Genomic DNA, 57671 nt, shown 5'->3' on the forward strand with positions numbered 1-57671 from the left:
CCCCCGGTGACCGCGACTCCCGCCGCCGCAACCCCGCAGCCCGTCGCGCCGGCGGTCGGCGGGGTCGTCGCCCCCGACGCCGCGGCAGCCCCGGCGGCGCCCGCGGCGACGCGCGGTGCGGAGCAGGCCGCCCCGGCGCCCGCCCCGCAGGTCCCGCTCGCCGAGCAGCTCGGCGCCCGGCTCGCCTCGGTGCGCGGCCTCGGCGCCGGCCAGCACCTGCTCACGCTCGCGGTCGACCCGGAGCACTTCGGGCCGGTCCGCGTCGTCGCCCACATCACGCCCGACGCGGTCCGCATCGAGCTGCTCGGCGCGACCGACGGAGCCCGGGAGGCGCTCAAGGCCTCGCTCGCGGACCTGCGCCGGGACCTCGCCTCGGCCGGTCTCGACGCCGACCTGCAGCTCGGCTCGCGTGACGCCGGCCAGGGCGCCGGCGCGCAGGACGACGCCCGGCGTGACGCGCTCGCCGCGCGTGGCGCCGCCACCAGAACCGCGTCCGACCCGGCGTCCGGCGCCGCGTCCGACGTCTCCGCCCGACCTGCGTCGCCCGCCAACCCGGCCGGCACGCTCGACCTCCTCGCCTGACCAGGGAGCACCATGACGATCGACGTGTCCTCCGCCTACGGAGCGACTGCAGCAGGCACCACGCCGCCGGCCAAGGCCGCGACCAAGGAGCTCGACAAGCAGGCCTTCCTGCAGCTTCTCACCACGCAACTGCGCAACCAGGACCCGAGCTCGCCGATGGACAGCTCGGACCTCATGGCCCAGACCACGCAGATGACGACGATGGAGCAGCTGATCGAGCTCACCACCACCTCGCGCGAGAGCTTCGCGCTGCAGATGCGCATGGCCGCCGCGAACCTCGTCGGCAAGGACGTCACGTACACCGGCGCCGACGGGAAGGTCACGACGGGCACCGTCTCGGCCGTCTCCTACTCCGGCGCCGTACCCGCAGTGAAGGTGGGGGACATGGAGGTCCCCCTCGACTCGGTCGCGAGCGTCACCGCACCCACGGTGACGACGCCCACGACCACCCCGGCCTACTGACGCGCGAGCGTCGTCCCCACCACCGAAAAGGACCTCCCATGCTCCGCTCGCTCTACTCCGGCATCTCGGGCCTCCGCAGCCACCAGACGATGCTCGACGTGACCGGCAACAACATCGCCAACGTCAACACCACCGGCTTCAAGGCCTCGCAGGTGCAGTTCCAGGACACCCTGAGCCAGGTCGTGCAGAACGCCGGCGGCGCGCAGGCCGGCAACGGCGGCACGAACCCGGCGCAGGTCGGCCTCGGCGTCAAGGTCGCGGGCATCACCACGAACTTCACGCAGGGCGCCTCGCAGCTCACGGGCCGCAGCACCGACATGATGATCCAGGGCGACGGCTTCTTCATGGTCCGCAAGGGCGCCGAGACGTTCTACACACGCGCCGGCTCGTTCGACTTCGACGCGACCGGCCAGATGGTCCTCCCCGGCGAGGGTGCCCTCGTGCAGGGCTGGCTCGCCGGCCCCGGCGGCACGATCGACACCAACGGCCCCGTGGGCGACCTGAGCGTGCCCGCGGGCCGGCTCATGGAGGCCAACGCGTCGACCGAGGCGGTCTTCGGGGGCAACCTCAAGGCCGACGCCGCGGTGGGCACCTCGATGGAGCGCGTCGTGCAGCTGTTCGACGAGACGGGCAACGCGCGCGAGCTCGCGCTCACGTTCACCAAGGGCGCGGCCGGCTGGACGATGTCCGCGACCGACGGCACCGCGGCGTACCCGACGACGCCGCTCGTGTTCGACGCCACGACGGGCGCCCTCACGTCGCCGACGTCGTTCCCGGTCGGCGCGGTCACGGTCGACCTGAGCACCGTCACGGGCTTCGCGGGCGTCGACACGATCGCCAAGAAGAGCCAGGACGGCTACGCCGCCGGGACGCTCGAGTCGTTCGCGCTCGCCGCCGACGGCACGATCACCGGCTCGTTCAGCAACGGGCTCAAGCAGGCCATCGGCAAGCTCTCGATGGGCAGCTTCACCAACCCGGCCGGCCTGTCCAAGGCGGGTGGCTCGCTGTACCGCACGAGCGTCAACTCGGGCGACGCGCAGATCGGCGCCGCGGGCACCGGCGGCCGGGGCAGCCTCGCGGGCGGCGCGCTCGAGATGTCGAACGTCGACCTGTCGAGCGAGTTCACCAACCTCATCGTCGCCCAGCGCGGCTTCCAGGCGAACTCGCGCGTCATCACGACGTCCGACGAGCTGCTCCAGGAGCTCGTCAACCTCAAGCGCTGACGCGCCCACGACCCAGGCCGGCCCGTCCGGCGCACCCGCGGCCCGTGCCCGCCCCTCCCGGAGTCCTCGGGCGGGCGGGTGCCGGGCCGCGGGCGCGAGACGGACGTCCGTCCAGCGCCGGACCGGCGCCTGACCAGCGGTTCCACCCGCGAGAGGGGCCCAGCGTGCGTCCGAAGACTCACAAGTACGGCATCCGTGCCGATCAGAGCGGGTGCAAGGCTAGGACAGGGCTCATGGACGGGCCCGTCGAGAAGAACCAGGGATGGTGGCTGTGATCGTCGTGACGCGCCTCAACGGGCCTCAGTTCGGGGTGAACCCCGACCTGCTGCTGCGCATCGACAGCGCACCGGACACCATCCTCACGCTCATCGACGGCACCAAGTACATCGTCGAGGAGTCGATGACCGAGGTCATCGAGTCGATCCGCGAGCACCGCGCGCAGCTCCTGGCCCGCGCGCAGGACCTGCACGCCGGCCCCGCCGCGGGGCCCCTCCACGAGGTCGGCTCCCGCCCGGCCACCCCGTCGCCGCGCACGGGCGCGCACGACGCCCCGCTCGCGCAGCCGGTGCCCCTCCGTCCGAGGGGGAACCGCTGATGGATCCCGCCGGTCTCATCGGCATCGGGGTCGCGTTCGCCGCGATCTTCGGCGCGCTGCTCCTCGAGGGCGCCGACCCGATGTCCATCTTCCTGCCCGCGCCGCTCCTGCTCGTCTGGGTCGGCACGATCGGGGTCGGCGTCGCCGGCCACACGATGAAGGACGTCGTCGCGTCGTTCAAGGCGGTCCCGCGCGCGATGCGCAGCAAGGCCCCGGACCCGTCGGCGGCGGTCGAGACGATCGTCGACCTCGCCGACCGGGCCCGCCGTGAGGGCCTGCTCGCGCTCGAGGACGCCGCGCGCGACATCGACGACCCGTTCCTGCGCAGCGGGCTCCAGGCCGCGATCGACGGGACGGACCCCGAGGACCTGCGCACGATCCTCGACGACCGCATCGCGACCAAGCGCACCGCGGACCGCGTGCACGCCAAGTACTTCGCCGACATGGGCGGCTACGCGCCGACCATCGGCATCATCGGCACGGTCATCTCCCTCGTGCACGTGCTCGAGAACCTGTCCGACCCCTCGGCCCTGGGCCACTCGATCGCGGCGGCGTTCGTCGCGACGCTGTGGGGCATCCTGTCCGCGAACGTCGTCTGGCTGCCGATCGGTGCCCGCATCAAGCGCATCTCGGACCTCGAGTGCACGCAGATGGAGGTCACCGTCGAGGGGCTCCTCGCGGTGCAGGCCGGCGCGAACCCGCGGCTCGTCGGCGAGCGTCTGCGCAGCCTCCTGCCCGAGCAGGCCCCGGCCGAGGCAGCGGCGTGAGCGCCCCCGCCGCGACGCGCCCGAAGGGCGGGACGTCGAGCCACGGCTCGAGCGCGCACGCCACGAAGAGCGCGCCCCGGCGGAGGCACAAGGGCGGCCACGAGGAGGAGCACGTCAACCACGAGCGCTGGCTCGTGAGCTACTCCGACATGATCACGGTCCTCATGGCGCTGTTCATCGTGCTGTTCGCGATCAGCCAGGTCGACCAGCAGAAGTACGTCGAGCTGCGCGACTCGCTCGCGGCGGGGTTCAACACGAGCTCGAACCCGTCGGTCCTCGACGGCACGTCGGGCACGCTCGACGGCCAGAGCATCGAGCCGAGGACGTCGGCCGCCCAGGGCACCGCCGGGATGGTGAACGCGGACGCGGGCCTCGGTCAGCAGGGCGCCAACCCGTCGCCCCCGCGGGTCGCCGCCGACCCGGACCCGCCGGGTGTCGACCCCGAGCTGCTCGCGGCGGCGCAGGCCGAGGCCGCCCGGCTCCAGGGCCTGCGCGACCAGCTCGCAGCGCAGCTCTCCGCGAACGGGCTCGGTGACACCGTGCGCTTCCGCATCAACGAGCGCGGGCTCGTCATGGGCCTCGTGGCCGACGACGTCTTCTTCGCCGCCGCCAGCGCGATGCTCACGCCGACCGCGGCGCGCGTCCTCGACGTCTCGGGGCCGACGCTCGTCGCGATCCCCGAGAACGTCTCGGTCGAGGGGCACGCGAACAGCGTCCCCGTCTCGGGTCGCTACCCGACCAACTGGGAGCTGTCGTCGGACCGCGCGACGCAGGTGCTCCGGCACCTCGTCGAGGCCGACGGCATGCCCGGCAACCGCATCATGGCCGTCGGATTCGGCGACGCCCGCCCGCTCGTCGCGGGCGACGGCCCGGAGGCGCTCGTGGCGAACCGCCGCGTCGACCTCGTCATCCTCAGCAGCGCGCCGGAGCAGGTCCGCAACCTCCTGCCGGCCGTCCTCGGAACGGAGGGGTAGAGATGCCCATCGAACAGCGTGTCGTGTCGTCCCCCGGGAAGATCGCGCCCAAGAACCCCGGCGGCAAGATCGGGGCCAAGGCCACGGCGCCCGCCGAGGAGGAGGCCGCGCCCAAGAGCAGGAAGAAGCTGCTGATCGTCGTGCTGGCCGCGGTGCTCGTGCTCGGCGGCGGCGCCGCCTGGTACTTCCTGATGGGTCCGGGCCACGCCGCCGAGGGGGAGGCGCACGCCGAGCCCGAGCCCGAGCCGGGGGCCGTCCTCACCGTCGAGCCGATCAGCGTCAACCTCGCCGGGGGCCACTACCTGCGTGTCGGCCTCGGCCTGCAGATGACCGCCGACGCCGGCGGGCACGGCGAGCCGGACCCCTCCCAGGCGGTCGACCTGATGATCGCCAAGTTCTCCGGCCGTGACATGGCGGCCGTCTCCGACCCCGCGACCCGCGACGCGCTCAAGGCCGAGCTGCTCGCCGAGATCGAAGAGGCCTACCACGGGGAGGTGATGGACCTCTACCTGACGAACTACGTCACGCAGTAGCACCGCTGCTGCCACCGGCTGCCTCAGCCGGGTCGTTCGGGGCGCCATGGAGGGCGCCGCACCGCTCCGCCGCACGCGTCGGCCCATGACGGGCCGTGGGCGGAGACGTTCACCCAGCCGGCTCAGTGAGTTCCTCACATCCCGGCGTGGACCGCCGATGAGTGCTCTCGTGACGGTCCAGGACACCCCAGCCACCTCCGTGCGCCCTGCGCAGCGGCGCAACCGCACGCACGAGCCCGAGGCGTACGACTTCCGCCGGCCGACCACGCTCGCCCGCGAGCACGCCCGGGTGCTCGAGATGGCGTTCGAGACGTTCGCCCGCCAGTGGGGCACGCAGCTCACCGCGCGCCTGCGGGTCATGTCCGGCGTCACCTTCGACGGCGTCACCCTGCACTCCTACGACGAGTACGTGCGCGCGCTCCCGGCCTCGACCGCGATGGTCCTGTGCACGGTCGAGCAGACGCGGCAGACGGCCGTCGTGCAGATGCCCGTGAGCGCGCTCATGGTGTGGATCGACTACCTGCTCGGCGGCAACGGCGTCGGCGACGAGCGCGAGGGCCGCGAGCTCACCGAGATCGAGCTCACGCTCGTCCGCGACCTGCTCCAGCACGCGCTGGGCGACCTGTCCTACGCGTTCGCCGCGCTCATGCCGCTCGACGTGAGCGTCCGCTCGGTGCAGTACAACCCCCAGTTCGTCCAGGCCGTCGGCGCGTCCGACTCGGTGCTCGTCGCGACGTTCACGCTGACGTCGGGCGAGCGCGAGGACACCGCGACGTTCATGCTCCCCGCCGAGCTGCTGCTCGCGTCGCTGCGGGCGAGCGAGGGCACGGACTCCCGGTCCGCCGAGGAGCGCCGCGCGCACGCCCTCGCCCTCGTCGAGCTCGACGCCGCGGTGCAGGAGGTGCCGGTCGACGTGTCGGTGCGCTTCGCACCCGTCGTCGTCAGCCCGCGCGACGTCCTCGCCCTCACGGTCGGCGAGGTCCTGCCCCTGTCCCACCCCACGACGAAGCCGCTGGACGTGGTCGTCGACGGGGTCGTGCTCGCACGAGCCGCGGCCGGGAACAACGGTTCCCGGCTCGCCTGCATGGTCGTCACCGTCGAGGAGAACCACTGATGAACCCCACCGCCACGCTCACCGACACCGCGCTCGCCGCGGCGACCGCGGTGGCCCGCCTCGTGCCCGCGACCGTGCCGCTGACGGCCGTCGCGGCGCGCCCGGGGACGGGCCCGGCGCCGACCGCCACGGCCGTCGTCGCGTCGTTCGTCGGCTCGCCGAGCGCGGACCTCGTGCTCGTCGCGGAGGAGGCCGTCGCGGGTGCGCTGCTCGCGGGCGCCGAGGGCGGTGCGCCGCTCGCGCTCGCCGACGCGCTGCGCCCGGCCCTCGAGGGTGCGTGCGCGGTCCTCGGCGCGGGTGTGCTCGACTCGGCCCGCACCGAGCCGGCCGGGTCGGCGGTTGCGGACGACGCGCTGCTGTTCGCCCTCGAGCGTGACGGCGTCGCGCAGGCCTGGTTCGCGCTGCGGGTGCGCGCGGAGCCGGGTGCCGTGGTGCAGGTCCCGGGCGTCCCCGCGCAGCGGGCCGGCATGCACGTGCTCTACGACGTCGAGATGACGCTCACGGCCGAGCTCGGCCGGACCCGCCTGCCCGTGCGCCAGGTCCTCGAGCTGACGCCCGGCGCGGTGCTCGAGCTCGACCGGGCCGCCGGCAGCCCGGCGGACATCATGGTCAACGGCCGCCTCGTCGCGCGCGGCGAGGTCGTCGTCGTCGACGAGGACTACGGCATCCGGATCACGGAGATCGTCGCGGGCGAGCAGGGCACCCTCTGATGGACGACGGTCCCGTGCTGCTGCTGCGCGTGGTGGTCTCGCTGCTCTGCGTCGTCGGCCTGATCTGGGTCGTCGCGCGCAAGGTCGGCGCGACGCCGGGCCGCCGCCTGCCCGCGGGGCCGTCGCTGCAGGTCGTGGGCCGCCAGTCGCTCGGCCGGCACGCCGGTGTCGCGGTGCTCGCGGTCGGCAACCGCCGGCTCCTGCTGGGCTACGGCGAGCAGCAGGTCACGATGCTCACCGAGCTCGCGCCCGTGCTCGACGCCGCGCCGGTGCCGGGCCGCGAGGTCGCGAACCGGCCCCCGGGGACCACGCTGCCCGCGTCGCTCACGTCCTTCGTCGCGGCCCGCCGCGCGGGCCGCCCGTCCGCCGCTCCGGCCGCCACGGACGCCCCGGTCGCACCGCCGGCCGGCGAGGAGCCGCTGCCGGCGGCCCCGCTCGACATCGACGCGCTGCTCGCCGGGGCCTCCGCGCACGTCGCCGCCGCAGACGCCGCCCCGGTCCAGGGGACCGCTGCGCCCGCTGCCGCCCACGGGGAGCCGGTCATCCCCACGCAGGCGACCGGGTCCTCGCTCGACGGATCGATCCTGTCGCCCGCGACGTGGCGCCGTGCCGTCACCTCGCTCCAGGAACGCACGGTCCGCCGGTGAACCCGACCGCCCCGCGCGCCACGACGGCCCCCCTCGCCGCCGCCGCGTCGCTGACGCCCGCGCGCCGTCGCACGGTCCTGCTGCTGCTCGTCGCGGCCCTCGCGCTCGTGCTGCTGCTCGTCGGCGCCGGCTCCGCGGACGCCGCGCCCCTCCCGCCCGACCAGCCGGCCGCCCCGACGGCCCCGGTCGACCCGGGCGGCTCCGCGGGCGACACCGTCTCCGTCGACATCAACGGCGTCAACGGCACGCCGAGCAGCTCGATCGTGGTGCTGCTCGCGATCACGCTGCTCTCGGTGGTGCCCGCGCTCCTGCTGATGATGACGAGCTTCACGAAGATCTTCGTGGTGCTGGCGCTCACGCGGAACGCGCTCGGGCTCCAGGGCGTGCCGCCCAACCAGGTCATCGCCGGGCTCGCGCTGTTCCTCAGCCTGTTCATCATGTCGCCGGTCGTCGGTGACGTGAACGAGCTCGGCGTCCAGCCCTACCTCGCCGGCCAGCTCACGTTCACGCAGGCCGTCGACGTCGGCTCCGCACCGCTGCGCGACTTCATGCTCGACCACACCCGGGAGTCCGACCTCGCGCTCATCACGCGCGCCGCGGACCAGCCCAACCCGGAGAGCCCCGAGGCCGTGCCGATGCTCACGCTGATCCCGGCGTTCATGCTCTCGGAGCTGCGGGCCGCGTTCATCATCGGGTTCGTCATCTTCGTGCCGTTCCTCGTGATCGACATCGTCGTCTCCGCGGCGCTCATGTCGATGGGCATGATGATGCTGCCGCCCGTCATGGTCTCCCTGCCGTTCAAGCTGCTGCTCTTCGTGCTGGTCGACGGCTGGGGTCTCGTCGTCACCGCCCTCATCGGCTCGTACATGGGCGGAGGCTGAGCGTGGACACCAACGCCGTCCTCGACATCGGCCTCGACGCCCTCGTGCTCGCAGCCAAGCTCGCGGCGCCCGTGCTGGTCACGGCCCTCGTCGTCGGCTTCGTCGTGTCGCTCCTGCAGTCGATCACCCAGATCCAGGAGGTCACCCTCAGCTTCGTGCCCAAGGCCCTCGCGGCCGCCGCGGCGCTGCTGGTCTCGGGCCACTGGATGATCTCCGAGCTCGTCTCGTTCACGAACGACCTGTACGGGCGCATCCCCGCGCTGCTGGGCGGCTGACGCCGTGGAGCCCCTGGGGATGACGCTGCCGCTCGCGACCGTCGAGACCGCGATGCTCGCGGGCGTGCGGATCGCCGCGTTCCTCGTGATCGCCCCGCCGTTCGCGCACCGGGCGATCCCCGCGCAGGTCAAGGTCATGCTCGCGCTCGGCCTCGCGCTCGCCGTGACCCCGCGCCTCGAGGCCGCCGGGGGAGCCCCCGCGTCGACGCCGCAGTTCGTCGGCGAGCTCGTCGCCCAGGTCGTGATCGGCGGCGGGCTCGGGTTCCTCGTCGCGCTCGTGTTCTCCGCAGTCCAGTCGGCCGGCAACCTGATCGACCTCTTCGGCGGCTTCCAGATGGCGGCGGCGTTCGACCCGATGCAGATGACGAGCGGCGCGCAGTTCGCGCGCCTCTACCAGCTCACGGCGCTCGTCCTGCTGTTCGTGACCAACGGCTACCAGATGGTGCTCGCGGGCCTCGTCCGGACCTTCGACGCGCTGCCGCTCGGGGCGACGCTCGACCTCGGGGTCATGGCCGAGGCGGTCACCGACAGCGTCACGCAGATGTTCCTCGCGTCGCTGCAGATCGCCGGCCCGCTCGTCGTGATCCTCTTCCTCACCGACGTCGGGCTCGGGCTGCTCACGCGCGTCTCCCCGGCGCTCAACGCGTTCGCGCTCGGCTTCCCGCTCAAGATCTTGATGACGGTGACGTTCGCCGGCTTCGCGTACCTCGCGATGCCCGGGCAGGTCGCGGGCCTCGTCTCGACCGCGGTGCGGACCGTCCTCGGGGTGTCCGCATGAGCGGGGACGGCGGGGAGAAGACCGAGAAGGCCACCCCGCAGCGGATGAAGGAGGTCCGCAAGAAGGGGCAGCTCTCCCGGTCGCAGGACCTGTCCGCGTGGGTCGGCCTCGGTGCCGCCGCCGTCGCGCTGCCCATGGTGCTCGAGCGCGGGGGCGACGCCGCCGTCGCGCAGCTCACGGCCGTGCGGGACATCGCCGCGAACCCCGAGCCGGCGCTCGCCGTGCAGGCCCTCGCCGACGCCGGCGCGTCCATGGGCACGACCCTGCTGCCCATCTTCGCGCTCGTCGTCGTCGTCACGATCGCCGTCGCCGCGGGCCAGGGCGGGATCCACCCGCGCAAGGTCACCGTGCACATGAAGCAGCTCAACGTCTTCAAGGGCGTCAAGAACATGGTGTCGGGGCAGTCGCTGTGGCAGGGCGCCAAGACGCTGCTCAAGACCGCCGTCGTCGGCCTCGTCCTGTACGCCGGCGTCCAGTCGCTCGTCCCCGTGCTCATGGGGTCGGGCCAGCTCTCGGTGAGCCAGCTCCTCGGCGTCGCCACGGGTGGCGTGAGCGACCTCCTGCGCGGCGGCATCGCGGCGGGCGTCGCGCTCGCGGTCCTCGACGTGGTCGTGGTCATGAAGCGCAACCGCAAGCAGACGCGGATGTCGCTCCAGGAGATCAAGGACGAGAACAAGCGCACCGAGGGCGACCCGCTGCTCAAGGGCGCGATCCGCTCCAAGCAGATGGCGATGAGCCGCAACCGGATGATGGCGGCCGTCGCCGACGCGGACGTCGTCCTCGTCAACCCGACGCACGTCGCCGTCGCGCTGCGCTACGAGCCCGGGACCGGCGCGCCGCGCGTCGTCGCCAAGGGCTCCGGTGCCGTCGCGACGCGCATCCGCGCCGAGGCGACCGACAAGCGTGTCCCGATGGTCGAGGACATCCCGCTCGCCCGTGCGCTGCACGCCGCGTGCGAGGTCGGCCAGGAGGTCCCCGAGTACCTCTACACGGCGGTCGCGCGCATCCTCGCCTTCGTCATGGCGCTGCGTCGCCGCGGCGCCGCGCTCGGCCAGCACCGGCTGCCCACCGGCCCGAGCGAGCTGCCGCCCGAGGCCGCGGACCCGCGTCGCCACCGAGCCGCCGCCCGCCGCGCCCCGTCGACGGGCCGGCCGAGCCCGTCGACCCCCGAACCCCGTCCGTCCGCGACCGCGGACGCGACCTCATGACCCCGGAAGGTCCGCGCATGAAGAACCGGTCGATCACCCAGTTCGCGGTGCCCGCGGGCGTCGTGGGCATCGTCCTGCTGCTCGTGGTGCCGCTGCCCGCGGCGATGCTCGACGTGCTGCTCGCCGTCAACATCACCGCGTCCCTCGTCATCCTGCTCACGAGCATGTACGTGCGCCGCCCGCTCGACTTCTCGGTGTTCCCGTCGCTGATCCTCGTGTTCACGCTGTTCCGGCTCGGGCTCAACGTCGCGAGCACGCGCCTCGTGCTGCGCGACGGCTACGCGGGTGCGGTCATCGACGCGTTCGGGCACTTCGTGGTCGGCGGCTCGCTCGTCATCGGCCTCGTGATCTTCCTGATCCTCGTCGTCATCCAGTTCGTCGTCATCACCAACGGCGCGGGCCGCGTCGCCGAGGTCGGTGCGCGGTTCACGCTCGACGCGATGCCCGGCAAGCAGATGGCGATCGACGCCGACCTCAACTCCGGGCTCATCGACGACGACACCGCCCGCCGGCGCCGCGCCGACGTGGCCGCCGAGGCCGACTTCTACGGTGCGATGGACGGTGGCTCGAAGTTCGTCAAGGGCGACGCGATCGCGGGCATCATCATCACCGTCATCAACCTCGTCGGTGGCTTCGTCATCGGCATGGTCCAGATGGGGATGTCGGCGCCCGAGGCGCTCGAGCGGTTCAGCCTCCTGACGATCGGCGACGGCCTCGTCACCCAGATCCCGGCGCTGCTGCTCTCGGTCGCGACCGGCATCGTCGTGACGCGGGCGACCGCCGAGGGCGACCTCGGGTCCGCCGCGTCCAAGCAGCTCCTGCAGAGCCGGCCCGCGCTGCTCATCGCCGGCGTCGGCGCGATCTGCCTCGCGCTGCTCCCGGGCATGCCGAAGCCGCCGTTCATCCTGGTGGGCGCGAGCCTGCTGTTCGCCGCCCAGCGCCTCGGCGCCGCCGAGAAGCGGGAGGCCGCCGCGGGCGAGGTCCAGGTCGCCGCCGAGGCGGTCGCGCCGTCCGCGGACAGCCCCGAGCAGCTCATCGAGCAGATGCGCGTGCACACCCTCGAGATCCTGCTCGCGCCGGACCTGGTCGACCTCGTCGGCTCGGGCCCGGACCAGGACCTGCTCGTGCGGGTGCGCGGCCTGCGCCGCAAGATCGCGATGGACCTGGGCATCGTCGTCCCGCCGGTGCGCACCCGCGACTCGGTGGACCTGCCGCGCGCCACGTACGTCGTGCGGATCGCGGGCGTCGAGGTCGGCCGGGGCGAGGCGCCGGGCGGTCGGGTGCTCGCGCTCGGCGACGACCTCGGGTCGCTGCCGGGGCAGAGCGTCGTCGAGCCGGTCTTCGGCCTCGCGGGCAAGTGGGTCCCCGCCGAGCTGCGGCACGCCGCGGAGATGGCGGGCGCGACCGTCGTCGACCGCGTCTCGGTGCTCATCACGCACCTCGGCGCGATCATCACCCAGAACGCCCCGCGCCTGCTCGGCCGCGAGGACGTGCGCGTGCTGACCGAGGGCGTCAAGCAGGTCAACCCGTCGGTCGTCGACGAGCTCGTGCCCGGGCTGATGTCGCTCGGGGAGGTGCAGCGCGTGCTGCAGGGCCTGCTGGCCGAGGAGGTGGCGATCCGCGACCTGTCCCGGATCTACGAGGCGCTCACGCTGCGCGCGAAGGTCACGACCGACCCCGAGCAGCTCGTCGAGGCGGCGCGCGGTGCGCTCGGCCCGGCGCTGACCGCGCAGTACACCGCGGGCGGGGTCCTGCGCGTGATCACGCTCGACCCGGGCCTCGAGCAGTCGCTCGTGGAGAACCTGCGCCCGTCCGAGGCGGGGTCCCAGGTCCTCGTCGACCCGGCGCGCCTCGACGCGATCCTCGCCCAGCTCGGCAACGCCGTCGCGGCCGCCGAGGCGAGCGGGAACCCGGTCGTGCTGGTGTGCGCGCCCGCGCTGCGCCCGGCGGTCCGCCGCCTCGTGCTGCTCGGCCTCCCGCGGCTCCCGGTCCTCTCGTACTCCGAGGTCACGGGCGCCGGCATCCAGATCGAGACCGTCGGGGTGGTGACCGGTGTCCACGCGATTGCTTCTTGAGGGAGGCGACCTCGCCGAGCTCATGGTGCACGTGCGCGAGGAGTTCGGGCCCACCGCCCGGATCGTGCGCGCCGAGCGCATCCGCACCGGCGGGGTCGCGGGCTTCTTCGCGCGCGAGCGCTACGAGCTGACCGTCGAGGTCCCGGAGGCCCCGCGCCCGCGCCCTCGCGCGCTGCGCCAGCCGCCCGCGGCCGCGGCGGGAGGTCCGGTCGGGATCGACGCGCTGCTCGCCGCGGCGGAGGCCGCCGAGGCCGACGACCCGGCCTCGCTGAGCGCCGGCGCCGCGCCCGGTGCGGCGCGGGGGACCGGTGAGCCGCCCGCCGACGACGGCACGCCGCGCGTCTCGACCGGCGCGGAGTCGTTCGCGTCGGTGCTCGAGCAGGTCCGCGCCATGGCCGGCGGGCAGCCGCTGCCCGCGGACGTCGAGGTCCCGGCGCCCGCCGAGCGCGTGTTCTCCCCGCTCGCGCCGCCGGCCGTGCCCGCGCCCCCGGAGGAGGACGCCGCGCTCCTCGTCGTGCCTGACCCGGCGCCCGCCGCTCCCGCACCCGGCGCCCGCGCACCCGGCGTCCCCGCACCCGGTGACGGGGCGGCCGGCTCGCGCGAGGCCCTCGTCCGGCTCGGCGTCCCGCACCGGCTGCTCGCCGGCCTGCCGCCCGGCACCCCCGCGACGCTGTCGGCGCTGCTCGCGCACGTGCCCGACGCCCCGCACCTCGTGCGCACGCGCGGCTCGGTCGTGGTCGTCGTCGGCCGCGGCGAGGACGCGATGACCGTCGCCGGCCAGCTCGCCGAGCGGCTCCGTCAGGCGCCGGCCGGCATCGTGCTCGCGGGCGAGGTCGAGCACGTGCCCGGACGGGGGCGGCGGCTCACGACCCCCGCCGCCGCCGAGCGCTGGCGTGCCCGCTCGGGGGAGTCGGGGGACGTGGCGCTCGTGGTGCTCGGCGTCGGTCCGGAGCCGGGCGACCGCACCCGCGCCGCCGCGATCCTCGCGGCGCTCGACGCCGACCAGGTGTGGGGCGTCGTCGACGCGCGCGACAAGGCCCGCGACTGCGAGCGGTGGCTCACCGAGGTCGGCGCGGAACGGGCCGTCGACGTGCTCGCGGTGCGCGGCCTGTTCGAGACCACCGAGCCCGGCACGGTCCTCGACCTGCCCGTCCCGGTCGCCTGGATCGACGGCATCCCCGCGACACGCGTCGCGTGGGCGGCGGCCCTGAGCCAGCACCTCGGGGACGACGCGCGCTGGGACTGACCGCGCGACACCCGCCGCACGGCAGGAGCGCCCCGGGTTCCGGCAGGTAGGGTCGTTCGCATGCTGGTCCTGAGCCGTCGCGTCGGCGAACGCCTCCTCATCGGGGACGACATCGTCCTGACGGTGATCGAGGTGCGCAGCGACGGCGTGCGCCTCGGCATCGACGCCCCCCGCTCGGTGCGGGTGCACCGCGCCGAGGTCATCGAGGCCGTCACCGCGGCGAACGTCGAGGCCAGCGCGGTCACCGACGCCGACGCGGAGGCGCTGCAGAAGCTCGTCCCGCGCCCGCCCGCCGCGGGCGCGCACCGGCCTGCCACGCCGGTCCCTGCCTCCGAGGCCGCGTCGAGCGCCGAGCCGCACGCGGGCACCGAGCGCGCGGAGTAGCCGCCCGGGACGCCCGGGTCAGCAGGCGGAGCCCGTCTGCGTCAGCAGCCCGATCCGCCACGGCAGGTCGTTGTAGTCGGCCGTCGACGCGGGGTCCATCCCCTGGTAGGCGTACCGCAGGTCGCAGGCGCTGATCTCCATGGTCTGGTCGGTGCCGGAGCGGATCATCTCGCCGTGGCTGATGTCGCGGGTCCAGGCCCCGCCGGGGAACGTGACGGTGCTCGCCCGCGCGAACGGGTTCTCCTCGGTGTCGGCTAGCGCCGCCCACGGACCCTCGACCGAGGGGGCGGTCCACGACCGGAAGTACCGCTTGCCGCCCGTGTCGAACGCCTCGTGCACCAGCAGCCAGGTGTCCTGGCCGGCGACCTTGTAGACGTTCGAGGCCTCGAAGAGCCGGTACCGGTTGGCGTCCTCCATCGCGATCACGGTGTTCGTGAACCCGTCGGGGAAGCGCGCGAGTGACGTCTCCGACCGGTACAGGTGACCGTTGTCGTCGGACGAGAACAGGTAGCACGTCGCGGTGTCGCACACCGTCCAGAAGTCGACCCAGTAGCCGTCGCCGATGTTGTCCCGGATGATCGCGGGCTGCTCGGCGTAGAAGTTCCGCGGGGCCGACCACGACGACGGGTCCGAGATCGTGCGCGTCGTCGAGTACGAGCCGCCGGCGCCGGTCTGGTAGACGAGGTACCAGAGCTGCTGCGGCTCGAACCAGAACACCTGCGGGGCGGCCCGGTAGCCCGTGCCGATCGCCGAGCGGTCGAGGTAGTGGTGCGACGCGGACGACGCCTGCGACCAGTCGGTGAAGCTCGTGTAGGCCAGGTTGTAGCCGCCGTTCTCGACGACCGACGCGAAGACATGCCACCGGCCCTCGGCGAACACGACCGACGGGTCCTTGATGGCCACGGGGTCGTGGGTGGCGTCGCGCTTCGGCGCGATGATCGCGCCGGTCGACGACCACCGGAAGCTCGACGGCAGTGCGTCCGGCGGTGTCGTCGCGGTCGGCGTCGGGGTGGGTGTGGCCGAGGGCGTCGGGGTGGCTGTGGGGGTGACGGTCGGCGTCGGGGTCGGGGTGACGACCGGGCCCGGGCCGGTGCACGGCGTCCCGTCGAGCGCGAAGGCCGTCGGCGCCGGGTTGCTGCCGCTGTACGAGCCGTTGAAGCCGAGGTCCACCGTCCCGCCCGTCGCGAGGCGCGCGTTGTAGGGCGCGTTCCGCGCGGTGACCCGCGAACCGCTCTGCGACACGACGGCGTTCCAGGCGTTCGTCACGGTCTGGTTGCCGGGGAAGGTCCAGGTCAGGGTCCACCCGTCGGTGGCCGGTCCGTGGTTCGTGATCCGGACGCTCGCGGTGAACCCGGTCTGCCACTGGCTCGGGGCCGTGTAGGTGACCGAGCAGCCGCCCGTGACCTGCGCGGCCGCCGGGGTTCGGGTGCCCGTCGCGGACTGCGCCGGTGTGCCGAGGACGAGCCCGGCGACCGCGGTGGCGACCGTCAGGACGACCGCGGCGGCCGTCCGCCGCGTGCGTCGTGCTGTGCTTCTCATGCGTGCCTCTCTCCGGTGTGCCCACCGGCGCCGGTGGGTCGGCTGCGACGTCCCTCATGGGTGTCCCGTGGGCGGGGACCCCGCGCGGGGGACTGGGACCCACGGTGGGTCCTTCCCCCCCCCGGGGGGGGGGGGTCGGCTCCCGCCGGTGCCGTCAGGTCGCGTCGCCCGCGTCGCCCGCGTCGCCCGCGTCGGCGGGCCGCACGCCAGGACGGCGCGGCGTGCTCACCCGGTGCAGGTGACGCCGTTGAGCGCGAAGCTCGTGGGCGCCGGGTTGCTCCCGCTGAACGACCCGTTGAAGCCGATCTCGACGGTGCCGCCCGCGGGGATCTGCGGGTTGTAGGCGGCGTTGCGTGCGGTGACCTGTGCTCCGTTCTGGGTCACGACCGCGTTCCACGCGTTCGTCACCGCCTGGTTGCCGGGGAACGTCCAGGTCAGCGTCCAGCCATTGACGGCCTGGCCGTTGTTGGTGATGCGGACGTTCGCGGTGAAGCCGCTCTGCCACTGGCTCGGGGCGGCGTAGACGACCGAGCAGGACCCGGTGCCGCCCGTGGGCTGCGGCGTGGTCGGGGTCGGGTTCGGCGTCGGGTCGACCGGGGTGCCGCCGTTGAGGGCGTCGAGGGTCGAGGTGTAGGCGGCCTTCTTGTTGCCGGACCCGTCGAAGAGGAGCGGGGTGCCGGAGGCGCGCCAGGAGTCGGTGTCGCGCACGCCCCAGACGGTGATGCCGGTGCAGCGGGCGACGGCGAGGCAGGCGTTGGTGACGCGGCGGAAGTTGTCCGCCTGGGAGGAGCCGGAGCCCTCGATGTCGAGCTCGGTGATCTGGACGTCGACGCCGAGCGCGGCGAACGAGGACAGGGTCGTCTGGTAGTTCGACGGGACCGGGCTCTGGGCGTTGAAGTGGGACTGGAGGCCGACGCAGTCGATCGGGACGCCGCGGGACTTGAAGTCGCGGACCATGGTGTAGACGGCCTGGGTCTTGGCGTGGGTCCAGTCGTCGGTGTTGTAGTCGTTGTAGCAGAGCTTGGCGTTCGGGTCGGCGGCGCGGGCGGCGCGGAACGCGGCCTCGATCCAGTCGTTGCCGGTGCGCTGCAGGTTGGAGTCACGCCGGGCGCCGGAGGACCCGTCGGCGAAGGCCTCGTTGACGACGTCCCAGGCGTAGATCTTGCCCTGGTAGTGGGTCGCGACCTCGGTGACGTGGTTGAGCATCGCGTTGCGGAGCTGGGTGCCGGACATGTTCTGCATCCAGCCCGGCTGCTGGGAGTGCCAGGCCAGGGCGTGACCGCGGACCCGCTTGTTGTTCTGCAGCGCCCAGTTCAGGATCCGGTCGCCGTTGGAGTAGCTGAACTGGTTCTGCGACGGCTCGGTCGCGTCCATCTTCATCTCGTTCTCGGCCGTGATCATGTCGAACTCACGGTTCGCGATCGTCGAGTACGTCGAGTCGCTCAGCCGGCTCGCCGCGATCGCCGTCCCGAAATACCGGCTGGTCCTCGCCGCGGCCGTGGCGAGCGTGCTCCCCGCGGGCTGCGGCGAGGTCGTGACCGTCGGCGTCGGGGTGGGCGTGACCGTCGGGGTCGGCGTCACGGTCGGGGTGGGTGTCACCGTCGGCGTGGGCGTCGGGTTCACCGGCGTCGCCGCGTTGAGGGCGTCGAGGGTCGAGGTGTAGGCGGCCTTCTTGTTGCCGGACCCGTCGAAGAGGAGCGGGGTGCCGGAGGCGCGCCAGGAGTCGGTGTCGCGCACGCCCCAGACGGTGATGCCGGTGCAGCGGGCGACGGCGAGGCAGGCGTTGGTGACGCGGCGGAAGTTGTCCGCCTGGGAGGAGCCGGAGCCCTCGATGTCGAGCTCGGTGATCTGGACGTCGACGCCGAGTGCGGCGAACGAGGACAGGGTCGTCTGGTAGTTCGACGGGACCGGGCTCTGGGCGTTGAAGTGGGACTGGAGGCCGACGCAGTCGATCGGGACGCCGCGGGACTTGAAGTCGCGGACCATGGTGTAGACGGCCTGGGTCTTGGCGTGCGTCCAGTCGTCGGTGTTGTAGTCGTTGTAGCAGAGCTTGGCGTTCGGGTCGGCGGCGCGGGCGGCGCGGAACGCGGCCTCGATCCAGTCGTTGCCGGTGCGCTGCAGGTTGGAGTCACGCCGGGCGCCGGAGGACCCGTCGGCGAAGGCCTCGTTGACGACGTCCCAGGCGTAGATCTTGCCCTGGTAGTGGGTCGCGACCTGGGTGACGTGGTTGAGCATCGCGTTGCGGAGCTGGGTGCCGGACATGTTCTGCATCCAGCCCGGCTGCTGGGAGTGCCAGGCCAGGGCGTGACCGCGGACCCGCTTGTTGTTCTGCAGCGCCCAGTTCAGGATCCGGTCGCCGTTGGAGTAGCTGAACTGGTTCTGCGACGGCTCGGTCGCGTCCATCTTCATCTCGTTCTCGGCCGTGATCATGTCGAACTCACGGTTCGCGATCGTCGAGTACGTCGAGTCGCTCAGCCGGCTCGCCGCGATCGCCGTCCCGAAATACCGGCCGCTCTGCTGGGCGGCCGCGCCCAGGGTGCTCGCCGCCGACTGCGCGGGTGCCGTCACCACCAGGCCGGCGAGCGCGGTGGCGAGCGTCACGCCCGCCGCGATGAGTCCGCGCCGGGCGAGCCCGGCGCGTCGTGGAGTCGTCCTCATGCGTACCTCTCTCTCAGGGCGCCCGTCGTCGTCGACGGGCGGGTACGACCGGGCGGACGCCTCTGCACCGATGGATATCGATTTCGAGGAGGCGGTCGTCGCCCGTACTGGCGCTCACGGTCGCACGATCGGTCGGCGAACCGAAGGGTTCGCGGCACGCCTGAAACGTTTCTCACGGGCACTCGCCTCACCGACCCCAGCCGGCGCTACCCGTCGGCCGGTCCGGCGGCCGGCGGGCACCGCTCGCGTCCGCCCCCCGTGCCCCGGCGCCGCCCCGCCCGCCCTCACCCGTCCCGGTTGCTCACGTCCGGGCGCGCGTGACCGATGGGCGGTGCGTCAGGCGGGACGGCCGCCGGTCACGGGTGGGAGGGCACAGTGGAAGACATGGACGACATCGTCCGTGAGTTCCTGGTCGAGAGTCACGAGAACCTCGACCAGCTGGACCAGGACCTGGTGGCCCTCGAGGAGTCCCCGGGGTCGCGCGAGCTCCTCGGCAGCGTGTTCCGCACGATCCACACCATCAAGGGCACCGCGGGCTTCCTGGCCTACGGCCGGCTCGAGCGTGTGACCCACGCGGGGGAGAACCTCCTCGTGGAGCTGCGCGACGGCAAGCGCTCGATGGACCAGGCGACCACCGACGTGCTGCTGCGCCTCGTCGACGTCGTCCGCGAGATCCTCACCGCGATCGCCGCGGACGGCACCGAGGGCGCGGTCGACATCGACGGCGTGCTCGACTCCGTCGGACGGCTGCAGGACGGGCGAGGCGCGTCTGAGGCGCAGGAGCCCGCCGCCCCGGCGTCGGACACCGGCACCGGGTCCGCGGCTCCGGCCGACGCGCCGGGCGCCGCACCCGACGAGACCCCCACCGCGAAGCCGGCGGCACGTGCCGCCGACCCGTCGCGCGTGATCGCGCCGCGCTCGGCGCGCGCCGCCGCCGCGAGCACGCAGCCGTCCGCCGCAGCCGAGGCCCCCGCGCCGGCGGTCACCGTCGTCGCGACCCCGGCCGCCCCCGCGCAGCCCGCCGCCCCCGCACAGCACGCCGCCGCGGCACAGCCCGCCGCCGCCGCACCCGCTGCGCCGTCCGCCCTCGCGCCGACGTCCGGCAGCTCCGAGACCTCGATCCGCGTCGACGTCGAGCTGCTCGACGCCCTCATGCGCCAGGTCGGCGAGCTCGTGCTCTCGCGCAACCAGATCAGCCGGCTCGCGGGCGACCGCTCCGACGTCGACCTCGTGCGCTCCGCGCAGCGCCTCAACCTCATCGCCGGCGAGCTGCAGGAGGGGGTCATGAAGACCCGCATGCAGCCCATCGACCACGTGTGGTCCAAGATGCCGCGCGTCGTGCGCGACCTCGCCGCGGCGTGCGACCGCGAGGTCCAGCTCGAGATGGTCGGCCGGGACACCGAGCTCGACCGCGGGCTCCTCGAGGCCGTCAAGGACCCGCTCACGCACCTCGTGCGCAACGCGGTCGACCACGGCATCGAGTCGCCCACCGAGCGTGTCGCCGCGGGCAAATCCCCGCGCGGCCTCCTCACGCTGCGCGCGTACCACGCGGGCGGTCAGGTCGTGGTCGAGGTCGCCGACGACGGTCGCGGCATCGACACCGAGAAGGTCGCCGCGAAGGCGGTCCAGCGGGGCCTGCGCACGCCCGAGCAGGTCATGCTCATGACCCCGCCCGAGCTCATGCAGATGCTGTTCCTGCCCGGCTTCTCGACGGCCGAGGCCGTCACCAACGTGTCCGGCCGCGGGGTCGGCATGGACGTCGTGCGGACCAAGATCGAGGCGATCGGCGGCACCGTCGACGTCGACTCGACGCTCGGCGAGGGCACGGTCTGGCGGCTGCGGATCCCGCTGACGCTCGCGATCATGCCCGCGCTCACGGTCGTGTGCGGCGGCGACCTGTTCGCCGTCCCGCAGGTGAGCCTGCTCGAGCTCGTCGCGCTCGACGGCCAGCGCGCCGGCGCCGGGATCGAGCGCATCCAGAACGCCGCGGTGTACCGGCTGCGCGGCGAGCTGCTGCCGCTGGTGTCGCTCGCGGACGTGCTCGGCATCCCCGTCGAGCCCGGGTCCTCGACCGTCATCGCGGTCGTCCAGGCCGACCACCAGCGCTTCGGTCTCCTGGTCGACCGGGTCCTCAACACCGAGGAGATCGTCGTCAAGGCGCTCTCGGCGCGGCTCAAGGCGATCGGCATCTACGCGGGCGCCACGGTGCTCGGCGACGGTGCGGTCGCGCTGATCCTCGACGTCCAGGCGATCGCGCGCCGCGCGCTCGTCGCGGAGGGCGAGCAGCACGCACGCGAGCGCCGCGGCGCGGTGCAGGAGGTCACGGAGCGCGTCGTCGAGCAGCTGCTCGTCGCCGGGATCGGGGGCGGCCGCCGGGTGGCGATGCCGCTCGCGTCCGTCGCGCGCCTCGAGCACGTGCGCATCGACCAGGTCGAGCTCGTCGGCGGGCGCGAGGTCATCCAGTACCGCGGGACGATCCTGCCGCTGGCACGCCTCGACCGGGTGCTGGGCGTCTTCGACAGCGTCCGCAAGGACGAGCTCCTGCTCGTCGTGTACACGCGGGCGGGTCGCAGCGTCGGGCTCGTGGTCGACGAGATCGTCGACATCATCGACGACGACGTCTCGCGGCACAGCGACATCGAGGACGCGGGCCTGACCGGCTCGACGGTCCTGCACGAGCGCGTGACCGAGCTGCTCGACGTCCGGGCCGCGGTCATGGCCGCCGACCCGGCGTTCTACGACGTCGTCGTGCCGCAGCAGCGGCGCGCGTCCGAGCTCGAGACGGCAGGGGTGTGACCGTGCAGTACGTGACCTTCACGCTCGGCGGGAGCCTGTACGGGGTCGACGTGACCCGTGTCCAGGAGGCGCTGCGCTCGCACGTGCGCACGCGCGTCCCGCTGGCCCCGGTCGGCACCGCCGGCCTCGTGAACCTCCGCGGCCAGGTGGTCCTGACGATCGACCTGCGTCCCCGGCTCGGCCTCGAGCCGCTCGCCGACGACGCGGAGCCGATGATGGTCGTCGTCCAGGTGGCCGGCGAGCCGATCAGCCTGCTCGTCGACGAGATCGGCGACGTCGTCGAGGTCGGCCCGGAGCGGTTCGAGCAGCCGCCCGACACGCTCGACGCGGAGCTCCGCGAGCTCATCCTCGGGGCGTACAAGCTCGAGGGCGACCTCCTGCTGGTCCTCGACGTCGACGCGGCGACCGCCACCTGAGCGAGTCACCCGGACGACCGTTCAACTGGGCGCGCACCCGGTCGATGTGCACGTCAGGCATGGATGCTGAGACGAGGAGCACGGACGCATGAGCACGACGACTCGGGACGCGCGGGCACTGCTGCGCCGCGGCGCCGACCTGCTCGCCCGGCGTGAGCCCGCCGGCCTCCTCCCGGGCGCCGGCACGCCGGCTCCGGCCGGGCCGGGCGACGGACCGACGTCCGGCACCGGCGGGGGTCGTGCCCACGGCGTCCTGGCGGTCGTGCGCGACCGCTCGGTGCGGACCAAGATCCTCACGTCGATCCTGCTGCTCGCCGTCGTCGCGGCGGTCTCGGGCGGGGCGGCCGTCGTCACGATGCAGGGCATCACGGCCCGCACGGCCGAGCTCGCCCGCCTCCAGGAGACGCTCGTCGCCAGCCGGGCCGAGGTCCAGAAGGACGTGACGACCGCCCGGCTCATCGTCGCGCAGCTCGCGGCGTTCGAGAAGGAGCAGCTCCAGGACGAGTGGCTCGCGCGGCAGAAGGACAACGACGCCGCGCTGCAGGCCGCGATCGCCGACCTCGACGCCGTGGGTGGCGGCGGCGAGACGTGGGAGAACTTCAAGATCGCGTACGCGCAGTGGATCAAGGTGCGCGACGTCCAGCTCGTGCCGGCCGCGCTGAAGAACGACACCCCCTACTACTCGAGCCTCGTGCAGAACGTGAGCCAGCCGCTGATCGACCGGCTCGAGGCGACGCTCGAGGCGCTCGAGGAGGACACGACCGCGTACTTCACGTCGGTCGCCGCCGAGGCCGAGCAGGATTCGCAGCGGGCCGTCACGGCGCTCGTCCTGACGCTCGGGACGGCGCTCGTCGTGGTCGTCGCGCTCGGGTACCAGACCGCGATGTCCATCCGGCGGGCCGCGCGCGAGGTCCAGGCGTCGCTCGAGGCGATGGCGGGCGGCGACTTCACGGTCGCGGCCCCCGTCCGCAGCCGCGACGAGCTCGGGCGCATGGCCGAGGCGCTCGGCGTCGCGCAGGCGGCGGTCCGCGAGACGCTCGTCGGCGTCGTCGAGATCGCGAGCACCGTCGCGGGCGCGGCGCACGAGCTCGCCGCCGCGAACGCCCAGGTCGCCGCGAGCTCCGAGGAGACGTCCGCGCAGGCCGGCGTCGTCGCGGCCGCGGCCGAGGAGGTCAACCGCAACGTGCACGTCGTCGCGGCGGGCGCCGAGGAGATGGGCGCATCGATCAGCGAGATCGCGCAGAACGCGAACCAGGCGGCCAAGGTTGCGACGGACGCGACGGGCGTCGCCGAGACGACGACGCAGACCGTCGCGCGCCTCGGGGTGTCGTCGTCGGAGATCGGCGACGTCGTCAAGGTCATCACGAGCATCGCCGCGCAGACCAACCTGCTCGCGCTCAACGCGACGATCGAGGCGGCGCGTGCCGGGGAATCCGGCAAGGGCTTCGCGGTCGTCGCCGGCGAGGTCAAGGAGCTCGCGCGCGAGACGGCGCTCGCGACCGAGGACATCACCCAGCGCGTCGAGGCCATCCAGGTGGACACGCGCCAGGCGGTCGCGGCGATCGAGGAGATCACCCACATCATCGCAGCGATCAACGACTACCAGCTGACGATCGCCTCCTCCGTGGAGGAGCAGACGGCGACGACGACCGAGATGTCGCGCGGCGTCCAGGAGGCCGCCGCAGGCTCGGGCGAGATCGCCGCGAACGTCACCGGCGTCGCGTCCGCCGCCGAGACCAGCTCGCGCGTGCTCGCGCAGATGAGCGACTCGGTCGTCGAGCTCGCGCGGCTCTCCGAAGAGCTGCGCGGCCGTACCGCCGCCTTCACGTACTGACGCGTCGCCGCGCACCGCGGCACACGCACCGGGCAACGCAGCAACGATCTGGAGAGGTACCCCCGTGAGACGTCCGACGAGAGCAGTCACCGCGCTCGTGCTGGTCGCGAGCACCACCGTGCTCGGTGCGTGCGCCCCGTCGGCGGGCGGTGAGCTCCTCGTCCAGCGCGTCGGGGTCGCGATGCCGACCACGACGCAGGAGCGCTGGGTGGACGACGCCACGAACGTCGAGGCGCAGCTCCGCGCGCTCGGCCACGAGGTCGACCTGCGGTACGCCGAGGACGACGCGCCGACGCAGGTCGAGCAGATCCGGGCGATGGTCGACTCGGGCGTCGAGGCGCTGGTCGTCGGCGCGGTCGACGGCAGCGCCCTGACGGACGTGCTCGCGGAGGCGGCCGACGCGGGCATCCCCGTGATCGCGTACGACCGGCTCATCCGCGACACGCGCGACGTCGCCTACTACGCGACGTTCGACAACGCCCGGGTGGGGCGCATGGAGGCGACCATGCTGCTCGAGGGCCTCGGGGTGGTCGACGAGCAGGGGGTGCCGACGGGCGCGACGGGCCCGTTCAGGGTCGAGCTGTTCGCCGGCTCGCCCGACGACAACAACGCGGTCGTCTTCTACGAGAGCGCGATGGAGGTCCTGCAGCCGTACCTGGACTCCGGCGTGCTCGTCGTGCCGTCGGGGGAGACGGCGTTCGACACGATCGCGACCCCCAAGTGGGACGGCGCGGTCGCTGCCGAGCGCATGCGCGCGCTGATGGACGGCTACGCCGCCCGCGGGGACACGCTCGACGGCTTCCTGTCGCCGAACGACGGCGTCGCCGTCGCGGTGCTCGAGGTGCTCGGTGACCTCGGCTACGGCACGCCCGCGCTGCCCTGGCCCGCGACGTGCGGGCAGGACGCCGACGTCCCGGCCGTCAAGCAGGTCGCCGCAGGTGTGCAGCACGCCACGATCTACAAGGACACCCGCCAGCTCGCGGAAGTCACCGTCTCGATGATCGAGGCGCTGCTCAAGGGCGAGGAGCCCGAGACCAACGACGTCACGTCGTACGACAACGGCGTGATGGTCGTGCCGTCCTACCTGCTGACCCCGCAGGTCGTGACGTCCGAGAACTACGTCGAGGTGCTCGTCGACGGCGGGTACTACACCGCTGAGGAGATCGCATGAACGCCCCGTCCACGACCGCCCCTCGTACGCGGGCGGGCTGGTTCTGGGACCGGCCCGTCGGCGCGAAAATCGCGACGTCGCTCGTCCTCATGGGGGTGACCTTCGCGGTCGTCGGCGGGGGCGGCGCGCTCGCCCTGCAGCGTGCGGGGGACCACCTCGAGGCCGTGCGCGGGCTGACCGACGACCTGCAGGGGTCGCTCTCCGAGCTCCGCACCGTGCAGGTGCAGAGCCACCTGCTCGTGCACCGCGCGGCCGAGGCGACGGACCCCGGGACCCGCGAGCAGCTGCTCACGTCGTCCGCGTGGAACGACCGGGCCGCCGACCGGCTCATCGACCAGGTCTCGAGCCACGCCGAGTCGGACACCCCGCAGTGGGACGACTTCGTCGAGCGGTGGGAGGCGTGGACCGCGTACCGGGACGCGACGTTGCTCCCGCTCGTGCAGGCCGGTGACGTCGAGGGGCTGAGCGGGGCGCTCGCCGCGTCGGCCGCGGGCGACCCCGAGCGGACGGGCCGCGCGCTGAGCCTCGCGGACGACCAGGTCAGCAACGAGGTCGAGGGCGTGATGGCCGCCGCCGCCGCCGAGATCCGGACGACGATCCTCGCGCTCGCCGTGGGCTTCGTCGTCGCGACGCTCGCCTCCGCGGCGGTCTCCGCGGCGGTGACCCGCCGCATCACCGCGGGTCTGCGCTCGGTGAGCGCGAGTCTCGACGCGATGGCCGGCGGCGACCTGACGGTCGCGACGCGCGTGCCGAGCCACGACGAGCTCGGCCGCATGGCCGCGTCGCTGTCGACGGCGCAGGCGTCGCTGCGCGAGGCGCTCGGCGGGGTCGTCGAGACCGCGCGGACCGTCGCCGCGGCGGCGCAGGACCTCGCGTCGTCGAACGCGCAGGTCGCCGCGAGCTCGCAGGAGACGTCCGCCCAGGCCGGCGTGGTCGCGGCCGCCGCCGAGGAGGTCAACCGCAACGTGCACGGCGTCGCCGCCGGCGCCGAGCAGATGGGCGCCTCGATCCGCGAGATCGCGCAGAACGCCAACCAGGCCGCCAAGGTCGCCTCCGACGCGACCGGCGTCGCGGCGCACACCACGCAGACCGTGGCCCGGCTCGGGGTCTCGTCCTCGGAGATCGGCGACGTCGTCAAGACGATCACGAGCATCGCGGAGCAGACCAACCTCCTGGCGCTCAACGCGACGATCGAGGCCGCGCGCGCCGGGGAGGCCGGCAAGGGCTTCGCGGTCGTCGCGGGCGAGGTCAAGGAGCTCGCGCGCGAGACCGCCCGGGCCACCGAGGACATCGCGCGCCGCGTCGACGCCATCCAGCTCGACACCACGGGGGCCGTCGCCGCGATCGAGCAGATCACGCACATCATCGGGTCGATCAACGACTACCAGCTGACGATCGCGTCGTCGGTCGAGGAGCAGACGGCGACGACCACCGAGATGTCGCGCGGCGTCCAGGAGGCCGCCGCGGGGTCGGGTGAGATCGCCGCGAACATCACGGGCGTCGCGTCGGCCGCCGAGACGAGCTCGCACGTGCTCGCCCAGATGAGCGCGTCGGTCGTCGAGCTCGCCCGGCTCTCGGACGAGCTCCGTGAGCGGACGGTCGCCTTCACGTACTGAGATCGCCCACCGCTCGCCCGGTCCGGGCCTCATCGCGGACGCGTCGGTGCCGATCGGTGGACCGACGACAGCGGGGCACCGCCCCACCACCGCGAGGAGCGCACGCCATGACGACGACCGGTCCCTCCGCCCGCACGGGCGACACCGGCACCACGACCTCCGGCCGTGGGCTGACGAGCTCGATCCGCGGCAAGCTGTTCGGCGTGATCGGCGTGCTGTCGGCCGTCGCGGTCGCCATCGGCGGCCTCGGCGTCTACGAGGCGGGCCACCTCGCGGCGAAGACCGCGGAGCTCGCGGACGTCCAGACCTCGGTCGGCGACCCGCTCGCGACGGTCCACGAGGACCAGCTCAAGGCCCGGATGATCGTCGCCCAGCTCGGCGCGCTCGACTCCGAGGAGGCCGAGGAGTTCTGGCTCGCCGAGCAGGCCGACAACGACGCGGAGCTGCAGGCGGCGCTCGACGAGGTCACCGTCGTCATCGGTGACCTGGTCCCCGAGCTCGCCGAGTTCACCGCGAACTGGGAGGCGTGGAAGGACGCGCGCGACACCCAGCTCGTCCCGGCCGCGCTCGAGGACGACGCCGTCGAGTACGAGCGCGTCCTGACGGACGTGACCGAGCCGATCAAGGGCGAGTTCGTCGACCAGCTCGACTCGATCGAGGCCGGCATGACCGAGTACATCGCGGGCATCGCGGCCGACGCGCAGGGCGCCGCCGACACGGCTCGCACGATCCTGCTCGTGGCGCTCGTCGCCGGCATCGGTGTCGTGGTCGCGCTCGGGCTGCTGCTCGCCCGGTCGATGCGCGCCTCGGTGCTCGAGGTGCAGCGCGCGGTCGAGGCGATGGAGCACGGCGACCTCACGGTCCGCGCCCAGGTCACGACGAACGACGAGCTCGGTGCCATGGCCCGCTCGCTCGGCAAGGCCCAGGACGCGATGCGCGCCACGCTCGGCCGCGTCGCGGCGACCTCGCGCGAGCTCGCGTCGTCCGCCGAGCTGATGTCCGCCTCGACGCACGAGCTCGCCTCGGGCTCCGAGGAGACCTCCGCGCAGGCCGGGGTCGTCGCGGCGGCGGCCGAGCAGGTCAGCCGCAACGTGCAGACGGTCGCGGCCGGCGCCGAGCAGATGGGCGCCTCGATCCGCGAGATCGCGCAGAACGCCAACGAGGCCGCGAAGGTCGCCTCGCAGGCCGTCGTGCACGCCCAGGAGGCCGCGACCACGGTCGGGGCGCTCGGCGAGAGCTCGCAGGAGATCGGCAACGTCGTCAAGGTCATCACGAGCATCGCGGAGCAGACCAACCTCCTGGCGCTCAACGCGACGATCGAGGCCGCGCGCGCCGGAGAGGCCGGCAAGGGCTTCGCGGTCGTCGCCGGCGAGGTCAAGGACCTCGCGCAGGAGTCCGCGCGCGCCGCCGAGGACATCGCCTCGCGGATCGCCGCGAACCAGAGCCAGACGACGTCCGCGGTCGCGGTGATCAGCCAGGTCGGCCGCATCATCGAGAGCATCAACGACTACCAGATGACCATCGCGTCGGCCGTCGAGGAGCAGACCGCGACGACCACCGAGATGTCGCGCAGCGTCGGGGAGGCCGCCACGGGCTCCGGCGACATCGCCGCGAACATCACGGGCGTCGCGTCGTCCGCGGCGTCGGCGAGCGCCGTCGTGAGCCGCACGAACGACCAGGTGGTCGACCTCGCCCGGATGTCCGCCGAGCTGCGCGAGCAGGTCGGGGCCTTCCGCTACTGAGGGTGTTCTCACCCGTCCGGGTACTCACCCGCACGGGCCGTCGGCCGATGAGGACGACGCGTCACCGCACGGTGGCGCGTCGAGGGGGAGAGCACGTGTCACGCATCCGGGTTCTGGTGGTCGACGACTCCGTCGTGGTCCGCCGGCTCGTCACCGACACGCTCGCCGGGGACCCGGCGATCGACGTGGTCGGCACGGCCGCGAACGGTCAGATCGCGCTCACCAAGGTCGAGCAGCTCGCTCCCGACCTCGTCACGATGGACATCGAGATGCCCGTCATGGACGGCATCGGCGCGGTCCGGGCGCTGCGGGCCACGGGCTCGCGGGTCCCGATCATCATGTTCTCGACGCTCACGGAGCGGGGCGCGTCGGCGACGCTCGACGCGCTCGCCGCGGGCGCCACGGACTACGTCACGAAGCCCGCGAACGTCGGGAGCGTCAGCGAGTCGCTCGCGACGGTCGCCCGCGAGCTCATCCCGCGCATCAAGGCGCTCGTGCCGAACCGCGGCCACGGGGGCGCGCTCGCGACCTCGGCGCCCGGGACGGCCGCTGCTGCCGGGGCACCGGCCCTGCGCCCGCTCGGCACGCGGACCGTCACGCTGCGGCCCGCACCGCGCCCGCGCCCGGTCCGGGCGGTCGTCGTCGGCTCCTCGACGGGCGGGCCGGAGGCCCTCTCGCGGGTCTTCACGGCGCTGTCGAGCCCGCTGCCCGTCCCCGTGCTCGTGGTGCAGCACATGCCCCCGGTCTTCACGCGACAGCTCGCCGCGCGGCTCGACCGCGCGACGGGCGGCACGGTCGTCGAGGCGGCCGGCGGCGAGGAGCTGCGCCCCGGCCACGTGTACATCGCGCCGGGCGACCACCACCTCGAGCTCCAGCGCTCCGCGAGCGGCGCGCGCACCGTGCTCACGCAGGGACCGCCGGTGAACTTCTGCCGGCCCGCGGTCGACGTCCTGTTCCGCTCGGCGGTCGGCGTCTACGGCGGCGACCTGCTCGCGGTCGTCCTCACCGGCATGGGCTCCGACGGCCGCGCCGGCTGCGAGGACGTCGTCGCCGCGGGCGGCACCGTCTACGCGCAGGACGAGCGCTCGAGCGTCGTGTGGGGCATGCCCGGCGCCGTCGCGACCGCCGGCCTCGCGCACCGCGTCCTCCCGCTCGACCAGGTCGCCCACACGCTCGTGGGCGCCGTCCAGAACGCCGTCGGCACCGCCGCCGCCCGAGCCGCAGGAGGTGCCGCATGACCCTCACGCCGGAGAGCTTCAGCTACGTCGCCGACGTCGTCCGTCAGCGCAGCGCGATCCAGCTCGACCTCGGCAAGGAGTACCTCGTCGAGAGCAGGCTCCTGCCCATCGTGCGCGAGCGCGGGCTCGCCGACGTCGACGCGTACGTGCGCGCCCTGCGCGCCCGCCCCGACCAGGCCGAGCTCGAGCTCGTCGTCGAGGCGCTGACGACCAACGAGACCTCGTGGTTCCGTGACGCGACGCCGTTCACCGCGCTGACCCAGCACGTCGTGCCCGAGCTGCTCGCGGCCCGGGGCGCCGGCACGTCGCTGCGCGTGTGGTCCGCGGCGTGCTCGACGGGCCAGGAGGCCTACAGCGTCGCGATGGCGCTCGACGACGCCCTGCCGGGCGTGCGCGTGCAGATCACCGCGACCGACATCTCCGAGCAGGTGCTCGCGCGCGGACGTGCGGGGAGGTACACGCAGCTCGAGGTCAACCGCGGCCTGCCCGCGTCGATGCTCGTCAAGCACTTCACGCGCACGGGCACCGACTGGGAGATCAGCCAGCGGTTCCGCTCGATGGTGACGTTCCAGCGGCACAACCTGCTGCACGCGCCGCCCGCCGGGCAGTTCGACGTCGTGTTCCTGCGCAACGTCCTCATCTACTTCGACCTCGCGACCAAGCGCGAGGTCCTGCGCCGGGCCCGCTCCGTGGTGCGTCCGGGGGGCTACCTGCTCCTCGGCGCCGCGGAGACCACGCTCGGCATCGACGACGACTGGGAGCGGGTCCCCGTGGGCCGCAGCTCCGTGTACCGGCACAACGCCCGGAGGGCAGCATGAGAGCGCTCGTGATCGACGACTCCCGCACGATGCGCCGCATCGTCGCGGGTGCCCTGGGCCGGCTCGGCTACGAGACGGTCGAGGCGGGGGACGGCCAGGAGGCGCTCGACGTGCTCGAGGCCGGCGGCCGCTACGACCTCGCCTGCATCGACTGGAACATGCCCGTGATGGACGGGCTCACGTTCGTGACGAACGTCCGGGCCAACCCGCACTGGCGCTCCGTGACGCTCATGATGGTCACGACGGAGAGCGAGCACGGGCAGATCGTCCGCGCCCTGGCCGCGGGCGCGCACGAGTACATGATCAAGCCGTTCACCCCGGACGCGCTCCGGGACAAGCTCGAGCTGCTCGGGCTGCTGCCTCTCGAGGAGACCGTATGAGCCCGCTCGCCCCGTTCGACACGGTCCAGATCACCGCGATCGCCGAGGAGGTCTTCACGGCGATGGTCGACGGCGAGCCCGGGCACCTCGTGCCGTGGGCCGGCGACGTCCCGGTGCTCGCGGACCCGTTGCACGCGTGGGTCGAGATCCACGGCGCGTTCGCGGGCCGGACGCTGCTGTCGACCGACGTGTCGACGGCGGACGACCTGGCGCGCGCGCTCCTCGGGATGCCGGCGGACGAGGCCGTCTCGGAGGACGACCTGGTCGACGCGTTCGGCGAGGTGGTGAACGTGGTCGGCGGCAACCTCAAGGCGCTGCTGCCGGTCCAGGAGAAGCTGACCATGCCGCGGGTCGGGCGCACCGCGCCGGACACGCACGGGGCGACCCGGATCGACGGCGTGGTCCTGGCCTGGCGGGGGCGTCCTCTGGACGTGTCCGTCTGGCAGATCTGACGGTCGTGGGGGCCCTCAGGATGACGACTCGACGAAGTGGGTGGTGAAGGTGCTGCGAGTGCTGGTGGCCGACGACAGCCGCGTGATGCGGCAGATCGTCGTGCGCACGTTGCGCCAGGCAGGGTACGACTGGGACGTCCGGGAGGCGCCGGACGGCGCCGCGGCGCTCGAGATGGTGCGCGCGGACGAGCCCGACCTGGTGCTGTCCGACTGGAACATGCCGGAGATGACCGGCATCGAGCTGCTGCGGGCGATGCGGAGCGAGGGCTTCGAGACGCCCTTCGCGTTCGTGACGTCCGAGGGCTCGCCGGAGATGCGGCAGACGGCCGACGAGGCGGGGGCGCTGTTCCTCATCGCGAAGCCGTTCACCGCGGACACGTTCCGCGACGCGATCGAGCCGGTGCTCGCGTGAGCGCCGAGACCCCGCTGCCTGCGGCGAAGGACGTCCGCGAGCTGTTCGAGGGGCTGCTCGGGCGCGACGTCCAGGTCGCGACGGGCGGCGCGATGGTCGACCCGACCGCGGAGTTCGGGGCGGCGGTCGGCGTCTACGTCGACAACATGCTCCGGCTCACGGCCCTCGTGATCCTCGACCTGGAGCTCGCGGCGCGCGTCGGTGCGGCGATCGGGCTCGTGCCCGCGCGCGGCGCCGAGGAGGCGATCGGTGCGGGTGCGCTGCCCGACAACCTGCTGGAGAACGCGTCGGAGGTGCTCAACATCACGGCGTCGCTGTTCAACGCCGAGGGGGCCCCGCACGTCAAGCTCGACGTCGTGTACGCGCCCGGCGAGCCGGTGCCTGCGGACGTGGCGCAGTGGGTGCTCGCCTACGTGCGCCGCACGGACCTCGACGTCGACGTCGCCGGGTACGGCCCGGGCCGGTTCTCGCTGCTGGTGATCTGACGCACGCCGTCCGCCGGGCTGCCCGGCGGGACGGTGCGGGCGCGCGCCCGGGGCGGTCGCGCCGAGGACGGTCGTGCCGAGGACGGTCGTGCCGAGGGCGCGCGCCCCGAGCGCGCGCACACCTGGACGGTCGCGCACGTGGCCGTTCCCTCGTGAGGGCTCTCACATGCCCGAATTGCCCCGGGTCAGGTCACGATCGGATAACGTGACCCGGATGGAGCAGCCGAGCCACGCCCCCGCGTCCCCTCGCCGGCGTGAGCTTCGCGAGTTCCGGGCGGCGCGCTCGCGTCGTCGCCGCGTGCGGGTGCGCGCGATCGTCGTGACCTCCGTCGCCCTGTGCACGGGTGCGCTCTCCGCGTGGGCGACGGTCCCGTCGCTGCGCACCGACGGCCCGCAGCAGACACTCGCGGCGCTCCCGGCCGCCGTCTCCCAGCTCGTGGACCGTGGCGACGACGTGTCTCGCGGCGGCGGGCGGCGCCCGCAGCCCTCGCCGCTCGCGACCGCGACGGGTACCCCGACCGTGACGCCCGAGCCGTCGGCGACGGACCCGGCGCCCGAGGTCCAGCCCACCGCGACGCCGACCGCGACGCCCACCGCGGCCCCGACCGCGCAGCCGTCCTCGCCGGCCGCTCCCCCCGAGGGCGACCCGGCGCCCGCCCCGCCCGAGGCGCCCGCCCCGACCGCGGACCAGCAGTTCGCCGCGACGCTCGTGACGCTGACCAACGAGCAGCGCGCCGCCGCGGGCCTGGGCGCGCTCACCGTGTCCGACTGCGCGACGCAGCAGGCCGTCGCGCGCGCCGGGGTGCTCGTCGCCGAGAACCGCTTCGAGCACGACCCCCTCGAGCCCATCCTCGCGGCGTGCGGCCCCGGCTCCGCGGGGGAGAACCTCGCGCTCGGCTACCGGACGCCCGCCGACATGATGGCCGGGTGGATGGGCTCGGAGGGGCACCGCGCGAACATCCTGCGTGCGTACTCCTCGATCGGCATCGGGTGCGTCTCGAGCTCGCGCGGGGTGCTGTGCGCGCAGGTCTTCCTGGGCTGACGCCCCTGACGGCCCAGGCGCCGACGCGCCGACCGCGTGCCGACGGCCCGCGGGTCAGCCGCGGACGACCTGCACGAGCGTCGTGACCGCCGGGGCGAGCTCGTCCCACGACCTCCGGAACACCTCGGCGCTGTGGCCGTAGGGGTCCACGACGTCGTCGGCGCTCGGCTCGGCCGTGACCCGCCCGCGCTGGGCCGCCGCGAGCGGCACCAGCGCCCGCAGGCGGTCGCCGACCCCGGCGCCGGCCGGGAGCTGGGCGCGGTCCACGTGGGACGCGAGCCGCGCGAGCTCACGCAGCGTGAACGTGCGACGGACCGCACCGGGGAACAGCTCGACGACGGCCGAGCGGTGCCGGCGCGTGAGCGCGAGCACGAGGTCGGCCGAGCGCACGATGTCCGGCGTCAGCTGGCGCGCCGCGAAGCCCCCGGCGTCGACGCCGGCTCCGTGCAGCAGGTCCACCATGAGCGGGCTGACGGGGGCGCCGACCACAGCGCCCGTGCCGGCGGACGAGACGACGGCGCCGTCCGGGCCGGCCGCCGGCCCGTGCAGCGCGCGGCCGACGGGCCACGGCGCACCGAGGCCCGTCGCGAGCAGCCGCTCGACCGCGGGGGAGCGGCAGATGTTGCCCGTGCACACGGCGAGGACGTGGAACGGCCGGGGCGCGTCAGGGGTGGTCACACGTCCATCATGCCTGCGCGCCGTGGCCCGCCGGTCGCGCCGCGCGTCGCGCCGCCCGTGGTGCCGCCCGTCCTGGTCGGTCGTCCCAGGAGCCGCGGGTAGCATCGCGGCGGCCGTGGGGAGCGGCCACGGGGGTCGTCGCGCGAGCGGCCGCGCCCGCGTGCACCACGGGAGGGGCGGGCGTGACGGAAGCGGCGGAGGGCTCGCTGTGGGGACCGTCGGAGGGCGACGACCCCGACCGGCGGCCGGAGCGGCACCGTCGCGCCCGGCGCCGGCGCCGGCGTGGTGCCGCCGTGGCGCTCGCACTGGCCCTCGGCGTGCTCGTGGTCGTCGCCGCAGTGCTCTCTCTCGGGTACGACGCGCTGCGCGCCCGGGAGGCGCTCGAGCTGGCCCGGGCCGACGTCCGGACGCTCCAGGACCGCGTCGTCGCCGGGGACGTCGACGGTGCGGCGGCTGTGCTGCCGCGGCTCCAGGAGCGCGCGGGGACGGCCTACGACAGGACCCACGGCCCGCTCTGGGGAGCAGCGGCACGGCTGCCGTGGGTGGGCAGCGACGTCCAGGCCGTCCGCACGGTGAGCGCGGTCGTCGACGGGCTGGCGAGGGACGCCCTGCCCGCGTTGATGCAGGCCACGACGGTGGTGGACCCCGCGTCGCTGGCTCCCGTCGACGGGCGCCTCGACCTCGCGCCGATCTCTGCCGTGGCGCCGCAGGTCGTCGCCGCGGACGCCGCGGTGCAGCGGGCCCGGGAGGACCTCGACGCGGTCGACACGGACGAGCTGCGGGGCCTCGTCGCGGGGCCGGTGCTCCAGCTCCGCGAGCAGGTCGCCGACGTCGCCATGACCACGGCCACGGCCGCGCGGGCGGTCACGCTCCTGCCGTCGATGCTCGGCGGGGCAGGGCCGCGCGAGTACCTGCTGCTCGTGCAGAACAACGCCGAGCAGCGGGCGACCGGGGGCATCCCGGGGATCGTCGTGCACCTGCGGGCGGACGCCGGCGCGGTGACCATCGTCGGGCAGCGCAGCGGCGGGTCGCTCGCCGGGCTGGCCGAGCCGGTGCTCCCGCTGACCCCGGCCGAGGACGCCCTGTTCGGCCCGCTGCTGGCGACCGACGTGCGGGACGTGACGTTCACCCCCGACTTCACCCGCAGCGCGGCGCTCGCGCGGGAGATCTGGCTCCGCGAGGTCGGCGGGACGGTCGACGGGGTCGTCTCGATCGACCCCGGGGCGCTCGCGCACGTGCTCGCCGCGACGGGACCCGTCGACGTGGAGCGCGGCGTGACGCTCACGGCGGAGAACGCCGTGGAGACCCTGCTCAGCACGGTGTACCTCGAGATCCCGCAGGCGACGCGGCAGGACGCCTTCTTCGCGTCCGCCGCCGGTGCGGTCTTCGGCGCGGTCGTCGACGGGCAGGGCGAGGCGCCCGCGGTCGTCGACGCGCTCGCCCGGGGGGCACGCGAAGGGCGCCTGCTGGTGTGGTCGGCGCACGAGGAGGAGCAGGCCCGGCTGACCGGGACGGTGCTGTCCGGCGAGCTGCGCGGGAGCGACGGCGCGTCCGCCACGGTGGGCGTGTACCTCAACGACGGCACCGAGGCGAAGATGGGGTACTACGTCGACCTGGACGTCACGGGGACCGCGCTGGCGTGCTCGCCCGACGGCAGGCAGAGCCTGCTCGTCACGGTCGACCTCACGTCGAACGCACCCGCGGACGCCGCGGGGCTGCCCGCGTACGTCACCGGTGACGGGGCGGTCGTGGAGCCCGGGCTCGTACGGACGAACGTGCTGGTCTACGCCCCGGCGGGCGGACGGCTGGAGGCGACCCGGGTGAATTCGACCCCCGCCCCGGCATTTGCCCAGGTGCATGACGGGCTGGGCGTGGAAAGCCGGACATTTACCCTCGAACCCGGGCAGCGCACGACCCTGGAGATCGAGGTGCGCACCGCGCCCGGGCAGGCCAAGAATGCGACAATTCGGCATACTCCGACAGCGCGCCAGAACGGCCCCGTCGCCATTCCTTCCGCATGCTGACGCCGCGATGTACCGTGTGGCCCAGCACGATTGTGCGCCAGCGTCTTTTTGCCTACCCGTGGGGGGGACTCACACATGATTCGCCGTAAGGTCCTGATCGTCGCGGCTGCCGCCGCCCTCGTCCTCGCGCCGTCCGCAGCCTTCGGCTACGGCGCGCAGGACTACACCAACAAGGGCACGGTGTCGGACTCGACGCCGGCCGCCGGCCAGTCGTTCTCGGTCACCGTGCAGGGCCCGGCGAACGCGCCCGTGACGCTCACCGTGACGTCGAACCCGGCGTCGCTGCCCGACTCCGCGATCACCGTCGCGGGCACCAAGACCCTCACGAAGACGACCAACGCCGCAGGCACGGCCGTCTTCACCGTCACGGTCGCGGAGGTCGGCACCTACACGGTCGTCGCCGCCGACGCGGCGTCGGGCGCGGTCCTGAGCACGCAGGTCATCACGGTCGCCGGTGCGGCTGCGCCGGCCGCTGCGGCCGGTGGCACGACCACCGCCGCGCTCCCGACGACCGGGTCGGACGCGCTCCCGCTCGGTCTCGGCGCCGGTGCGCTCGTGCTCGCGGGTGCGGGTGCGGTCGTCGTCGCGAAGCGTCGTCGCGGGGTCACCGCCGCCTGAGTGCGGTCGTCCCCCCAGCAGTGCCGAGAAGGGCCCCCGCCGACGGCGGGGGCCCTTCTCGTGCGTGAGCCCGCTCCGCGCGCCACGTCGCGCGGTCGTGTCCCACTCCTGCTCCGGCACCGCCCGGCCGCGCGCCGGACGGCACCCGGACCGCGCCGCCGTGCTCCCGGCACGGGACGGGGCCCCCGCCGTGACGGCGAGGGCCCCATGGACCGTGGGCGGGCGGCAGCGCGTCAGTGCGGCGTGCGCTGGTCTCCCGCGCCCGACGGGGACCCGCTGAGCGGCTCGCCGGGCCACAGCCCCGCGATCCCCTCGCCGCGCTGCTGCGAGGCGCTGATCGGCTGGCGCGACGGTGCCGCGGACCGGGTCGGGCGTGCGTCCTGGGCCGACCGGCGCAGCGCGCGGCTCCCGCGGCGGCCCGACGGTGGCGTCACGGGCTCGCCCGTGGACGTGTGGGAGGCGTAGTCGTAGTACGTGTACGCGTCGCCCTGCTTGCGGACCTGCTGGTTCACCACGACGCCGAGGATCCGCGCGCCGACGGTCTCGAGCGCGCCGATCGACTCCGCGAGCTGGTTCCGGTGCAGCTTGTTGGCGCCGACGACCAGGACCGCTCCGCCCGTGAGCTTCGACAGGATCGCCGCGTCGGTCACGGGGAGCAGGGGAGCGGTGTCCACGAGCACGATGTCGTACGTGCGCGTCAGCTTGTCGAGCAGGTTCGCCATCGCCTGCGAGCCCAGGAGCTCGCTCGGGTTCGGTGGGATCTGGCCCGACGGCAGCACGTGCAGGTAGCCGTTGCCCCACGGCTGGATGACGTCCTCGACGGCCGCCTTGCCGATGAGCACCGTGGTCAGTCCGACCCCGCCCTCGAGGCCCATGTACCGCGCGACGGACGGGCGGCGCAGGTCGGCGTCGATGAGCGCGACCCGCGAGCCCGCGTCGGCGAGGCTGATCGCGGTGTTGATCGTCGTGGTCGACTTGCCCTCGCCGGGCAGCGACGACGTGACGACGATCGACTGCGGGCGGTCCGCGATGTCGAGGAACTGCAGGTTCGTGCGCAGCCGGCGGAACGCCTCGGCACGGTGGCTGTGCGGGCTGCTCTGCACGATGAGCGGGTGCTGCGGGGCGTCTTCGTCGTACCCGATCGTGCCGATGACCGACGTCGAGGTGACCTTGGCGACGTCCGCCTCGCCGCGGACCCGGGTGTCGAGGACCTCCCGCAGGACCGCGATGCCCACGCCGAGCGCGAGCCCGACGAGGACGCCGAGCGCGAGGTTCAGCTTGGTGTTGGGGGTCGTCGGCGACGTGGGGGCCGCGGCCGCTCGGACGACCGAGATCTTCACCGCGGACGGCCCGCCCGCGGCCGGCGTCTCGATGTCGGAGATGACGTCGGTGAACTCGTCGGCGATCGAGTCGGCGAGCGCGGCGGCGATCGCCGGGTTCTCGTCGGTCACCGAGAGGTTGATGAGGGACGTGTTCGCGGGCGAGTCCGCGGTGACGCGCCCGGCGAGCTCCTCGGCCCGGGCGTCGATGCCCATGTCGTCGATCACGGGCCCGAGCACGAGCGGGCTCGTGGCGAGCTGCGTGTACGACGTGACCTGCTGTCGTGTGAAGCTCGAGCCCTGGAGCAGCTCGGTGGTCGACGAGCTCCCCTGCACCGACACGAAGACCTGGGTCGTCGCCTGGTACATCGGCGTCGCGAGCAGCGAAGCCGCGACGGCGCCGGCCACGGCCAGCGCCGTGAGGACGACGATCGAGACCCACCGCTTGCGCAGAATGGTCAGATAGTCCTGCAGCTCCACCGATTCGCTCCTGCTCCCCGCGTCACGGCCCTGCACCGCAACCGGTAAATTCTCGCACGCAGGGCAGCCAATAAGGCATCCCGGGGCCCTCCCGCTCGCTTCCCGGCGATATTCACCCGTTCGCTGTCCGAATTGCACGGGATTGTCTCGGGCGGTCCTGGTTACCCTGGACAGACGTCGCTGCGCACGTATTCTCGGGGCGAGGACGAAGACACGGTCCGGGGGGTCTGGTCGATGACGGTACGCACGCCGCGGGTAGGGGAGCTCCGTTTCCCGGCGCAGCGTGGTGCGCCCGAGGCCGAGCGCCGGGACGTCGGTGCGCCGCCCGTCGCGCCGGGCTGGTCGGGCGCCTACGCCCGCCGCCTGCTGGCGTCCGACGCGCTCGCCGTCCTGCTCGCCGTCGCGGTCGCGTACGTCGTCCGCTTCTCCGCGACCGGGATCACGACCGTGTCCGGCGAGTTCTCGCCCAGCTACCTGTCGGTCTCGCTCGTGCTGCTCGTCGCGTGGCTCGCGGCGCTCGCCACCGGCCGCACGCGCGACAGGCGCGTCGTCGGCACCGGGCCCGACGAGTACTCGCGGGTGTTCGGCGTGACGTGGCGCCTCTTCGCGGCGGTCGCGGTGCTCGCCTACCTGCTGCGCATGGAGATCGGCCGCGGGTACCTCGCGATCGCCGCTCCGCTGGGCCTCGCCCTGCTCCTCGTCAGCCGGTTCGCCTGGCGTCAGTGGCTGCACTGTCGACGCGACGCCGGCGAGTACCAGGCGGGCATCCTCATCATCGGCCACCGCCCGACGGTCGCCCACCTCATCGAGACGCTGCACCGCAGCCCCCGCGCCGGCTACGGCGTCGTCGGGGTGTGTGTCGCCAGCGGCGAGGCCCGGTACGGCGAGACGGTGCTCGGGGTGCCCGTGCTCGGTTCGATGGAGCGGGCGGCCGAGATCGCGGAGCGCGTCGGCGCCGACGCCGTCGCGGTCTCGGGTGCCGACGCGATCACGGCGGAGACCGTGCGTCAGCTCGGCTGGGACCTCGAGGGCAAGGGCATCGACCTGGCGCTGACGGTCTCGCTGACGGACGTCGCGGGCCCTCGCGTGATCATGCAGCCGGTCAGCGGGCTGCCGCTGATGTACGTCGACGAGCCCCGGTTCACCGGGCCGCGGTACGCGGTCAAGACCGCGTTCGACTGGCTCGGCGCCCTCGGGCTCACGGTGCTGCTGTCGCCGCTCCTCGTGGTGCTCGCGGTCCTCGTCCGGACGACGAGCGAGGGCCCGGTCTTCTTCACGCAGGAGCGGGTCGGCCGTGACGGCCGGACGTTCCGGATGATCAAGTTCCGCTCGATGGAGATGGGCGCCCAGGAGCGGCTCGCCGAGGTGCTCGCGCTCGAGGGCGTCGACTCCGTCGGGCTGTTCTACAAGCCGAAGAAGGACCCCCGGGTGACGTCGGTGGGCCGCGTCCTGCGCAAGTACTCGCTCGACGAGCTCCCGCAGCTGTTCAACGTGCTGCGCGGCGAGATGAGCCTCGTCGGGCCCCGCCCGCAGATCGACTCCGAGGTCGCGCTGTACGACCGGCGCGCCACCCGGAGGCTGCTCGTCAAGCCCGGTCTGACGGGCCTGTGGCAGGTCTCCGGCCGGTCCGACCTGTCCGTCGAGGACGGGATCCGGATGGACGTGTACTACGTGGAGAACTGGAGCCTGTTCGGGGACGTCCTGATCCTCGCCCGGACGGCGAAGGCCGTCCTCGCGAGCGGCGGGGCGTACTGAGTGGCGGGCGCGATCGTCCACGAGTGGATCAGCAGGACCGGCGGCTCCGAGAAGGTGCTCGACGCCATGGTCGGGGCGTTCCCCGACGCGGACGTCTACAGCCTCTGGAACGACGTCCCGGAGAGCCGGTACCCGGGTCGGCGCGTGCACGAGACGTGGCTGGCGCGCACGCCGCTCCGGCGCTCGAAGGCCGCCGCGCTGCCTCTCATGCCCGCGACCTGGCGTCGCCTGCGGGGCCCGCGCCCGGACTGGGTCCTCGCGAGCTCGCACCTGTTCGCGCACCACGCCGACGTCGCGCGCTCCCAGCCCGAGGTCCCCAAGTTCTCCTACGTCTACACGCCGGCGCGCTACATCTGGAACGTCGAGCTCGACGCCCGTGGGGCGGGGCTGCTCCCGCGGCTCGCCTCCCCGGCGCTGCGCCGCGTGGACCGGCGCCGCGCAGCGGAGGCCGATCACGTCGCCGCGATCAGCGAGTTCGTCCGGGACCGCGTCCGGGTGGCGTGGGAGCGCGACGCCGACGTGATCTACCCCCCGGTGGACGTGCGGCGGGTCCAGTCGGTCCGCGACTGGGCGGAGCGGGTCACCCCGGACGAGGCGCGGGTCCTGGCCGGCCTGCCGGGCCCCTTCGTGCTGGGCGCGTCGAGGTTCATCCCCTACAAGCGCCTCGACCTCGTGATCCGGGCCGGTGAGGCCGCCGGCCTGCCCGTCGTGCTGGCCGGCGCAGGGCCCGAGGAGCGTGCGCTCCGGGCGCTCGCGCAGACCGCGTCGGTCCCCGTCACGTTCGTGCTCGACCCGTCCGACGAGCTGCTCTTCGCGCTCTACCAGGCGGCGGGCGTGTTCGTGTTCCCCGCGGTCGAGGACTTCGGGATCATGCCGGTCGAGGCGATGGCCGCCGGTACCCCGGTGGTCGTCCGCGCGGTCGGCGGCGCGTGCGAGACGGTCGTCGACGGTGTGACCGGCACCCACGTCGTGGACCCGGACGACCGGTCCGAGCTCGCGCACGCGGTCGCGGACGCGATGACGCGCGATCCCGACGCCTGCCGGGTGCGCGCGCGCGACTTCGACGGCGAGCTGTTCGGTGCGGCGCTGCGCGGCTGGATCACGCCGCAGCCGTCGGCCGCGCAGCGGGGTGCGACGCCGTGACCGCTCCGGCGCACGTCGACGAGCGGGCCGAGCGCGCGTCGGGCCCGGGTCCGCTCCGGGTGGTGTTCGTCGACCACACGTCCCGGGCCGGGGGTGCCGAGCTCGCGCTGGCCCGCACGCTCCGCCACCTCCCGCGGGGGGTCGGCGCGCGCGTCGTGGTGCCGTCGGGCCCGCTCGGCGCGTTCGCGTCGACGCCGGCGCTCGTCGTGCGCCGAGGACCCGTCCAGCTGCCCGGTGCGGCCTCCTCGACCGCCTCCTGGGCGCGGCGCGCGAGGATCGGGGCGAGCGCGGTGTCCTTCGTGCTCGCGCTCCGCCGCGCGCCGGTCGTCAGGTCGGCGGACGTGGTGTGCGCCAACACGTCCCGTGCCGCGGTGCTGAGCGCGATCGCTCTCGTCGGGCGCCCGCAGCCGCTGGTCGTGCACCTGCGCGACGCGGTGGGGGTCGACAGCCTCGGCCGTGCGGGCCACGCGGCGATGACGCGGCTCGTCCTGCCGCGCGCGGCGGCGGTCGTCGCCAACTCACGCTTCACGCTCGCGACCGCCGAGCCCTGGCTCTCCCCGTCGGCCGGCCGTGCCGTCGTGGCCAGCCCGACCGGGATCTCGCGCCGGGGCGCGCGTGCTGCCCGGCCGGCGGGCCTGCGCCGCATCGGGATGGTCGCGCGCCTCGACCCCTGGAAGGGGCACGACCTGGTGCTCGACGCCTTCGCCGCCGCGTTCGCGGGCGAGGACGCGGAGCTGCACCTCGCCGGCGGCGGCGACCTCGCGGACGACGGGTACGCGGAGCGGCTGCGCGCACGCGCCGAGGAGCTCGGGGTCGACCGCCAGGTCCGGCTGCGCGGGCACCTGGACGACGTCGGTGCCTTCGTGGACTCCATGGACGTCTGCGTGCAGTACTCCGCACGTCCGGAGCCCCTGGGCCAGAACGTGCTGCAGTACCTCGCACGCGCCGTCCCCGCCGTCGTCGCGGACGAGGGCGGCCCCGCGGAGTGGGTCGTGCACGGCGAGAACGGGCTGCGGGTGCCGCCGCGGGACCCTGCCGCGCTCGCGTCGGCGCTGCGTGCGCTCGTGGGTGACCCTGGACTGTGCGAGCGGCTGTCGACCGGGGCGGCCGCCACGGAGCTGCCGGACGACCGCACGACGACGGCGACGCTGGTCGGCGAGCTCCGCCGGGCCGCGCGGGGCCTGGCCGGTAGCTGGAGGAGGCGAGCATGAGGATCGGTCTGACGAACGCGGTGCTCTCGAACGGCGGCGACGCCGCGATCGCCGACGCGATCGTCGGCGCGCTCGTGGACGCCGGGCTGTGCTCCGTCGACGACGTCGTCGTCTTCGACGCCGACGCGCGCGCCTCGGCAGCGCTGTACCCGGGGCTGCGGATCCTCCAGCAGGTGTCCGTGTCGCCACCCCGGCGCCCGGGCCGGCTGCACACGGTCCTGCAGCGGCTGCGGTCGCGCGCCGTCCACGTCCTCGCCTCGGACCTGGGACGGGCCCGGCGGGTGCTGCGTTCGTGGCCGCTGCGCCGGACCGCGTTCAGCCGCTCGTTCGAGGCGCTGCTCGGGTGCGACGTCGTCCTGAGCTCGGGCGGGACGTACCTCGTGGACCACTACGACTTCGCGCCGCGGTCGGTCGAGCTCGGCATCGCGCGGCGGTCGGCGGACCTCGTCGTGCTCTGGACCCAGTCGATGGGGCCGTTCGAGTCCGACCGGGCGCGCGCCGCGATCCGCTCGATCGTCCCCTCGGTCGACGCCGTCTACCTGCGCGACGAACGGTCGGCCGCGTCGTGGGAGCGGACCGGCTCCACGGTGCCCGCCGCCGTCGTGCCGGACGCCGTGTTCGGCCTCGAGCCGCTCCCCGGCCCCGGCGCACCCGCCCCGGGGTCCGGCCCGCGGCGGCGCGCGCTGATCTCCGTGCGGCAGTGGGCGCGCTCGATCGAGGGGGACGAGCTGGTCGCCGGTGCCTACGGCCGCGCGGTGCGCGGCGCCGCGGAGGCGCTGCTGGCCCGCGGGTGGGAGGTCTCCGCGATGTCGACCTGCCAGGGAGTGCCGAGGTACCCCCACGACGACTCGAAGGTCGCGGCGCGGATCTTCGCGGGCTCGGGCGTCGTCGTCGACTCCGGGTTCCACACCCCGACGCAGCTCCGCCGCGAGCTCCGCGACGTCGACCTGGTCGTCGCGACGCGCATGCACCTCGCGATCCTGGCGCTGATCGAGCGCCGTCCGGTGATCGCGATCGCGTACGAGTTCAAGACGCTCGAGCTGTTCCACGGCCTCGGGCTGGGCGAGTGGGTCGTCCCCATGTCCGACGTGAGTGCCGAGTGGCTCGTGGACCGTGCGACCCGGCTCGAGCAGGACCCGGGTGCGGCGGTGCTGAGCGAGACCGTGCTCGCCGACCTCCGGCGCCGGGCCATGAGCCCGGCACACGACCTGCGCCGGCGCACGGCGGTCGCGGCGGGTGACGGACGGGTTCCTTGACCTACACCTACGACGACGCGGGTCCGCGGGCCGGCGGCTCGACGATCCGGTGGAGCGCGACGGCGCTCGCCGGACGCCAGCTCGCCGTCCTGGCCTTCTCGGTCCTCCTCGCACGGCTCCTCGGCCCCGGCGCGTTCGGTGTCGTCGCGCAGGCGACCGCCGTCATGGCCGTCATGAGCGTGCTGATGGACCAGGGCCTCACGGCGTCGCTGATCAGCCGCACGTCGGTGACCCGCGCCCTGGCGGGGGCGGCGACGACCGCGAACGTGCTGCTCGGGGTCGCGCTGGCCGCAGCGATGGCTGCGCTGGCCGCGCCGGTGGCGGCGTTCTTCGACGAGCCGGCGCTGCTGGCAGTCTTCCCGGTCCTGGCGCTGAGCATCCCCGTGAAGGCGGCCGCGGTCGTCCCACGGATGCTGCTCATGCGCAGTCTCCGGTTCCGCGCCCTCGCGATCGTCGACGTCGTCTCGGCCGTCGGCGGGGGAGCGGTCGGCGTGGCGCTCGCGCTCGGTGGGGGCTCGTACTGGGCGATCGTCGCCCAGCTGCTCGCGACGGACGTGCTCGCGCTCGCGCTGTTCTGCGCGGTCGGGGAGCCCCCGCCGTTCAGCCGTCGGCTCTCGCTGCTGCGCGGTGTCCTCTCGTTCGGCGCGCAGGTGTTCGCGGGGAACCTGGCGTCGGTGGCGTCGCGCAACGTCGACAACATCCTGGTCGGCAGGTTCCTCGGCGCGGAGGCCCTGGGGCACTACTCGCTCGCGTACCGGGTGCTCCTCGCCCCGGTCCAGATGATCGGTGTGTCGGTGTCGCGCGTCCTGTTCCCCGCGGTGGCTCGCGCCCGCGGGGACGCGCGCGAGGTCGGGCGCCTGCTCGAGACGAGCGTCACGGGCATCGCCCTGGTGGCCGTCCCGCTGATGCTGGGCGTCGTCATGGCGGCGGGCGACGTGGTCCCGCTCGTGCTCGGGGAGCAGTGGCTGCCCGCCGTCCCGGTGCTCATGGTGCTCGCGGTCACCGGCGCGCGGCAGGCGCTCACGTCGACGATCTCGCCCGCGCTCCTGGGGATGGCACGTGCGGACGTGCACCTGCGGTTCAACCTCGCCGCGATGGTCGTCCAGACGGCCGGCATCGTCGCCGGCCTGCCGTTCGGGATCGTCGGGGTGGCGTGGGGGTACACCGTCGCCGGCCTCCTGCTCACGCCCCTGGTCTGCGTGCTGGAGAGCCGCATCGCCCACTTCGGCTACCGCGCGCAGCTGCGCGCGGCCGGGCCCCCGACGCTCGCCGCGGCCCTCGCGTGCGGGGCGTACGCCCTCGCCGCGTGGCCGGCGGGCACCGCGTCGGGCCGCCTCGTGCTCGGGGGCACCGCCTACCTCGTCGTGTACCTGCTGGCGCTGCGGTTCGCGTTCCCCGCGTCGTGGCGGGCCGGCCTCCGTCTGAGCCGGTCCGTCGTCGCCCGCTCGGGCCGGAGCCGCAAGGGGCCGGGCCGGTGATCGCGGCCCACGTGCGCGTGAAGCCGCGCGTGCTCCTGGTCGCGAGCCCCTTGCACGCGCGCTCCGGCGTCTACCGGTCGAGCCGCGAGCTCGTCGCGGAGGCGCGCAGGCGCGGGCTGCGGTGGAGCCTGCTCCTCGGCGTCGCCGGGTCGGCCGCCGGATCACGGCCCGACGACGACCCGCCGTGGGTCGTCGAGGACACGGACGTCGCCGGTGGGCTGCGCGGCCTGCGGTCGCTCCGGGGGCGCATCGAGGGGTTCGCCGGTCAGACCGGCGCGGACGTCGTCGTCAGCCTGCTCCCGCAGACCGACATGGCGCTGAGCACGACCCGCCTGCCGTGGGTGGCCTACCTGCGGGGCCTGCCGTGGCCGGAACGGGGCGAGTCCTCGACGGTCCGCGCGCTCGCGTGGGAGCGCCTGGAGCGTGCGGCGCTGACCCGCGCCCGGGCGACCTGGGCGACGACGCCGGTGCTCGCCGACGGCGTGTCGCTCCGTCGGCCGACCGTGATCGTCCCGGCGGGCATCGCGCCCGTGCCCCGGTCGTGGGACGGGCGGGGCGGTCGGCGCAGGGTGGTCTGGGCGGCGCGGTACGACCACGACAAGTCGCCGGGCACGTTCCTCCAGGTCATGGACGGCACCGGGCTCGACGGCCGGATGTTCGGCTCGGGGCCGCTGCGCGCGTCGATCGAGGCCGCCGCGCCGGTGAACGTCACCGTCGGTGGGTGGGTGCCCCCGGACGGGCTCTGGGACGGTGCGCTCGCGTACGTCGGGACGTCCGCGCGCGAGGCGTTCGGGCGCAGCGCCGTCGAGGCGGCGATGAGCGGTGTGCCGGTCGTGCTCTCGGAGGCGTTCGGCTGCGCCGAGCTGCTGTACCGCGACGCCGACCTGCGGCGGCGCCTCGTGCTGCCACGCGGGGACGCGCGGTCCTACCGGCGGGCGCTCGAGGACCTGGCCGCCGACGAGGGGCTGCGCCGTGCCGTGTCGGACCACCTGAGCGAGAGCGCCGAGCGGCTGACGATCGCGGGCTCCGTCTCCGCCGTCGAGGTCGAGCTCGGGCGTCTCCAGCACGGAGAGGGCAGCAGGGCATGACCGGCGAGACCACCGCCCCCCGGGCGACCGAGCGCCCCCGCGTCGCGCTGTTCCGCCACAACCTCTTCGTCCCGTCGGAGACCTTCATCCGCGCGCAGGCCGCTCGCCTCGACCGCTACGAGCCGTGGTTCGTCGCGCGGCGGGACCCGCACCACGTGCCGGCCGGCGCGCGCGTCGCCTCGGTGTTCGGGCGCGGGGACGCCGCGGCCGACGCGGTGTACGGGCTGACCGCCCGCTCCCGCCGGCTCGACTCCGTGCTCGCCGGCATCGCCCCGGCGCTCGTGCACGCGCACTTCGGTCCCGACGGCCTGTACGCCCGGAGCGCCGCCCGGCGGCTCGGCCTGCCGCTGGTCGTGACGCTGCACGGACGCGACGCGACCGTGCGCGGGGAGCAGTTCGTGCGGACGCTGCGGCCCGTCGGCGTGCGGTACGGGCTGGGCCGGCGGCGCTTCGCGGGCACGGTCGACCTGACGCTGTGCGTGTCCGACGGGATCCGGCGAGCGGCGATCGCGATGGGCAGCGACCCCGCGCGCACGGTGACGCACTACATCGGCGTCGACACCCACGAGCTGCCGGTCGCGGACGGACCCCGGAGCCGGCGCGTCGTGCACGTCGCGCGGCTCGTCGAGAAGAAGGGCACGAGCGACCTCGTCACCGCCGTCGCGAGACTGAGGTCCGCAGGCCGCGACGTGGAGCTCGAGGTGATCGGCGACGGACCGCTGCGCGCCGAGCTCGAGCGCCACAGCGCCGCGCTCGGCGTCGAGCAGCACGTCCGCTTCCTGGGGCAGCTGCCCCGCGCCGAGGTGATCGAGCGCGTCGGCCGCGCCGGTGCGTTCGCGCTCCCGAGCGTCACCGCCTCCGACGGCGACACCGAGGGCCTCCCGATCGCCCTGCTCGAGGCGATGAGCCTCGGGGTCGCCGTCGTGGCCACGCAGCACTCCGGCATCCCGGAGGCGGTCGTGCACGGCGAGACCGGGCTGCTCGTCCCCGAGCACGACCCCGCGGCGCTCGCGGACGCGCTCTGGGCGCTGCTCGGGGACGAGGCCTCGGCGCTCGAGCTCGGGCGCGCGGGAGCGTCCCGCGTGCGCGCGCACTTCGACCTCACCGCGCAGACCGCGCGGCTCGAGGACCTCTACGACACGCTGGTCGGCGGCACGCCGTCCGGCCGCGGCACGACCGACCGAGGAGCCTGAGCATGTCTGCAGCGGTGAGCCTGCTCGTGGCCGTCACGGGGGTCCTGCTGACCCTGACGGTCCGGTCCCGGCACGCCCTCATGGTCGGGATCGCGACGGTCGTGGTGCTCGCCATGCTGGTGCCGTCCTTCGGGCGGGACGACCAGCTCGTCGCGCTCACGATCGCGGCGTCCGTCGCGGCGCTCGTCGTGGCGCTGGCCCGGTCCTGGCACGTCGTCCGGCACCAGCGACCGCGCGTCCTCGTGCTGCTGTTCGTCGTGTACACGGCCGTCGCCGAGCTGCAGAACCGGAGCGCCGCGAACTCCGCGCTCGTGCTCGGGCGCAGCCTGATCCTCCTGCTCTTCGTGGTGGCGGTGACCAGCGCGTCCGAGCAGAGGCTGCCCGTGCTGCGGCGGCTCCTCCCGGTGGTCGTCGTGACCCAGCTCGTGCTCGGGCTGACCGAGGTCGTGCTGCGGGTACCGGCGTTCTGGCCGCGCCCCTCGGGGGACGACCGGATCGAGGGCCGCGTCAACTACCTGATCCCCGAGCTGCCCGGGCGCGTGCTCGGCTCGACGTCCTCGCCGCTGGTCTACGGGACGGTCGCGGCGGTGGGTGTCGTCCTCTTCGTCTGGATGGGCCTGCGCACGGGTCGGCGACGGTGGTTCGTCGCCGCGGCCGCGCCGCTGCTCGCGGTGGCGCTGTCCGGCAGCCGCGGCCCGGTGCTCGCGATGCTCGTGGCGCTCGGGGTGCTCGCCGCCGCGCGGGCGTCGTCCCGGCAGGTCGTCTGGTACGGGCTCGTCGCGCTGCTCGCCGGCATCGTCGCGCTGAGCGTCAACGTCGTGGAGGTGCTCGGGTTCAGCGACTTCGAGGGGTCCCGGTCCCAGGTGCACCGTCAGGGGGTCCTCGCGAGCGCCGGTCGCCTCGTCACGGACCAGGGGTGGGGCGACGTCCTCCTCGGCCACGGCGCCGCCGCGACGGACCTGATCGGCGGTCTCGTGGGCGGCATCGCGAACGTCGGGGTGTTCGACAACCAGTACGTCGCGACGCTCGCGCACACCGGTCTGGTCGGTCTGACCCTCCTCGTGGCCGTCATCGTGTCGGGTCTGCGCCGCGGTGACGCCCTCTCGCGGGCCGTGCTCGTGCTCGTCGCGGTGGTGTCGGTCTCCTACGACTCGCTGGGCTGGGACCTGGTCGCCCTGCTCTTCATGGTCTCGGTCGTCGGACCGAGCGGTTTCGCGGGGGACGGGAAGGCGGCGGCGGTCCCGTCGACGTCCACGACGGACGCCGGGCGGCTCGCCGCTGCGCCCGCCCGGCGCCCGGTTACCACCACGTAACACCCGTGGACACCCCGTGCCCGCCCGGTGAAGGTTCTGCCACCATGCGTGCCATGGCGACAACCTCCCCCGAGACGGTGTCCGCGCCCCCGCGCAGCGCCGTCGACCGCTACTTCAGGATCACCGAGCGCGGCTCGACGATCGGCGCCGAGGTCCGTGGTGGCCTCGTCACGTTCTTCACGATGAGCTACATCGTCGTGCTGAACCCCTTCATCATCGGCACGGTCCAGGACGGGACGGGGAACTTCCTCGGGGGCGGCGAGGGCCCGAACTTCGGGATGATCGCCGCGGCGACGGCGCTCGTCGCGGGGGTGCTGTCGATCCTCATGGGCGTCGTGGCGAACTTCCCGCTCGCGCTCGCGGCGGGCCTCGGGCTCAACGCCGTCGTCGCGTACTCGATCGCCTCGCTGCCGGACATGACCTGGGCCGACGCGATGGGCATCGTCGTCCTCGAGGGCCTCATCATCCTCGTGCTCGTCCTGACGGGGTTCCGGGAGGCCGTGTTCCGCGCCGTCCCGATCGAGCTGAAGACGGCGATCAGCGTCGGCATCGGCCTGTTCATCGCCTTCATCGGGCTCGTCGACGCCGGGTTCGTGCGCATCCCCGCGAGCCTCGCGACGCCGGTCGAGCTGGGCATCGGGGGGTCCGTCGCGGGCTGGCCGCTCTTCGTGTTCGTCTTCGGCCTGCTCCTCGCGATCGTGCTCATGGTGCGCCGGGTCAAGGGCGCGATCCTCATCGCCATCCTCTCGTCGACGATCCTCGCGGTCGTCGTCGAGCTCGTCGCGAAGGTCGGTCCGCAGGGCACGGACGGGGAGAACCCGGCGGGCTGGGAGCTCAACGTCCCGACGATCCCGGACACCTTCGTGTCGGTGCCCGACTTCGGGCTGCTCGGCCAGTTCTCGCTGTTCGGGTCGGTCGAGAAGATCGGCGTGGTCGCGGTCGCGCTGCTCGTCTTCTCGGTGCTGCTCGCGGACTTCTTCGACACGATGGGCACGATGGTCGCGGTCGGCGGCGAGGCGGGCCTGCTCGACGAGAACGGCAACCCGCCGCGCACCAAGCAGATCCTGGTCGTCGACTCGGTCGCCGCTGCGGCCGGTGGCGTGGGGAGCGTCTCGTCGAACACGAGCTACATCGAGTCCGCGGCAGGCGTCGGGGACGGCGCGCGCACCGGGCTCGCGTCGGTCGTGACCGGCATCGCGTTCCTGCTCGCCACGTTCGTCTCGCCGCTCGTCGAGCTCGTCCCGTTCGAGGCCGCCACGCCCGCGCTCGTCGTCGTCGGCTTCCTCATGGTCATGCAGGTCGCGGGCATCGACTGGAAGAACTACGAGGTCGCGATCCCGGCGTTCCTCATCATGATCCTGATGCCGTTCACGTTCTCGATCACGGCGGGCATGGGCGCGGGCTTCATCGCGTACGTCGTCATCAAGGTCGCGGTCGGCAAGATCAAGGACGTGCACCCGCTCATGTGGCTCGCGGGCGTGCTGTTCGTCCTGTACTTCACGCTCGGCCCGATCAAGGACACCCTCGGCGTCTGACGCTCAGCTCTCGGCCGCCGCCCGCGCGCGCGCCTCTCCCGCCCCGGCGGCGAGGGGCGCGCGCGCGTCGCCCGCCGGCGCGCCGTCGCCGCGGCGGTCGCGGCGGGCGAGCCGCAGCCGGTCGCCGACGAGCAGCACCACGACCCCGAGCACCGCGCCCAGCGTGTTCATCACGACGTCCTGCACGGTCGGGACGCGGGTCGGCAGGAACAGCAGCTGCGCGGTCTCGATCCCGGCGGACAGCACGAGCCCGCCGGCAACGACCCGGGCCCACCACGCACGCGCGGGTCGCACGAGCAGCCCGACGAGCACGCCGAACGGCACGAACATCACGACGTTGGCCCCCGCCTCGACCCCGGCGTACGTCACGGGGACGCCGCGAGCCGCCAGCCACTGCGTGATCACCTCGACCTGGCCGAGCGCGTCGTTGTCGGCGAGGTCGGGCGTCAGGGTGATCCACGCGACGACCAGCAGGTAGACGACGAGGGCCGCCTGGGTGGCGTGGCGCGTCCGGGTGGTCATCCCGCCAGGCTAGGCACGTGCTGTCGTAGATTGGCGGCACTTCACGCAGCCCTCACGAAGGAGTCACCAACGTGCGCATGTCGGTCATCGGGTGCGGGTACCTGGGGGCGGTCCACGCGGCCTCGATGGCGAAGCTGGGGCACGAGGTGGTCGGCGTGGACGTCGACGCCGGGAAGGTCGAGGCGCTCGCCGCCGCCCGCGCGCCGTTCTACGAGCCGGGACTGCCCGAGCTGCTCGCGGAGACGTCCGCGACGGGGCGGCTGCGGTTCACGACCGACCTCGCCGAGGTCGCGGGCTCGCGCGTGCACTTCGTGTGCGTCGGGACTCCGCAGAAGCGCGGTGAGTTCGGGGCGGACATGGCGTTCGTCGACGCGGCGTTCGAGGCGCTCCTGCCCTACGTGCAGCCGGGTGACGTGGTCGTCGGGAAGTCGACCGTGCCGGTCGGGACGGCGGAGCGCCTCGCGGAGCGGCTCGAGCCGACCGGGGCGACGCTCGTGTGGAACCCCGAGTTCCTGCGCGAGGGCTTCGCGGTCGAGGACACCCTGCACCCCGACCGGCTCGTCTACGGCGTGCCGACGGGCGCGAACGCGGTGCCGACACCCGCGGGCGACGACGCGAAGGCGGTGCTCGACGAGGTCTACGCGACGCCGCTCGCCGAGGGTGCGCCGCTCGTCGTGACCGACTACGCGACCGCGCAGCTCGTCAAGGTCGCCGCGAACTCGTTCCTCGCGACCAAGATCTCGTTCATCAACGCGATGGCCGAGCTGTGCGAGGCGACCGGCGCCGACGTGACCCGGCTCGCGGACGCGATCGGGTACGACGACCGCATCGGGCGCCGGTTCCTCAACGCCGGGCTCGGCTTCGGGGGCGGGTGCCTGCCCAAGGACATCCGCGCGTTCATGGCCCGGGCGGGCGAGCTCGGGGTCGACCAGGCGCTGTCGTTCCTCCGGGAGGTCGACTCCATCAACATGCGGCGCCGCGTCCGCATGGTCGACCTGGCGCGCGAGGTGTGCGACGGGTCGATCGTGGGCCGCCGCGTCGCCGTGCTCGGTGCGGCGTTCAAGCCGGACAGCGACGACGTACGGGACTCCCCGGCCCTGTCCGTCGCCGCGCAGATGCAGCTCCAGGGCGCGTACGTCACGGTCACCGACCCCCAGGCCGTCGAGAACGCGCGCGCCAAGTGGCCGGACCTCAAGTTCGCGGACTCGGCGCTCGAGGCCGCGCAGGACGCCGACGTCGTGCTGCTCGCGACGGAGTGGCGCGAGTTCCGCGAGCTCGACCCGGACGTGCTGGGCGAGGTCGTCGCGGAGCGGCGCATCCTCGACGGGCGCAACGTGCTCGACCCGGTCCGCTGGCGTGCGGCGGGCTGGACCTACCGGGCGCTCGGGCGCCCCTGACCATGACGGCGTCGGGGGGTGGCGCGGGGTCCGGCGACGGGACGGTGCGGCGGCCCGGCGACGGGGCCGAGCGCGGGTCCGGCGAGGGGTCCGGGCAGGCGGGGTCGCCGGACCTGCCCGGGTGGACCGGGGGAGTGCCCGACGGGTGGCACTCCCCGCCGGCCGTGCGCCGCGGCCTGCCGTCGTGGGGCTGGGCGCTGATCGCGCTCGGGGTCCTCATGGCGTTCGCGGCCGGGGTCGCGGCGCTGGGCCGCGGTGGCCCGGACGTCGGGCGCATCATCTCGGTCACCGGCACGCCCACCCCGGTCCCGACGCCGGCCCGCACCCCGGACGGCTGGGACGTCACCGAGGTGGACCTCGCGGCGTACGCCGTGGGGCTCGTGGACGCGACGAACGCGGCCCGCGCGGCCGACGGCCTCGACCCGCTCGCCGCGTCGGGCTGCGCACGCGACGGGGCTGCGACGCGCGCCGCAGCCCTCGTGGGCCAGGACGCGCTCGCGCACGCGCCGCTCGGGCCGGTCCTCGCGGCCTGTGCCGGGCCGACCGTCGCCGCGGAGAACCTTAGCCGCGCCGCCGCGGAACCGCCCGCCGTCGTCGACGCCTGGCTCGGCTCGCCGGGGCACCGCGCGAACGTGCTCGACCCGACGCTCGACGAGCTCGGCGTCGCGTGCGTCGCGGACGGCGACCAGGTCCTCTGCTCGGCGGTCTTCCTCGGCCCGTGAGCGGGTGGGAATCCGCTGGAGCGGCGGGCTCTCCCGCGTGAGACCCGGCGGACGATTCAGCGCCCCGACCCGAGCGCGCCGCTCGGGGTCGCCGCGCGGGGCTTCCCCGAGCAGGGGGTCGAGGCCGACCTGACTGCGGCGCGCCCGGTCGTCCGACGCGCGCCCGTGCCCTCGCGGTGTACGTCCTGGCCGGGCTCGTGCCAGGCGGGCGAGATGGGTGGTTCGTCCAGTTGCTTACCCAAGGTAATGAACTAGAGTAAGAACATGCCCCTCGGAGAGATCGCCCCGCAGCGCCCGGCGACGGGTCGCACCTCCGGCGCCGCGGCGAAGGCCGGCACGTCCGCCGCCCCCGGTGCCCCGGCGAAGCCCGGCACGTCCGCAGCCACGGCCGCCCCGCGGCCCGCGCCCACCGCGAAGCAGTGCCGCCCCGAGAACCTCGCGGGCGAGCTCCGCATCGGCATCTTCCGCTCCGCCCGCCGGCTGCGTGCCGAACGCGGCGCCGCGGACCTGCCCGACCACCAGTTCTCCGTGCTGGCCTGGATCCACATGGACGGCCCCATGACCCCGGGCGCGCTCGCCGAGCGCCAGCACGTCCAGCCGCCGTCGATGACCCGGACCGTCAACGCGCTCGCCGAGCTCGGCTTCGTCACCAAGGCCGAGCACCCCGTCGACGGTCGCCAGGTCGTCGTCAGCCTCACCGAGAAGGGCGCCGCGGAGGTCACCGAGACGCGCCGCCGCCGCGACCAGTGGCTGACCCGCCGCCTCACCGCGTTCACCCCCGCCGAGCGAGCGACCCTCGCCGAGGCGGCCCAGCTGCTCCGGAGGCTCGCCGCCGAATGAGTCCCACCTTCTCCTCGCTGCGCTACTACAACTACCGGCTGTGGTTCGGCGGCGCCCTCGTCGCGAACGTCGGCACGTGGATGCAGCGCGTCGCGCAGGACTGGCTCGTCCTCACCGAGCTCACCGACGAGTCCGGCGTCGCTGTCGGCATCACGACCGCGCTGCAGTTCGCGCCCGTGCTGTTCCTCTCCGCGTGGGCCGGCGTGCTCGCGGACCGCCTCGACCGCCGCAAGCTCCTCGCGGCGACGCAGGCGGCCCAGGCGGTGCTCGCCTTCGGGCTCGGTGCGCTCGTGCTGTCGGGCCACGCCCAGCTGTGGCAGGTGTACGTGTTCGCGGGCCTCCTCGGCTGCGTGTCCGCGATCGACGGCCCGGTGCGCAACACGTTCGTCGCCGAGCTCGTCCCGCGCGAGAGGCTCTCGAACGCCGTGGGGCTGAACAGCGCGTCGTTCAACACCGCGCGGCTCGTCGGGCCCGGCGTCGCGGGCCTGCTCATCGCGTGGGTCGGCTCCGGCTGGGTGTTCCTGCTCAACGGGGTCACGTTCGCGGCGACGATCCTCGCCCTGACCCGCATGCGCTCGACCGAGCTCCACCGGATGCCCGTCGTCCCGCGCGCGAAGGGCCAGATCCGCGAGGGCATCGCCTACGTGCGCGGGCGCAGCGACATCCTGGTCATCATGGTCGTGATCGGCGTCGTGTCGACGTTCGGCCTGAACTTCCAGCTCACGAGCGCCATGATGGCGCGCACCGAGTTCGGCAAGGGCGCGGGGGAGTACGGGATCCTCGGCTCCATCCTCGCGATCGGCTCGCTCACCGGCGCGCTGCTCGCGGCCCGGCGGGAGCGGCCCCGCGTCCGCCTCGTGATCGGTGCGGCGTTCGCGTTCGGCGTCACGAGCGGGGTCATGGCGCTCATGCCGACGTACTGGTCGTACGCGCTGGCGTGCATCCCCGTCGGGCTCGCGTCACTCACGATGATGACCGCGGCCAACACGACCATCCAGCTCACGACCGACCCCGCGATGCGTGGGCGCGTCATGGCGCTCTACATGATGGTGTTCCTCGGCGCGACTCCCATCGGCTCGCCGATCGTCGGCTGGGTCGCCGAGGAGTTCGGGGCGCGGTGGGCGATCGGCATCGGATCCATCTCGGCGCTGCTCGTCGCGTCCGGTGCCGCGCTGTGGGCGGCCCGGAGCTGGCACCTGACGGTCCGCTACCACGTGCTGAGCCGCCCCCACCTCGAGGTGCGCCACCCCGAGCCGGAGGCGCCCGACGGCGCGCACGAGCCGGGCGCCCGCGCCGACACCGCGCGACGGCTGCGCGCGCAGGAGGCGTCCGACCGCTCGTCGGCGGCCTGACCGGACGTCGGCGGACCGGACGTCGGCGGACCGGACGTCGGCGGCTCGACGCCGCCGGGTGAATGTCGACGCCCCCGGACGGGCCGCACAGGGTGCTGTGACACGCTCGGTCCGTGATGCCCTCCGCCGAGCCCGAGCCGGGGAGTGCTCCGGACCCGGTGCCCGCGCCGGACCTCCCGGACCCGCCGGGCGCGCACGCGACGGTGGCCCCCGCGCCGGCCCCGGGCGAGGACCCCGGACCGCCGCGCCGCCGTCGGCTGCGGCGCGCGCTGGTCGTGCTCGGCGCCCTGGTGCTCGTGCTGCTCGTCGCCGCGGGCTGGCTGGCCTCCCGCGCCGCGCAGGCGGCCGACGGCCTGACCGAGGCCGGCGCGGTGCTCGCGGACCTCGAGGGTGCGCTCGCCGGGGGCGACGTCGACGCGCTCGCGGACGGTCTGCCGGGGCTGCAGGAGGACACCGCGCGGGCCCGTGCGGCGGCGAGCGACCCGGTCTGGCGCCTCGCGGAGCACGTGCCGTGGGCCGGTCCGAACCTCACGGCGGTCCGCACGGTCGCGGTCGCGGTCGACGACGTCGCGACCGGCGCGCTGCCCGCGGTCGTCGAGCTCGGAGGCCTCGTCGCCGACCCGCAGGTCCGGCGGGCCGACGGCTCGATCGACCTCGGCCTGTTCGTCGCCGCCGCCCCCGCGCTCGACCGGGCCGCGACGACGACCCGCACCTCGGCCGCCGCGGTCGGGGCGCTCGACACCACGCGCCTCGTGGGCCGGGTCGCCGGGCCCGTGACGCAGGTCGCCGGCGGGCTCGGCACCGCGGCCGACGCCCTCGGGTCCGCGTCCGACGCGGCGCGGCTCCTGCCGCCGATGCTCGGCGCCGACGGCCCCCGCACCTACCTGCTGCTCTCGCTCAACTCCGCCGAGCTGCGCAGCGCGGGTGGCATCGTCGGCGCGGTCGCGGCGTTCACGGCCGACCAGGGTGCGATCCGGCTCGTCGACCAGCGCTCGACGCTCGACCTGCGGCCCCTCGACGACCCGGTCCTCCCGCTGACCGACGAGGAGCTCGCGGTGCACGGCGACCGCCTCGGCCGCTGGGTCCAGAACACCGTCCTCACCCCGGACTTCCCCCGCAGCGCCGAGCTGGTGAGCGCGATGTGGGCGCGCAGCGTGGGCACACCCGTCGACGGCGTGCTCGCCATGGACCCCGTCGCCGTCGCGTACCTGCTCGACGCGACGGGTCCGGTCGAGGCGGGCGGCGTCGAGCTCACCGCGGACACCGTGCTCGACGTCCTGCTGCGCGAGGCGTACGTGCGGCTGCCCGAGGCCGAGGAGGCGGACGCGTTCTACGCCGACGTCGCCTCGGCGCTGTTCACCGCGGTCAGCTCGGGCCGCGGTGAGACGCGGGACCTGCTCGACGCGCTGGCCCGGGCGAGCGACGAGCGGCGGGTGCGGGTCTGGTCCGCGCACCCCGCCGAGCAGGACCGCCTGGCCCGCACGTCGCTCGGCGCGGACTTCCTCGCCCGGCCGGGTGACACCGCGTACGCCGTGCAGCTGCCCGGTGCGGGGACGGCGCTCGGCGGCTCGGGCCTCGACACGGGCTCGCCGGCGGCGGCCCCGGGCGTGTTCCTCGACGACGGCTCCGGCGGCAAGCTCGACTACTTCCTGACGACGGACCTGACCGTCGAAGAGCTGCGCTGCGCCGCGCCGCCCGCACCCGGCTGGGCCACGGCCGTCCTCCGCCTCGACCTCGCGTACACCCCACCGGGTGACATCGCCGCGTACCCGCGGTACGTCACCGGGACGGCCGCCACGGGTCTGCCGGTGGGCGGCGTCGCGACCAACATCACGGTCTACGCGCCCCCCGGGGGCCGGATCCTCGAGCAGCGCGTCGGCGACCAGCTCGTCGGGGGAGCCACCGCCACCGAGCAGGGGCGCGCCGTGAGCACGCTGACCTCGCGCCTGCTGCCGGGCGAGCGGGCGACGTACCGGTTCACGGTCACGGTGCCCGCGCCGGCGCCGGGCGACCGGCTCGACGTGTGGACGACGCCGACGCTCACGGCGCCCGGGACCGTCACCGGTGCCTGCACCGACTGAGCCGTCGGCATGTGCCGGACGACCGTCCTGGCGCGCCCGTCCGGTGGGCGACCGACCGGGTGATTCCGCGGTTTCACCCGTCCGCCTCGGCGCCTTCGCCGCGCGCCGGAGTTACGTTGGCTTCTCCTGATTGTCCGGATGATGCGGTATGGGAGAGAGCACCGTCATGAAGAGATCGATGAGGGTGAGCTCCGCCGCCGCCCTGTCGGCCGCCGTCGGCCTGGCGTTCGCACTGCCCGCCGCCGCGGCGGTCGCACCGTCGCCGAACGGCTGCGACGACACCGGGGACGGCTATTCGGCCGGGGGCGTGTGCGCCGTCAAGGTCGAGGTCGCCTCGCCCGTGTGCGTGGACGACGTCCCCTACCTCACGTACAAGGTCGCGGTCGAGGGCGCAGCGAGCCCGCTGACCATCACGTGGGACAACCCGTCCGGCGCGGACGTCGTGCAGTCCGGGCTGCCGCTCGAGGGTCGCGTCCCGTGGCCCGGCGCGGTCGCCGGTGCCGACGGCAAGGGCGTCGACTGGCCCGGCTGGACCAAGGCGTCCGACGGCACGTGGGTGCAGGGCGACGCGTTCGACTGGGTCCGTGCCGGTTCCGGTGTGGCGGTCACCTTC

General features: G+C 74.2%; 52 protein-coding genes (1 of these 52 running past the window's edge). 47 read left to right on the forward strand and 5 right to left on the reverse strand.

The genetic code is table 11. From position 1 onward, the window contains the following. From ACWFNE_RS19030 to csrA, 17 genes are all read left to right on the forward strand, one after another. The coding region (locus ACWFNE_RS19030) for a flagellar hook-length control protein FliK (RefSeq protein WP_452123990.1) at positions 1-582 on the forward strand (582 nt) is incomplete at its 5' end. 12 nt (positions 583-594) lie between these two features. Continuing rightward, complete coding sequence (locus ACWFNE_RS19035; protein WP_452123991.1) at positions 595-1044, forward strand: flagellar hook assembly protein FlgD; 450 nt, start codon at positions 595-597, stop codon at positions 1042-1044. A 38-nt stretch (positions 1045-1082) separates the two neighbouring features. Next, complete coding sequence (locus ACWFNE_RS19040) at positions 1083-2267, forward strand: flagellar hook protein FlgE (RefSeq protein ID WP_452123992.1); 1185 nt, start codon at positions 1083-1085, stop codon at positions 2265-2267. A 262-nt stretch (positions 2268-2529) separates the two neighbouring features. Beyond that, positions 2530-2862 carry a flagellar FlbD family protein gene (locus tag ACWFNE_RS19045; protein WP_452123993.1) on the forward strand — a complete coding sequence of 111 codons (333 nt, stop codon included), beginning with the start codon at positions 2530-2532 and terminating at the stop codon, positions 2860-2862. Beyond that, complete coding sequence (locus tag ACWFNE_RS19050) at positions 2862-3629, forward strand: motility protein A (protein WP_452123994.1); 768 nt, start codon at positions 2862-2864, stop codon at positions 3627-3629. Before ACWFNE_RS19045 ends, ACWFNE_RS19050 begins: the two co-directional genes overlap by 1 nt. Then, positions 3626-4603: an OmpA/MotB family protein gene (locus ACWFNE_RS19055; RefSeq protein WP_452123995.1), complete on the forward strand. Its 978-nt coding sequence runs from the start codon at positions 3626-3628 to the stop codon at positions 4601-4603. Before ACWFNE_RS19050 ends, ACWFNE_RS19055 begins: the two co-directional genes overlap by 4 nt. 2 nt (positions 4604-4605) lie before the next feature. Beyond that, positions 4606-5136, forward strand: coding sequence for a flagellar basal body-associated FliL family protein (locus tag ACWFNE_RS19060; RefSeq protein ID WP_452123996.1), 531 nt, complete (start codon positions 4606-4608; stop codon positions 5134-5136). A gap of 157 nt (positions 5137-5293) precedes the next feature. After that, positions 5294-6250, forward strand: coding sequence for a flagellar motor switch protein FliM (locus ACWFNE_RS19065; protein WP_452123997.1), 957 nt, complete (start codon positions 5294-5296; stop codon positions 6248-6250). Next, positions 6250-6960: a flagellar motor switch protein FliN gene (gene fliN / locus ACWFNE_RS19070; protein ID WP_452123998.1), complete on the forward strand. Its 711-nt coding sequence runs from the start codon at positions 6250-6252 to the stop codon at positions 6958-6960. Before ACWFNE_RS19065 ends, fliN begins: the two co-directional genes overlap by 1 nt. Beyond that, a complete protein-coding gene (locus tag ACWFNE_RS19075; RefSeq protein WP_452123999.1) occupies positions 6960-7607 on the forward strand; it encodes a flagellar biosynthetic protein FliO in 648 nt (215 codons plus the stop codon). Before fliN ends, ACWFNE_RS19075 begins: the two co-directional genes overlap by 1 nt. Before the next feature lie 50 nt (positions 7608-7657). Continuing rightward, on the forward strand, positions 7658-8488 hold the full coding sequence (gene fliP / locus ACWFNE_RS19080) for a flagellar type III secretion system pore protein FliP (protein WP_452124067.1): 831 nt from the start codon (positions 7658-7660) through the stop codon (positions 8486-8488). A 2-nt stretch (positions 8489-8490) separates the two neighbouring features. Continuing rightward, a complete protein-coding gene (gene fliQ, locus ACWFNE_RS19085) occupies positions 8491-8763 on the forward strand; it encodes a flagellar biosynthesis protein FliQ (protein ID WP_452124000.1) in 273 nt (90 codons plus the stop codon). Positions 8764-8782: 19 nt separating this feature from the next. After that, a complete protein-coding gene (locus ACWFNE_RS19090; RefSeq protein WP_452124001.1) occupies positions 8783-9541 on the forward strand; it encodes a flagellar biosynthetic protein FliR in 759 nt (252 codons plus the stop codon). Further along, positions 9538-10749, forward strand: coding sequence for an EscU/YscU/HrcU family type III secretion system export apparatus switch protein (locus ACWFNE_RS19095; protein WP_452124002.1), 1212 nt, complete (start codon positions 9538-9540; stop codon positions 10747-10749). Before ACWFNE_RS19090 ends, ACWFNE_RS19095 begins: the two co-directional genes overlap by 4 nt. Positions 10750-10766: 17 nt before the next feature. After that, the gene (locus ACWFNE_RS19100) at positions 10767-12824 is read left to right on the forward strand and encodes a flagellar biosynthesis protein FlhA (RefSeq protein WP_452124003.1); all 2058 of its coding nucleotides are present in this window, start codon (positions 10767-10769) and stop codon (positions 12822-12824) included. Further along, complete coding sequence (locus ACWFNE_RS19105; protein WP_452124004.1) at positions 12802-14070, forward strand: hypothetical protein; 1269 nt, start codon at positions 12802-12804, stop codon at positions 14068-14070. The genes ACWFNE_RS19100 and ACWFNE_RS19105 overlap by 23 nt, the downstream gene beginning before the upstream one ends. A gap of 60 nt (positions 14071-14130) precedes the next feature. Continuing rightward, complete coding sequence (csrA, locus tag ACWFNE_RS19110) at positions 14131-14454, forward strand: carbon storage regulator CsrA (protein WP_452124005.1); 324 nt, start codon at positions 14131-14133, stop codon at positions 14452-14454. An 18-nt stretch (positions 14455-14472) separates the two neighbouring features. On the opposite strand, the gene ACWFNE_RS19115 is transcribed toward csrA, so the two are convergent. After that, positions 14473-15993, reverse strand: coding sequence for a non-reducing end alpha-L-arabinofuranosidase family hydrolase (locus ACWFNE_RS19115; protein WP_452124006.1), 1521 nt, complete (start codon positions 15991-15993; stop codon positions 14473-14475). Between the two features lie 225 nt (positions 15994-16218). Beyond that, positions 16219-18651: an endo-1,4-beta-xylanase gene (locus ACWFNE_RS19120; RefSeq protein ID WP_452124007.1), complete on the reverse strand. Its 2433-nt coding sequence runs from the start codon at positions 18649-18651 to the stop codon at positions 16219-16221. Positions 18652-19035: 384 nt separating this feature from the next. Here ACWFNE_RS19120 and ACWFNE_RS19125 point away from each other — a divergent pair, with 384 nt between their 5' ends. The 13 genes from ACWFNE_RS19125 to ACWFNE_RS19185 all read left to right on the forward strand — a co-directional run bounded on the left by ACWFNE_RS19125 (position 19036) and on the right by ACWFNE_RS19185 (position 33053). After that, on the forward strand, positions 19036-21447 hold the full coding sequence (locus tag ACWFNE_RS19125) for a chemotaxis protein CheA (protein WP_452124008.1): 2412 nt from the start codon (positions 19036-19038) through the stop codon (positions 21445-21447). 2 nt (positions 21448-21449) lie between these two features. Next, entirely contained in the window at positions 21450-21863 is a 414-nt protein-coding gene (locus ACWFNE_RS19130) for a chemotaxis protein CheW (RefSeq protein WP_309485012.1), read from the forward strand. 88 nt (positions 21864-21951) lie between these two features. Next, entirely contained in the window at positions 21952-23697 is a 1746-nt protein-coding gene (locus ACWFNE_RS19135; protein WP_452124009.1) for a methyl-accepting chemotaxis protein, read from the forward strand. A gap of 64 nt (positions 23698-23761) precedes the next feature. Beyond that, positions 23762-24868 carry a substrate-binding domain-containing protein gene (locus ACWFNE_RS19140; RefSeq protein WP_452124010.1) on the forward strand — a complete coding sequence of 369 codons (1107 nt, stop codon included), beginning with the start codon at positions 23762-23764 and terminating at the stop codon, positions 24866-24868. Further along, positions 24865-26484, forward strand: a complete 1620-nt coding sequence (locus ACWFNE_RS19145) for a methyl-accepting chemotaxis protein (protein ID WP_452124011.1) — start codon at positions 24865-24867, stop codon at positions 26482-26484. Before ACWFNE_RS19140 ends, ACWFNE_RS19145 begins: the two co-directional genes overlap by 4 nt. A 107-nt stretch (positions 26485-26591) precedes the next feature. Beyond that, entirely contained in the window at positions 26592-28226 is a 1635-nt protein-coding gene (locus ACWFNE_RS19150) for a methyl-accepting chemotaxis protein (protein WP_452124012.1), read from the forward strand. 95 nt (positions 28227-28321) lie between these two features. Further along, a complete protein-coding gene (locus ACWFNE_RS19155; protein WP_452124013.1) occupies positions 28322-29464 on the forward strand; it encodes a protein-glutamate methylesterase/protein-glutamine glutaminase in 1143 nt (380 codons plus the stop codon). Then, positions 29461-30282, forward strand: coding sequence for a CheR family methyltransferase (locus tag ACWFNE_RS19160; protein WP_452124014.1), 822 nt, complete (start codon positions 29461-29463; stop codon positions 30280-30282). Before ACWFNE_RS19155 ends, ACWFNE_RS19160 begins: the two co-directional genes overlap by 4 nt. Continuing rightward, positions 30279-30662: a response regulator gene (locus ACWFNE_RS19165; protein ID WP_034634097.1), complete on the forward strand. Its 384-nt coding sequence runs from the start codon at positions 30279-30281 to the stop codon at positions 30660-30662. The genes ACWFNE_RS19160 and ACWFNE_RS19165 overlap by 4 nt, the downstream gene beginning before the upstream one ends. Next, positions 30659-31114 (forward strand): chemotaxis protein CheX, encoded by a 456-nt coding sequence (locus ACWFNE_RS19170; protein WP_452124015.1) that lies wholly within the window; start codon positions 30659-30661, stop codon positions 31112-31114. Before ACWFNE_RS19165 ends, ACWFNE_RS19170 begins: the two co-directional genes overlap by 4 nt. A gap of 52 nt (positions 31115-31166) precedes the next feature. Then, the gene (locus ACWFNE_RS19175; RefSeq protein WP_452124068.1) at positions 31167-31526 is read left to right on the forward strand and encodes a response regulator; all 360 of its coding nucleotides are present in this window, start codon (positions 31167-31169) and stop codon (positions 31524-31526) included. Beyond that, positions 31523-32011, forward strand: a complete 489-nt coding sequence (locus ACWFNE_RS19180; protein WP_452124016.1) for a hypothetical protein — start codon at positions 31523-31525, stop codon at positions 32009-32011. The genes ACWFNE_RS19175 and ACWFNE_RS19180 overlap by 4 nt, the downstream gene beginning before the upstream one ends. A 214-nt stretch (positions 32012-32225) precedes the next feature. Then, the gene (locus ACWFNE_RS19185; protein WP_452124017.1) at positions 32226-33053 is read left to right on the forward strand and encodes a CAP domain-containing protein; all 828 of its coding nucleotides are present in this window, start codon (positions 32226-32228) and stop codon (positions 33051-33053) included. Positions 33054-33107: 54 nt separating this feature from the next. Here the strand turns inward: ACWFNE_RS19185 and ACWFNE_RS19190 are convergent, their stop codons facing one another. Continuing rightward, complete coding sequence (locus tag ACWFNE_RS19190; protein ID WP_452124018.1) at positions 33108-33731, reverse strand: arsenate reductase/protein-tyrosine-phosphatase family protein; 624 nt, start codon at positions 33729-33731, stop codon at positions 33108-33110. A 293-nt stretch (positions 33732-34024) separates the two neighbouring features. Here ACWFNE_RS19190 and ACWFNE_RS19195 point away from each other — a divergent pair, with 293 nt between their 5' ends. Both ACWFNE_RS19195 and ACWFNE_RS19200 read left to right on the forward strand, forming a co-directional pair. Further along, positions 34025-35755, forward strand: coding sequence for a DUF4012 domain-containing protein (locus ACWFNE_RS19195; RefSeq protein WP_452124019.1), 1731 nt, complete (start codon positions 34025-34027; stop codon positions 35753-35755). Between the two features lie 75 nt (positions 35756-35830). Next, complete coding sequence (locus tag ACWFNE_RS19200) at positions 35831-36373, forward strand: LPXTG cell wall anchor domain-containing protein (RefSeq protein WP_452124020.1); 543 nt, start codon at positions 35831-35833, stop codon at positions 36371-36373. Between the two features lie 233 nt (positions 36374-36606). Here the strand turns inward: ACWFNE_RS19200 and ACWFNE_RS19205 are convergent, their stop codons facing one another. After that, on the reverse strand, positions 36607-38172 hold the full coding sequence (locus tag ACWFNE_RS19205) for a polysaccharide biosynthesis tyrosine autokinase (protein ID WP_452124021.1): 1566 nt from the start codon (positions 38170-38172) through the stop codon (positions 36607-36609). Positions 38173-38406: 234 nt separating this feature from the next. On the opposite strand from ACWFNE_RS19205, the gene ACWFNE_RS19210 reads away from it, so the two are divergent. The 9 genes from ACWFNE_RS19210 to ACWFNE_RS19250 are packed head-to-tail and all read left to right on the forward strand — an operon-like array spanning position 38407 to position 50144. Beyond that, complete coding sequence (locus ACWFNE_RS19210; RefSeq protein ID WP_452124022.1) at positions 38407-39927, forward strand: sugar transferase; 1521 nt, start codon at positions 38407-38409, stop codon at positions 39925-39927. Continuing rightward, entirely contained in the window at positions 39928-41070 is a 1143-nt protein-coding gene (locus ACWFNE_RS19215) for a glycosyltransferase (protein ID WP_452124023.1), read from the forward strand. It abuts the gene before it with no gap. Next, complete coding sequence (locus tag ACWFNE_RS19220; protein WP_452124024.1) at positions 41067-42281, forward strand: glycosyltransferase family 4 protein; 1215 nt, start codon at positions 41067-41069, stop codon at positions 42279-42281. Before ACWFNE_RS19215 ends, ACWFNE_RS19220 begins: the two co-directional genes overlap by 4 nt. Continuing rightward, entirely contained in the window at positions 42278-43537 is a 1260-nt protein-coding gene (locus ACWFNE_RS19225) for a polysaccharide pyruvyl transferase family protein (protein ID WP_452124025.1), read from the forward strand. Before ACWFNE_RS19220 ends, ACWFNE_RS19225 begins: the two co-directional genes overlap by 4 nt. After that, positions 43534-45015, forward strand: a complete 1482-nt coding sequence (locus ACWFNE_RS19230; RefSeq protein ID WP_452124026.1) for a lipopolysaccharide biosynthesis protein — start codon at positions 43534-43536, stop codon at positions 45013-45015. Before ACWFNE_RS19225 ends, ACWFNE_RS19230 begins: the two co-directional genes overlap by 4 nt. Further along, a complete protein-coding gene (locus ACWFNE_RS19235) occupies positions 45012-46103 on the forward strand; it encodes a glycosyltransferase family 4 protein (RefSeq protein WP_452124027.1) in 1092 nt (363 codons plus the stop codon). Before ACWFNE_RS19230 ends, ACWFNE_RS19235 begins: the two co-directional genes overlap by 4 nt. Continuing rightward, positions 46100-47296 carry a glycosyltransferase gene (locus tag ACWFNE_RS19240; RefSeq protein ID WP_452124028.1) on the forward strand — a complete coding sequence of 399 codons (1197 nt, stop codon included), beginning with the start codon at positions 46100-46102 and terminating at the stop codon, positions 47294-47296. Before ACWFNE_RS19235 ends, ACWFNE_RS19240 begins: the two co-directional genes overlap by 4 nt. 2 nt (positions 47297-47298) lie before the next feature. Next, positions 47299-48609, forward strand: coding sequence for a hypothetical protein (locus ACWFNE_RS19245; RefSeq protein WP_452124029.1), 1311 nt, complete (start codon positions 47299-47301; stop codon positions 48607-48609). Between the two features lie 53 nt (positions 48610-48662). After that, a complete protein-coding gene (locus ACWFNE_RS19250; RefSeq protein WP_452124030.1) occupies positions 48663-50144 on the forward strand; it encodes an NCS2 family permease in 1482 nt (493 codons plus the stop codon). Positions 50145-50147: 3 nt separating this feature from the next. Here ACWFNE_RS19250 and ACWFNE_RS19255 read toward each other — a convergent pair whose 3' ends face one another. Then, positions 50148-50666, reverse strand: coding sequence for a VanZ family protein (locus ACWFNE_RS19255; RefSeq protein ID WP_452124031.1), 519 nt, complete (start codon positions 50664-50666; stop codon positions 50148-50150). 71 nt (positions 50667-50737) lie between these two features. On the opposite strand from ACWFNE_RS19255, the gene ACWFNE_RS19260 reads away from it, so the two are divergent. The 6 genes from ACWFNE_RS19260 to ACWFNE_RS19285 all read left to right on the forward strand — a co-directional run. Then, on the forward strand, positions 50738-52063 hold the full coding sequence (locus ACWFNE_RS19260) for a UDP-glucose dehydrogenase family protein (RefSeq protein WP_452124032.1): 1326 nt from the start codon (positions 50738-50740) through the stop codon (positions 52061-52063). Positions 52064-52065: 2 nt separating this feature from the next. Next, the gene (locus ACWFNE_RS19265; protein WP_452124033.1) at positions 52066-52785 is read left to right on the forward strand and encodes a CAP domain-containing protein; all 720 of its coding nucleotides are present in this window, start codon (positions 52066-52068) and stop codon (positions 52783-52785) included. Positions 52786-53049: 264 nt separating this feature from the next. Next, the gene (locus ACWFNE_RS19270) at positions 53050-53625 is read left to right on the forward strand and encodes a MarR family winged helix-turn-helix transcriptional regulator (RefSeq protein WP_452124034.1); all 576 of its coding nucleotides are present in this window, start codon (positions 53050-53052) and stop codon (positions 53623-53625) included. Further along, positions 53622-54977: an MFS transporter gene (locus ACWFNE_RS19275; RefSeq protein WP_452124035.1), complete on the forward strand. Its 1356-nt coding sequence runs from the start codon at positions 53622-53624 to the stop codon at positions 54975-54977. The genes ACWFNE_RS19270 and ACWFNE_RS19275 overlap by 4 nt, the downstream gene beginning before the upstream one ends. Before the next feature lie 116 nt (positions 54978-55093). Further along, positions 55094-57058: a DUF4012 domain-containing protein gene (locus ACWFNE_RS19280; RefSeq protein ID WP_452124069.1), complete on the forward strand. Its 1965-nt coding sequence runs from the start codon at positions 55094-55096 to the stop codon at positions 57056-57058. A 178-nt stretch (positions 57059-57236) separates the two neighbouring features. Next, a protein-coding gene (locus ACWFNE_RS19285; protein ID WP_452124036.1) for an LPXTG cell wall anchor domain-containing protein crosses the window boundary here: on the forward strand, positions 57237-57671 show its 5' portion. It continues 228 nt past the right edge of the window; only the first 435 of its 663 coding nucleotides appear in the window; it begins with the start codon at positions 57237-57239; its stop codon lies off the right edge, out of view.

The sequence above is a fragment of the Cellulomonas sp. NPDC055163 genome, assembly GCF_053607065.1.

Bases quoted from the DNA above. Each gene is read 5' to 3' on its own strand.
- ACWFNE_RS19045 (WP_452123993.1), top strand. From the start codon at position 2,530: ATGGTGGCTGTGATCGTCGTGACGCGCCTCAACGGGCCTCAGTTCGGG.
- ACWFNE_RS19255 (WP_452124031.1), bottom strand. From the start codon at position 50,666: ATGACCACCCGGACGCGCCACGCCACCCAGGCGGCCCTCGTCGTCTAC.
- ACWFNE_RS19250 (WP_452124030.1), top strand. From the start codon at position 48,663: ATGGCGACAACCTCCCCCGAGACGGTGTCCGCGCCCCCGCGCAGCGCC.
- ACWFNE_RS19160 (WP_452124014.1), top strand. From the start codon at position 29,461: ATGACCCTCACGCCGGAGAGCTTCAGCTACGTCGCCGACGTCGTCCGT.
- ACWFNE_RS19125 (WP_452124008.1), top strand. From the start codon at position 19,036: ATGGACGACATCGTCCGTGAGTTCCTGGTCGAGAGTCACGAGAACCTC.
- ACWFNE_RS19210 (WP_452124022.1), top strand. From the start codon at position 38,407: ATGACGGTACGCACGCCGCGGGTAGGGGAGCTCCGTTTCCCGGCGCAG.
- csrA (WP_452124005.1), top strand. From the start codon at position 14,131: ATGCTGGTCCTGAGCCGTCGCGTCGGCGAACGCCTCCTCATCGGGGAC.
- ACWFNE_RS19150 (WP_452124012.1), top strand. From the start codon at position 26,592: ATGACGACGACCGGTCCCTCCGCCCGCACGGGCGACACCGGCACCACG.
- ACWFNE_RS19120 (WP_452124007.1), bottom strand. From the start codon at position 18,651: ATGAGGACGACTCCACGACGCGCCGGGCTCGCCCGGCGCGGACTCATC.
- ACWFNE_RS19245 (WP_452124029.1), top strand. From the start codon at position 47,299: ATGTCTGCAGCGGTGAGCCTGCTCGTGGCCGTCACGGGGGTCCTGCTG.
- ACWFNE_RS19050 (WP_452123994.1), top strand. From the start codon at position 2,862: ATGGATCCCGCCGGTCTCATCGGCATCGGGGTCGCGTTCGCCGCGATC.
- ACWFNE_RS19275 (WP_452124035.1), top strand. From the start codon at position 53,622: ATGAGTCCCACCTTCTCCTCGCTGCGCTACTACAACTACCGGCTGTGG.
- ACWFNE_RS19225 (WP_452124025.1), top strand. From the start codon at position 42,278: ATGAGGATCGGTCTGACGAACGCGGTGCTCTCGAACGGCGGCGACGCC.
- ACWFNE_RS19165 (WP_034634097.1), top strand. From the start codon at position 30,279: ATGAGAGCGCTCGTGATCGACGACTCCCGCACGATGCGCCGCATCGTC.
- ACWFNE_RS19060 (WP_452123996.1), top strand. From the start codon at position 4,606: ATGCCCATCGAACAGCGTGTCGTGTCGTCCCCCGGGAAGATCGCGCCC.
- ACWFNE_RS19115 (WP_452124006.1), bottom strand. From the start codon at position 15,993: ATGAGAAGCACAGCACGACGCACGCGGCGGACGGCCGCCGCGGTCGTC.
- ACWFNE_RS19075 (WP_452123999.1), top strand. From the start codon at position 6,960: ATGGACGACGGTCCCGTGCTGCTGCTGCGCGTGGTGGTCTCGCTGCTC.
- ACWFNE_RS19270 (WP_452124034.1), top strand. From the start codon at position 53,050: ATGCCCCTCGGAGAGATCGCCCCGCAGCGCCCGGCGACGGGTCGCACC.
- ACWFNE_RS19040 (WP_452123992.1), top strand. From the start codon at position 1,083: ATGCTCCGCTCGCTCTACTCCGGCATCTCGGGCCTCCGCAGCCACCAG.
- ACWFNE_RS19135 (WP_452124009.1), top strand. From the start codon at position 21,952: ATGAGCACGACGACTCGGGACGCGCGGGCACTGCTGCGCCGCGGCGCC.
- ACWFNE_RS19065 (WP_452123997.1), top strand. From the start codon at position 5,294: ATGAGTGCTCTCGTGACGGTCCAGGACACCCCAGCCACCTCCGTGCGC.
- ACWFNE_RS19185 (WP_452124017.1), top strand. From the start codon at position 32,226: ATGGAGCAGCCGAGCCACGCCCCCGCGTCCCCTCGCCGGCGTGAGCTT.
- ACWFNE_RS19240 (WP_452124028.1), top strand. From the start codon at position 46,100: ATGACCGGCGAGACCACCGCCCCCCGGGCGACCGAGCGCCCCCGCGTC.
- ACWFNE_RS19170 (WP_452124015.1), top strand. From the start codon at position 30,659: ATGAGCCCGCTCGCCCCGTTCGACACGGTCCAGATCACCGCGATCGCC.
- ACWFNE_RS19035 (WP_452123991.1), top strand. From the start codon at position 595: ATGACGATCGACGTGTCCTCCGCCTACGGAGCGACTGCAGCAGGCACC.
- fliN (WP_452123998.1), top strand. From the start codon at position 6,250: ATGAACCCCACCGCCACGCTCACCGACACCGCGCTCGCCGCGGCGACC.
- ACWFNE_RS19095 (WP_452124002.1), top strand. From the start codon at position 9,538: ATGAGCGGGGACGGCGGGGAGAAGACCGAGAAGGCCACCCCGCAGCGG.
- ACWFNE_RS19100 (WP_452124003.1), top strand. From the start codon at position 10,767: ATGAAGAACCGGTCGATCACCCAGTTCGCGGTGCCCGCGGGCGTCGTG.
- ACWFNE_RS19200 (WP_452124020.1), top strand. From the start codon at position 35,831: ATGATTCGCCGTAAGGTCCTGATCGTCGCGGCTGCCGCCGCCCTCGTC.
- ACWFNE_RS19265 (WP_452124033.1), top strand. From the start codon at position 52,066: ATGACGGCGTCGGGGGGTGGCGCGGGGTCCGGCGACGGGACGGTGCGG.
- ACWFNE_RS19090 (WP_452124001.1), top strand. From the start codon at position 8,783: ATGACGCTGCCGCTCGCGACCGTCGAGACCGCGATGCTCGCGGGCGTG.
- ACWFNE_RS19280 (WP_452124069.1), top strand. From the start codon at position 55,094: ATGCCCTCCGCCGAGCCCGAGCCGGGGAGTGCTCCGGACCCGGTGCCC.
- ACWFNE_RS19145 (WP_452124011.1), top strand. From the start codon at position 24,865: ATGAACGCCCCGTCCACGACCGCCCCTCGTACGCGGGCGGGCTGGTTC.